The 57,671-nt window shown below is 71.6% G+C and carries 49 protein-coding genes; 20 read left to right on the top strand and 29 right to left on the bottom strand.

Translation table 11 applies throughout. The features are described from left to right. The first annotated feature begins 26 nt into the window (after positions 1-26). Positions 27-458 (top strand): hypothetical protein, encoded by a 432-nt coding sequence (locus tag AB0B83_RS15095; protein WP_357578693.1) that lies wholly within the window; start codon positions 27-29, stop codon positions 456-458. 47 nt (positions 459-505) lie between these two features. Beyond that, entirely contained in the window at positions 506-781 is a 276-nt protein-coding gene (locus tag AB0B83_RS15090) for a hypothetical protein (protein ID WP_357578692.1), read from the top strand. Between the two features lie 144 nt (positions 782-925). On the opposite strand, the gene AB0B83_RS15085 is transcribed toward AB0B83_RS15090, so the two are convergent. After that, the gene (locus tag AB0B83_RS15085) at positions 926-3,835 is read right to left on the bottom strand and encodes a BTAD domain-containing putative transcriptional regulator (RefSeq protein ID WP_357578691.1); all 2,910 of its coding nucleotides are present in this window, start codon (positions 3,833-3,835) and stop codon (positions 926-928) included. Positions 3,836-3,926: 91 nt separating this feature from the next. Between AB0B83_RS15085 and AB0B83_RS15080 the strand changes: the two genes are divergently transcribed. The 4 genes from AB0B83_RS15080 (at position 3,927) to AB0B83_RS15065 (ending at position 6,335) form a co-directional block, all read left to right on the top strand. Further along, positions 3,927-4,652 carry a hypothetical protein gene (locus tag AB0B83_RS15080; RefSeq protein ID WP_357578690.1) on the top strand — a complete coding sequence of 242 codons (726 nt, stop codon included), beginning with the start codon at positions 3,927-3,929 and terminating at the stop codon, positions 4,650-4,652. Between the two features lie 20 nt (positions 4,653-4,672). Continuing rightward, the gene (locus tag AB0B83_RS15075) at positions 4,673-5,311 is read left to right on the top strand and encodes a hypothetical protein (RefSeq protein WP_357578689.1); all 639 of its coding nucleotides are present in this window, start codon (positions 4,673-4,675) and stop codon (positions 5,309-5,311) included. 95 nt (positions 5,312-5,406) lie between these two features. Beyond that, entirely contained in the window at positions 5,407-5,583 is a 177-nt protein-coding gene (locus AB0B83_RS15070; RefSeq protein WP_357578688.1) for a hypothetical protein, read from the top strand. After that, the gene (locus AB0B83_RS15065; RefSeq protein WP_357578687.1) at positions 5,571-6,335 is read left to right on the top strand and encodes an SH3 domain-containing protein; all 765 of its coding nucleotides are present in this window, start codon (positions 5,571-5,573) and stop codon (positions 6,333-6,335) included. Before AB0B83_RS15070 ends, AB0B83_RS15065 begins: the two co-directional genes overlap by 13 nt. A gap of 74 nt (positions 6,336-6,409) precedes the next feature. Here the strand turns inward: AB0B83_RS15065 and AB0B83_RS15060 are convergent, their stop codons facing one another. From AB0B83_RS15060 to AB0B83_RS15025, 8 genes are all read right to left on the bottom strand, one after another. After that, positions 6,410-8,302 (bottom strand): BTAD domain-containing putative transcriptional regulator, encoded by a 1,893-nt coding sequence (locus AB0B83_RS15060; RefSeq protein ID WP_357578686.1) that lies wholly within the window; start codon positions 8,300-8,302, stop codon positions 6,410-6,412. 680 nt (positions 8,303-8,982) lie between these two features. Then, positions 8,983-9,618, bottom strand: coding sequence for a hypothetical protein (locus AB0B83_RS15055; RefSeq protein ID WP_357578685.1), 636 nt, complete (start codon positions 9,616-9,618; stop codon positions 8,983-8,985). A 678-nt stretch (positions 9,619-10,296) separates the two neighbouring features. After that, complete coding sequence (locus AB0B83_RS15050; protein ID WP_357578684.1) at positions 10,297-10,752, bottom strand: hypothetical protein; 456 nt, start codon at positions 10,750-10,752, stop codon at positions 10,297-10,299. A 211-nt stretch (positions 10,753-10,963) separates the two neighbouring features. Beyond that, complete coding sequence (locus tag AB0B83_RS15045) at positions 10,964-11,998, bottom strand: hypothetical protein (protein ID WP_357578683.1); 1,035 nt, start codon at positions 11,996-11,998, stop codon at positions 10,964-10,966. Continuing rightward, complete coding sequence (locus tag AB0B83_RS15040; RefSeq protein WP_357578682.1) at positions 11,919-16,586, bottom strand: DNRLRE domain-containing protein; 4,668 nt, start codon at positions 16,584-16,586, stop codon at positions 11,919-11,921. Before AB0B83_RS15040 ends, AB0B83_RS15045 begins: the two co-directional genes overlap by 80 nt. A gap of 736 nt (positions 16,587-17,322) precedes the next feature. Further along, positions 17,323-18,030 (bottom strand): HAD family hydrolase, encoded by a 708-nt coding sequence (locus AB0B83_RS15035; protein ID WP_357578681.1) that lies wholly within the window; start codon positions 18,028-18,030, stop codon positions 17,323-17,325. A 236-nt stretch (positions 18,031-18,266) separates the two neighbouring features. Continuing rightward, a complete protein-coding gene (locus AB0B83_RS15030; RefSeq protein ID WP_357578680.1) occupies positions 18,267-18,845 on the bottom strand; it encodes a TetR/AcrR family transcriptional regulator in 579 nt (192 codons plus the stop codon). Positions 18,846-19,428: 583 nt separating this feature from the next. After that, positions 19,429-22,137, bottom strand: a complete 2,709-nt coding sequence (locus AB0B83_RS15025) for a glucosidase (RefSeq protein WP_357578679.1) — start codon at positions 22,135-22,137, stop codon at positions 19,429-19,431. Between the two features lie 42 nt (positions 22,138-22,179). Here AB0B83_RS15025 and AB0B83_RS15020 point away from each other — a divergent pair, with 42 nt between their 5' ends. From AB0B83_RS15020 to AB0B83_RS14990, 7 genes are all read left to right on the top strand, one after another. Continuing rightward, the gene (locus AB0B83_RS15020) at positions 22,180-24,123 is read left to right on the top strand and encodes an amylo-alpha-1,6-glucosidase (protein WP_357578678.1); all 1,944 of its coding nucleotides are present in this window, start codon (positions 22,180-22,182) and stop codon (positions 24,121-24,123) included. Between the two features lie 139 nt (positions 24,124-24,262). Continuing rightward, positions 24,263-25,594 (top strand): glycosyltransferase family 4 protein, encoded by a 1,332-nt coding sequence (locus tag AB0B83_RS15015; protein ID WP_357578677.1) that lies wholly within the window; start codon positions 24,263-24,265, stop codon positions 25,592-25,594. A 213-nt stretch (positions 25,595-25,807) separates the two neighbouring features. Next, on the top strand, positions 25,808-26,617 hold the full coding sequence (locus AB0B83_RS15010; RefSeq protein WP_311412960.1) for a metal-dependent hydrolase: 810 nt from the start codon (positions 25,808-25,810) through the stop codon (positions 26,615-26,617). Positions 26,618-26,735: 118 nt separating this feature from the next. Then, positions 26,736-27,200, top strand: a complete 465-nt coding sequence (locus AB0B83_RS15005; RefSeq protein ID WP_357578676.1) for a hypothetical protein — start codon at positions 26,736-26,738, stop codon at positions 27,198-27,200. Positions 27,201-27,332: 132 nt separating this feature from the next. Next, positions 27,333-27,497: a hypothetical protein gene (locus AB0B83_RS15000; RefSeq protein ID WP_357578675.1), complete on the top strand. Its 165-nt coding sequence runs from the start codon at positions 27,333-27,335 to the stop codon at positions 27,495-27,497. A gap of 452 nt (positions 27,498-27,949) precedes the next feature. Beyond that, on the top strand, positions 27,950-28,534 hold the full coding sequence (locus AB0B83_RS14995) for an N-acetylmuramoyl-L-alanine amidase (protein WP_357578674.1): 585 nt from the start codon (positions 27,950-27,952) through the stop codon (positions 28,532-28,534). A 48-nt stretch (positions 28,535-28,582) separates the two neighbouring features. Beyond that, a complete protein-coding gene (locus AB0B83_RS14990; RefSeq protein ID WP_357578673.1) occupies positions 28,583-29,155 on the top strand; it encodes a GNAT family protein in 573 nt (190 codons plus the stop codon). 8 nt (positions 29,156-29,163) lie between these two features. Here AB0B83_RS14990 and AB0B83_RS14985 read toward each other — a convergent pair whose 3' ends face one another. Both AB0B83_RS14985 and AB0B83_RS14980 read right to left on the bottom strand, forming a co-directional pair. After that, a complete protein-coding gene (locus AB0B83_RS14985; RefSeq protein WP_357578672.1) occupies positions 29,164-29,757 on the bottom strand; it encodes a nucleotidyltransferase family protein in 594 nt (197 codons plus the stop codon). Positions 29,758-29,987: 230 nt separating this feature from the next. Continuing rightward, on the bottom strand, positions 29,988-30,800 hold the full coding sequence (locus AB0B83_RS14980) for an NAD(P)H-binding protein (RefSeq protein ID WP_357578671.1): 813 nt from the start codon (positions 30,798-30,800) through the stop codon (positions 29,988-29,990). Positions 30,801-30,881: 81 nt separating this feature from the next. On the opposite strand from AB0B83_RS14980, the gene AB0B83_RS14975 reads away from it, so the two are divergent. Continuing rightward, a complete protein-coding gene (locus tag AB0B83_RS14975) occupies positions 30,882-31,295 on the top strand; it encodes a helix-turn-helix domain-containing protein (RefSeq protein WP_088999458.1) in 414 nt (137 codons plus the stop codon). A 16-nt stretch (positions 31,296-31,311) separates the two neighbouring features. Here the strand turns inward: AB0B83_RS14975 and AB0B83_RS14970 are convergent, their stop codons facing one another. Next, the gene (locus AB0B83_RS14970; RefSeq protein ID WP_357578670.1) at positions 31,312-33,015 is read right to left on the bottom strand and encodes a bifunctional 3'-5' exonuclease/DNA polymerase; all 1,704 of its coding nucleotides are present in this window, start codon (positions 33,013-33,015) and stop codon (positions 31,312-31,314) included. Positions 33,016-33,138: 123 nt separating this feature from the next. On the opposite strand from AB0B83_RS14970, the gene AB0B83_RS14965 reads away from it, so the two are divergent. Together AB0B83_RS14965 and AB0B83_RS14960 are read left to right on the top strand one after the other, a co-directional pair. Then, positions 33,139-35,016 carry an ABC transporter ATP-binding protein gene (locus AB0B83_RS14965; RefSeq protein ID WP_357578669.1) on the top strand — a complete coding sequence of 626 codons (1,878 nt, stop codon included), beginning with the start codon at positions 33,139-33,141 and terminating at the stop codon, positions 35,014-35,016. Next, positions 35,013-36,743, top strand: a complete 1,731-nt coding sequence (locus AB0B83_RS14960) for an ABC transporter ATP-binding protein (protein ID WP_357578668.1) — start codon at positions 35,013-35,015, stop codon at positions 36,741-36,743. Before AB0B83_RS14965 ends, AB0B83_RS14960 begins: the two co-directional genes overlap by 4 nt. A gap of 11 nt (positions 36,744-36,754) precedes the next feature. Here the strand turns inward: AB0B83_RS14960 and AB0B83_RS14955 are convergent, their stop codons facing one another. From AB0B83_RS14955 to AB0B83_RS14935, 5 genes are read right to left on the bottom strand one after another with little or no spacing between them, the layout of a single operon-like run. Next, positions 36,755-37,684 (bottom strand): carbohydrate ABC transporter permease, encoded by a 930-nt coding sequence (locus AB0B83_RS14955; protein WP_132238816.1) that lies wholly within the window; start codon positions 37,682-37,684, stop codon positions 36,755-36,757. Then, positions 37,684-38,592 (bottom strand): sugar ABC transporter permease, encoded by a 909-nt coding sequence (locus AB0B83_RS14950; RefSeq protein ID WP_357578667.1) that lies wholly within the window; start codon positions 38,590-38,592, stop codon positions 37,684-37,686. Before AB0B83_RS14950 ends, AB0B83_RS14955 begins: the two co-directional genes overlap by 1 nt. Before the next feature lie 16 nt (positions 38,593-38,608). Continuing rightward, entirely contained in the window at positions 38,609-40,045 is a 1,437-nt protein-coding gene (gene ngcE, locus AB0B83_RS14945) for an N-acetylglucosamine/diacetylchitobiose ABC transporter substrate-binding protein (RefSeq protein WP_357578666.1), read from the bottom strand. 25 nt (positions 40,046-40,070) lie between these two features. Continuing rightward, the gene (locus AB0B83_RS14940) at positions 40,071-40,820 is read right to left on the bottom strand and encodes an SIS domain-containing protein (RefSeq protein ID WP_357578665.1); all 750 of its coding nucleotides are present in this window, start codon (positions 40,818-40,820) and stop codon (positions 40,071-40,073) included. Further along, positions 40,817-41,779 (bottom strand): MurR/RpiR family transcriptional regulator, encoded by a 963-nt coding sequence (locus AB0B83_RS14935; RefSeq protein WP_357578664.1) that lies wholly within the window; start codon positions 41,777-41,779, stop codon positions 40,817-40,819. Before AB0B83_RS14935 ends, AB0B83_RS14940 begins: the two co-directional genes overlap by 4 nt. Before the next feature lie 190 nt (positions 41,780-41,969). Here AB0B83_RS14935 and AB0B83_RS14930 point away from each other — a divergent pair, with 190 nt between their 5' ends. The 4 genes from AB0B83_RS14930 to AB0B83_RS14915 all read left to right on the top strand — a co-directional run bounded on the left by AB0B83_RS14930 (position 41,970) and on the right by AB0B83_RS14915 (position 45,581). Further along, positions 41,970-42,956, top strand: coding sequence for a BadF/BadG/BcrA/BcrD ATPase family protein (locus tag AB0B83_RS14930; protein ID WP_357578663.1), 987 nt, complete (start codon positions 41,970-41,972; stop codon positions 42,954-42,956). A 259-nt stretch (positions 42,957-43,215) separates the two neighbouring features. Further along, entirely contained in the window at positions 43,216-43,836 is a 621-nt protein-coding gene (locus AB0B83_RS14925) for a class I SAM-dependent methyltransferase (protein WP_357578662.1), read from the top strand. 7 nt (positions 43,837-43,843) lie between these two features. After that, positions 43,844-44,644, top strand: a complete 801-nt coding sequence (locus tag AB0B83_RS14920) for a Stf0 family sulfotransferase (RefSeq protein ID WP_357578661.1) — start codon at positions 43,844-43,846, stop codon at positions 44,642-44,644. 10 nt (positions 44,645-44,654) lie between these two features. Continuing rightward, entirely contained in the window at positions 44,655-45,581 is a 927-nt protein-coding gene (locus tag AB0B83_RS14915) for an aldo/keto reductase (RefSeq protein ID WP_357578660.1), read from the top strand. On the opposite strand, the gene AB0B83_RS14910 is transcribed toward AB0B83_RS14915, so the two are convergent. From AB0B83_RS14910 to AB0B83_RS14855, 12 genes are all read right to left on the bottom strand, one after another. Beyond that, positions 45,582-46,043 (bottom strand): hypothetical protein, encoded by a 462-nt coding sequence (locus AB0B83_RS14910; protein ID WP_357578659.1) that lies wholly within the window; start codon positions 46,041-46,043, stop codon positions 45,582-45,584. A 70-nt stretch (positions 46,044-46,113) separates the two neighbouring features. Next, complete coding sequence (locus tag AB0B83_RS14905) at positions 46,114-48,213, bottom strand: prolyl oligopeptidase family serine peptidase (RefSeq protein WP_357578658.1); 2,100 nt, start codon at positions 48,211-48,213, stop codon at positions 46,114-46,116. Further along, positions 48,206-48,625, bottom strand: a complete 420-nt coding sequence (locus AB0B83_RS14900) for a hypothetical protein (RefSeq protein ID WP_357578657.1) — start codon at positions 48,623-48,625, stop codon at positions 48,206-48,208. Before AB0B83_RS14900 ends, AB0B83_RS14905 begins: the two co-directional genes overlap by 8 nt. Continuing rightward, positions 48,622-49,869, bottom strand: coding sequence for a hypothetical protein (locus AB0B83_RS14895; protein WP_357578656.1), 1,248 nt, complete (start codon positions 49,867-49,869; stop codon positions 48,622-48,624). Before AB0B83_RS14895 ends, AB0B83_RS14900 begins: the two co-directional genes overlap by 4 nt. Positions 49,870-49,925: 56 nt before the next feature. Continuing rightward, on the bottom strand, positions 49,926-50,156 hold the full coding sequence (locus AB0B83_RS14890) for a hypothetical protein (protein WP_357578655.1): 231 nt from the start codon (positions 50,154-50,156) through the stop codon (positions 49,926-49,928). Further along, positions 50,153-51,391, bottom strand: coding sequence for an MFS transporter (locus AB0B83_RS14885; protein WP_357578654.1), 1,239 nt, complete (start codon positions 51,389-51,391; stop codon positions 50,153-50,155). The genes AB0B83_RS14890 and AB0B83_RS14885 overlap by 4 nt, the downstream gene beginning before the upstream one ends. Next, positions 51,391-51,975, bottom strand: a complete 585-nt coding sequence (locus AB0B83_RS14880; protein ID WP_357578653.1) for a hypothetical protein — start codon at positions 51,973-51,975, stop codon at positions 51,391-51,393. The genes AB0B83_RS14885 and AB0B83_RS14880 overlap by 1 nt, the downstream gene beginning before the upstream one ends. Then, on the bottom strand, positions 51,966-53,417 hold the full coding sequence (locus tag AB0B83_RS14875; protein WP_357578652.1) for an MBL fold metallo-hydrolase: 1,452 nt from the start codon (positions 53,415-53,417) through the stop codon (positions 51,966-51,968). The genes AB0B83_RS14880 and AB0B83_RS14875 overlap by 10 nt, the downstream gene beginning before the upstream one ends. Further along, complete coding sequence (locus AB0B83_RS14870; protein ID WP_357578651.1) at positions 53,417-54,877, bottom strand: MBL fold metallo-hydrolase; 1,461 nt, start codon at positions 54,875-54,877, stop codon at positions 53,417-53,419. The genes AB0B83_RS14875 and AB0B83_RS14870 overlap by 1 nt, the downstream gene beginning before the upstream one ends. An 81-nt stretch (positions 54,878-54,958) precedes the next feature. Beyond that, positions 54,959-55,099: a hypothetical protein gene (locus AB0B83_RS14865; RefSeq protein WP_357578650.1), complete on the bottom strand. Its 141-nt coding sequence runs from the start codon at positions 55,097-55,099 to the stop codon at positions 54,959-54,961. A 653-nt stretch (positions 55,100-55,752) separates the two neighbouring features. Then, complete coding sequence (locus tag AB0B83_RS14860; protein WP_199184745.1) at positions 55,753-56,502, bottom strand: carbohydrate ABC transporter permease; 750 nt, start codon at positions 56,500-56,502, stop codon at positions 55,753-55,755. Positions 56,503-56,654: 152 nt separating this feature from the next. Further along, positions 56,655-57,563 (bottom strand): sugar ABC transporter permease, encoded by a 909-nt coding sequence (locus AB0B83_RS14855; RefSeq protein WP_357578649.1) that lies wholly within the window; start codon positions 57,561-57,563, stop codon positions 56,655-56,657. Between the last annotated feature and the right edge of the window lie 108 nt (positions 57,564-57,671).

Raw genomic sequence — 57,671 nt, 5'->3', positions numbered from 1 at the left:
ATCGTCCCCAACGAGGAGGTGCCGTCGTGCAGGACACCCGCGCTCTCGCCCTGACGTTCGAGGTGAGCGGCCTGCCGCCGGTGAAGACCGAGGCGCTGTCCATCTTCGCGGCCGGGCACCGGCAGGCGACGAGGGTCCGCGCCCTGCTCCAGGCGGCCCGCGCCGCGGCCCAGCGCACCGGCTGGACCCCGCTGTCCGGGCCGGTCGAGGTGGACCTCGTGCTGCGCTGCCCGCCCGGGCACCGCACCTCCGACGCCAGCACCCTGCTGGGCGGGGTGTGCGCGGTGCTCCAGGACAAGAAGCGGGTCGCCAGCATCGGCCTGGCGCACCTCGGCGTCCTGGTGGACGTCGCACTCTACGACGACGACCGGCAGATCCGCCGGCTGTCGTACGCGGAGCAGCCGGCGGAGGACTTCTCGTACCAGGTTCGGGTCGCCGCCGTACCGAACGTGGTTTGACCGACGGCCGCGGTGGGGTACCGCGGACGCCGACGAAGGGAGCGCCGATGTCGGAGCCACATGTCACGCTGGACCCTCGCGGGCTCGATCCCGTGCAGCAGAAGCTGCGGGGCCCGCTGGAAGACCAGCTGACCTCGGCGTTGCAGGCCGCCACGGAACGGGTCAGCGCCAGCTACGCCGGCGAGCCGGTGGAGCAGGTCTGCCAGCGGCTGCTCGACGAGACGCGCTCCGGGCTGCACCCCGACATCGCCGCCGGATTCAACCCGGACATGGACGAGTTCTGCCGGGTGGCGGTGGCGATCGTGCGCGGCGAGACCTCCTGAGAGCGTGCCCGACTGGCCGGGCCTTCGCGGCACCGGCCGTGCGTGCCGGCGCCGCTGGTGGCGCCCCCGCGGATCCCGGCCAGAGCGGAACGTCCCGCCCTGCCAACCGCCGCGATGCGCGACCGTAGCCGCCCGCGACGATGATCAGCCGGCACCCGCCGGCCGGCGTCCGCCGTGCACCTCCGAGCGCGCGGTCCGCGCCCGCAGCTCGGCACGGACCTCGTCGGCCTCGGCGCTACCCACCTCGGTGAACAGGGCCAGCGCCAGCCGGAGCTGTTGGATCCCGCCAGCGGGGTCACCGCGCCGGAACAGCATCCGGCCGAGCCGGCGCAGCGCCACCGCCTCGCCGTGGCGGAAGTCGGCCCGCCGCATCGCCTCCACGGCCAGTTCGGCGTACCGGACGGCCGGACCGACCTGTCCGTCGCCGAGGCACGCCTCGGCCAGGGTGCCCATCAGGCTGCCCCGGTTGCGCTCGTTGAGCGGTACGCCGGCGACCGCCAGGCCACGCCGCAGGTAGTGCAGCGCCGAGCGGTAGCGACCGAGCAGGCACTGCACCTCGCCGAGGTTGCCCAGCGCGTTGGCCTCGATCTCCGGGGCGGCGCTGCGGCGGGCGAGGCGTGCCGCCGCCCGGCAGTGGCGGATCGACTCCTCGTAGCGGCCGGCCAGGCGGTACGCCATGCCGATGTTGCCCTTGGTGGCGGCGCAGGAGCGCAGGTCGCCGAGCCGCTGCCGCAGCCGCAGGCTGCGCGTGAAGCACTCGGCCGACTCCTCGTACTCGCCGGCCATGCCGTGCAGGACGCCGAGTTGGTTGAGCGCGCGGGCCTGGCCCTCGTCGTCGCCCACGGCACGGCTGATCTCCAGGCCGCGGCGCAGCAGGCGCGTCGCCTCTTCGGTGCGGTGCAGGTGGAAGTAGGCCACCGCCAGGTCGTGCAGCAGACCCGCCTGCGCCACCCGGTCGTCCAGCCGCTCCGCCGCGGCGATCCCCGCCTGGTCCACGGTGATCCAGTCGCCCACGTGACCGCGCATCTCGAAGAACAGGAAGAGGCTGTCGGCCAGCTCGACGCCGGCCCGCGCGGTGGCCGCCGAGGCGGCGGACTGGACGACGGCCGCCACCAGGTTCGGCCGTTCGGCGACCAGCCACTCCAGCGCCGCGTCGGCGTCCACGAAGTGTGCCGGGCCGCTGATCGGCGCCGCCCGGGTGCCCGGACGCAGCAACGCCACCGCGTGGCGGGTCCGCTCCAGGTAGTGCGTGAGCATCCGGTTCAGGGCGGCCGTCCGCTGCGCTCCCGTCTCGCCCTCAGCCCGCTCACGGGCGAAGAGCCGGATCAGGTCGTGCAGGGCGTACCGGTTCGCCACGGGCTCGTCGAGCAGTCGCGCGTCGACCAGCTCGTCGAGCGCGTCCAGCGCCGACGGCACGTCGACGTCGAGCAGTGCCGCGGCCACCGCGCAGGTGACGTCCGGGCCGTCGACGGCGCCGACGAGCCCGAACAGCCGGGGCGCCAGCGGATGTGTCAGGTGCTGGTAGCTGACCAGGAAGCTGCTGCGCACCGCGACGTCGCCCAGGCGCAGCTCGTGCAGCACGCGATGCTCGTCGCGCAGGCGGTCGTCGAGCGTCGCCAGGGTCCAGTTCGCTCTGGCCGCCAGGCGCGCGCCGGCGATCCGGATCGCCAGGGGCAGTCCGCCCAGCCGGCGGACCAACCGGGCGGCGGTGTCGGCCTCGGCGTCGATCCGGGTGGCGCCGACGAGCCGGCGGAGCAGTTCGACGGCGTCGGCGTCGTCGAGCACGTCGAGTTCCAGGTGGGTGGCGCCGTCGACGTCGCTGAGGCTGCGACGGGACGTCACCAGGACCGCGCACCCGGCGCCGGCCGGGATCAGGGGCCGCACCTGCCCGGCGTCGTACGCGTTGTCGAGCACCAGCAGCAGGCGCCGGTCGGCCAGCAGCGACCGCAGCGTGGCCGACGCCTCGGCCACGTCGACGGGGATCGCCGTCTCGGCGACACCGAGCGTCCGCAGGAGGCGGCCCAGCGCGTCCAGGGGCGACACCGGGAACACGCCGGCGGTGGCACCGCGCAGGTCCACGTAGAGCTGCCCGTCGGGGAAGGAGTCGGCCACCTGGTGCGCCGCCCGCACCGCCAGCGCCGACTTGCCGACCCCCGCCGGTCCGCTCACCACGCACAGCGGCATGCCGGATCCGGGCCCGGTGCTCAGCGCGTCCCGCAGTGCCGCGAGGGCCCGCTCCCGCCCGACGAGCGTCGGCACGGTGTGCGGCAACTGCCGGGTCGCCGTAGCCGCCGGTCCGGGCGCGCGGGTGTCGGTCGGCGCCGGCTTCGCCGCCAGTTCGCCGAGCCGGTGCAGCACCGGGCCCGGTTCCAGTTCGAGCTCGTCGGCCAGGGCCCGACGACAACGCCGGTAGGCGTCGACGGCCTCGCCGCGGCGCCCGAGGTGGTGCAGCGTCATCACCTGCTGCTCGGCGAAACGCTCGTGCAACGGGTACCGCGCGACGAGTTCGTCGAGAACCGCCAGCATCTCGTGGTGCCGGCCCAGGTCCAGCCCGACGTCGACGTACTCCTCGTACGCCGTCAGCCGCTGCCGGTGCAGCCACGCGACGTTGACTCCGAAGCTGCCCAGGCATGCCACGTCGGCCAGTGGGTCACCACGCCACAGGTCCAGCGCGCACCGGTAGAGCGTGGCGGCCTTCTCGCTCAGGCCGGACCCCGCCGCCGCGCGGGCGGACTCCAGGAGGGCGTCGAACCGGGACACGTCCAGTTCGGCCGGGTCGACCGTCATCCGGTAGCCGGGCGGGTCCGACGCCAGCCGGTCACCCACGAGCTGCCGCAGGCGCCACACGTGGAGCTGGACGTTCTTGCGCGCGGTGCGGGGCGGCTCGTCACCCCAGAGCAGGTCGACGATGTCGTCGACCGCAGTGGCCCGGTTGGCGTGCAGCAGCAGCGCAGCGAGCACCGCCCGCTGCCGGGGCGGACCGGCGGGGACCGGCTCATCGTCCGCGCAGATCTGCACCGGACCGAGCAGCCCGAAGGTCAGCCGACCACCCATACCCCCGAAGCATAGCGGTCCATCTATACCAGAAATAGAACGGCGGCTGGGAGGCTGCGCCGCACCTCCCCCCGGGAAAGGAGATCCTCCCGTGTCTGATCGCAACGTCGGAGAGCGACTGCCTGTCTGGGTGCCGGCGATGTGGGCCGCCGTGCTCGTCGCCGCGCTGCTGGTGCCGGCCGGCCCCGCCCACGCCTCACACCCCAACCCCTCCTCCACCCGTCACCTGCACAACATGCACTACGCGACGTCCGGATCGTCGGCGGGCGCCAACGACGAGCAGTTCTGCGTCGAGTCCACCGACACGTCCAAGGTCAGCCACAGCGCGGCACGCGCCTTCGTCAAGCAGACCCTGACCGAGATGGGCTCCGGGAAGGTCTGGGACGGCCTGGGCAACTGGCGCATCGACCTGTGGGCCACGAGCAGCAACTGCACCTCGTACCCGGCCTCGACCCGCAACACCATCGAGATCGAGGTCCATTACGGCTGGGACTGGAGCGCACGCTGCGGCGCCCCCGTGGGCTACTACAACTGCGTCGAGCACGACAACCCCGTGTGGGACGCCGCCCAGGGCCACTACGACAGCCAGTGGGCGTACGTCTTCCTGGTCTTCAGCTCCGGCGGACGCCTCGACAACGTGGGACGGGGCTTCATCAACCACGAGTTCGGGCACGTCTTCGGGCTGGCCGACGACAACGGCAACTGCAATCCGCCCAGCCTCATGCACAGCACCGTCGTCGGCTACGGCTGCGGCAACTGGACCAACTGGTACCCGAGCCCGTCCGACTTCCAGTCCGTCCTGAACGTCATGGCCTGACGTTCCCGCGAGGAGTCACGATGGCACGACACGCCCTCAGGAACCGCCTGTTGACCACGCTGACGGCCTGCCTCGCGTCGGCCGTCGCGGCCGGAGCCGTCGCGGTGTCCGTACTCGACCGCGACCACGGGCACGACCACGACGACCACGCCCACGTCGACACCACCAACGGGCTGCTCGTCACCAACCGCTCGTCGCTGCGGATGTGCGTCGAGGCCGGCGGCGGCGCCGACGGGCAGGCCATCCACACCGACCTGCTCGCGGGACTCGATCGGGCACGTCAGGACCCGAACTGGACCGGCGCCTACGGCAGGGCGCGCTTCGACCCGGCGACGGCACTGACGTCCGGCTGCCCGGCCCCGAACCTTCCTGACCGGGTCGAACGCACGACGGTGGCCGGACCGGGCCTCACCGACGATCCGAGCCCGTACCGCGTCTGGGTCTACGTCCTCGACGATCCCACCGCCGACCGGATCCTCGGCGTCGGCCGACCGGCCGACGTGGCGACCGCCGAACTGATGCGCGAGGCGACCAGCATGTGGCCCGTCTCCACGGCCCTGCTGGTCCGGCGTAGCCACCTGACGGACGCGGCCGCGGTGGCGCCGACGCTGCGTGCCGCGCTGGGTCTCGTCCGGGCGCACCAGGAACCCGCCCCGTGAACACCCTCCGGCCGGCACCGCCGGCCGGAGGCCGGCGTCCCATCCCGCCCGATCCCGCCCTCGCGGCCGATCGGAACGACTCGAAGGAGAGGCACATGCAACCATCGCCCTCCCCGGCCACCCACCACACCGTACGGACCACGCTGAGCCCCACCGGGCGGCACGCGACACTCATCAGGGACTTCAACGGCCGGTACGACGCCGGCGCCGACGGCATGAACACCAGTTGCACACTCGACTACACCCGGGGGTGGTACGCATGGGCCGCATGACCCGTGGGCTGATCGCACTGGTGGCCGTACTCAGCATCGGGTACGCCGGCGGCCCGGCCGCCGCCGTGCCGGCCAGGACCGACGTGAAGGTACCGGCGGCCCAGGCCGCGTCGGACGCGGACGAGGTGGGCATCCAGGCCACCGCCCGTTCCGTACGCTGCGCCGGAGCCGCCCGGGCCGCCGGCTGGACCGGCGAGAACCTGGTCATCTCGGTCGCCGTGGCGCTGGCCGAGTCGCAGTGCGTCGCGGGCGCGCAGGGCTACAACGGCCCGACGTCCGGCTGCCCCAACGGTTCCCTGGACCGGGGTGCCTGGCAGATCAACAACTGCTACCACTCCTGGGTCACCGACGCCTGCGCCTACGAGGTCTACTGCAACGCCCGCGCCGCCCACGACATCTGGGGCTGGTCGGGCTGGAGCGCGTGGGCCACCTACACCAACGGCTCCTACCGCAACTACCTCACCGAGGCCCGCGACGGCGTGAACAACTCCGGCGGCGGGGTCTACGGCACGGTCAACACCGGCGGAGACCCGCTGAACGTCCGCTCCGGCCCGGGCACCTCGTACGCCCTGGTCGGCACGGTGGCCCACGGCACGACCGTACGGATCATCTGCCAGACCCGGGGCACCCGCGTCTGGAGCGACGTCTACCAGTACTGGACCGACATCTGGGACAAGATCGGCGACGGGCGGTTCGTCTCCGACGGCTTCGTCCACACGGGCTCGTCGGGCACGGTCGCCCCGAGCTGCTGACGCCGGAAACACGATCCCGCGCCCGGGTGAACAGCCCGGGCGCGGACCCGGGCGCAGCGGCGGGTCGCCACCGGTCAGGCGACCAGCGGGCCCACCCGCCGGCCCGTCGACGCGCCAGCCGCCGACCTGGGCTCGGCGGCCAGCTCGGCCGCGTACTCCCGCACCAGCGCCGGCAGCCGGTGACGCCCTGGCTCGTTCGAGTGGGGCTGGAGCAGGTGCGCGTCGGCCAGGTCGTCCAGCGCGCGGTCCAGCCGGGCGGCGGAGATCCCGAGCTGCCGGGCGACCCGCTCGGGCTGGCGCAGCGCGTCGGGTGCCGCGCCGAGCAGGGCGAGGATCCGCCCGGCCATCTCGTCGTCGGTGCGGACGGCGGCGACGGCGGTGGTCAGGCTGCCCCGCACCGACAGGTCCTCGTAGTCCAGCAGGTCCAGCCGCTCCCGCCTGTCGGCGAGCTGACCGACCAGGGCGCCCACCGACATGCCCGGTCGGGCCGCCAGGCGCGTGCCGGCGACGCGCAGCGCGAGCACCGAACCAGCGCAGAGACGCACCAGCTCGCCGGTGGCGGCCGGGTCGACGCGCAGCCGCTCCGGGCCGGCGAGCGTCCCCAGCAGCTCGCGCGCGTCGGCGGCGGCGAGCGGGCGCAGCGTCACCCGTCGTACGCCGTCCAGGCTGCCCAACCGGCGCTGCGCGACCACGACGAGGCCCGGACCGGGCCCGGCCGGCAGCAGCGGGCGGACCTGGGCGGCGCGGGTGACCCCGTCCACCACCAGCAGCAGCCGTCGCCCGGCCACCAGCGACCGGTACCAGCCGGCCCGCTCGTCGGTGCTCACCGGCACCTCCGCGGGGTGGACGCCGATCGCGCGCAGCACCCGGGCCAGCACCTCACCGGGGGCCGCCGGGGTCCGGGTGTTGAGGTCGACGTAGACCTGCCCGTCGGAGAAGTCGGCGGCGACGGCGTGCGCGGCGCGTACCGCCAATGCGGTCTTGCCGCTGCCGAACCCGCCGGTCACGACCACGGTGGCGGGGGTCGGGGCACGCAGAGCGGTGGTGATCTCGTCGGTCTGCCGTCCCCGGCCGACGAAGGTGGCCACGCCCGCCGGCAGCTCACGGGGCACCACCCAGCCGGCACCCCCGACGAACCTGGACGGGGGCGGTGCCACCCCGGCGGCGTCGGGCAGCGAGGCGACCGGCGCGGTCGTCGTCGTGACCGGTGCGGTCGGCGGGGTGTACGCCAACTCGGGTGCCCGGTCGAGCATCGCGCGGTGCAGGGCGGCCAGCTCCTCGCCCGGCTCGATGCCGAGCTGCTCGTCGAGCGTGGTCCGGGCGTCCCGGTAGACGGTGAGCGCCGCCGGGACGTCCCCGCAGCGGTAGAGGGCCAGCATGAGCTGTGTCCAGGCCCGCTCGCGCAGTGGGTGGGCGGCGAGGTGCCCGCGCAGCTCGGGCAGGAGGTGCCCGTGCTCGCCGGCGGCCAGCCTCGCCTCGGCCAGTTCCTCGAAGACCTGGAGGCGCTGCTCGTCGAGGCTGGCCCACCGGTTGTCCAGCGCGGTGCCTCTGGGCAGGCCGTCGCCCGACACCCCGCGCCACTGCGCCAGCGCGGCGGTGAGGGTGCCGACGGCGCTGGCCGGATCGGCCGTGGCGAGCAGGGCCCGCCCCTCGCCCGCCAGCCGGTGGAACTGGGTCACGTCCAGCTCGTCCGGCGAGAGCCGCAGCTCGTACGCGTTGGGGCGGGCGACCAGCCGGTCGCCCAGCTCCCGCCGCAGCCCGGCGGCGTGGGAACGCAGGTTCGCCACCGCGGAGGCGGGTGGCACGTCGGGCCAGACCATGTCGGCCAACCGTGACAACGAGACCGGGCGGTTCGCCTCCAGTGCCAGGCCTGCGAGGACCGCGCGACGTTTCGCCGCGCCGGGCGTGACGAGCTGGCCGTCGACGCACAGCTCGACACAGCCCAAAAGCCGAATCTGTAGTTTCATGGTGCCGCTCCCCCGTTGAACCTTGAGCGCGCTCAGGCTAAGTGGGGGGTTCCGCACGGAACAAGACATGCGGAGAACGGCAGATGGTGACTAACATCAATGTCAGTCGGCGGCGTGTCTCCGTAACGAGATCTGTCAGGGAAACGCTCCCGTCGATCCTTGACGCGGTGTGACGGCCTCCTGTCGACCCGGGCCGGCCAGGCGCCCAAAATACCCGACGCCGTGAGGTGAAACACCGCCGAGGGGCCGCCGACAGTCCACACCGCAGCGGGCGGCACGCCAGGCAGCCGAATGGACCGCTGGCGCCCACCGGCCCGGCTTGGTCACCGGCAGTCGTTCGAGGAACAGCCGCCCGTTGGACGGAGGCGCCCCGGCCCGGCCAGCCTGTCGCGACGGGAACCGTCCGGCGACGAAACGAAGAGGGTGGGCCCGCCGCCGCGGCGAGCCCACCCTCCCGGTCACAAGGGGCCGGTCATCCGGTCTGACCCACGAGCTCCGGCACCGACCGGTCGATGCTGACCGTGAGCGGACCGTCCTGCTCGGATCCCGGAACACCCACAGCCCGGTCGACCGTTCGGCAGAAGGCGAGCCGGTCGCATCGCGACGAAGCCAAGGTATCCAACTGTCGCCCGTTCCCCCATGAGCACTCCCTGCCGACGCCCGCCCGGAGAGGACGGCAATCACCTCGCTTCAACCATGCCAGCGTTGGGCAGGACGACGGCAAGCGCACTCCGCACGAGTTCAGCCTGCTGCGCACGATAGTTGTCGAGATCCTCTGTGGCTCTCAGCCAGAACCCCCCGTTCTCCAACGCCGCCACCTCGGCGAATGCTCCCGAAGCGCGCAGGCCCGCAACTCCCCCCAACCGCACTCCGACCTCTTCTGGGAGAATGGTGATCCAGCCGTAGCCGCGCAACCGACTCCTGGAGATTGGAACCGTATCGCGCGACCTCAGGTGCAGTTGCGCTTCCAAGGGGCTGCTGAAGACGGTGTCGAGGAACGAAATTCCGCCATACGACGGGTTCGCCTTCTCTGCCATTTCACGCAGAAAGGAGAGCGCCTCACCCCACCGTTTGCCACTACGCCGCAACTGCGGTTTGGTCACCATTGACAAATTGAGCCAGGCACGATCTCCGTCTACCCGCTCACAGGAGACGACCGTGGACGGAAAGCTCGGTACCCCTTGAGGACCAAGCTGCTGCGCCTCGAACGAGGCGAAGGAGGGCAACCTGATCAGCGCGTCGAGGAAACCTTGCCAAGATTCAGGCGAATACTCCTGCCGCAACTCTACGCGCCCCTCGAAAGGGGTAATGAACATCGCGGCGCCTGTCCGCCCCTCCAGGGAGTGACCATGGCCCGCGCCTGATCTCGAATTCCCGACAAGGCTGGCCGCCAGGACACGAAGGCCAGCTTCGAACCATTCGCGCAGGAGACTGCGCGCCAAACCCCCGTCGGATTCGACTTCAACCGTAAGTTGCATAACCGTCGGCACATACGGTTGAGGACCAGTCGGCCATTGCCCGACGAACCGCCTGTCCATCACGCCCCTTCCGTCAGATGACACCAACTGCACGAGCACTTGACTGAGCCGTCATCATTCTTCGATCGCCACGGAGCCGAGCGCCGACGACATCGGGACCTCCATTGCCGGAACGACGAACACCACTGGACTGCCGTAGGGCGGCCCGGCACGGGCCGCCCTACGGGAGAATCACCTAGACCGACAGCGCCTGCCCTTTCGCGTTCACCCGCCTACCTGACCAGATCGTAGTCACCGCGACGACCAGGCTCTACACCCCGGCCCGCGCCGCCTCTCGCGCCGGCACCCGCGGCACCGACGCCGACGCCCGGGCAGAGGAAGTAGCAGACTGCCGCAGCCCCGACGCCGACGAGACCCGCGACTATCCACCCACTGACCGGGTCATCCTGCACCGGCTGGTCTATCTCCAGGATTCGACGATGGTTGTTCGAATGGTAGTTCTTGGTAGCCGCCAGATCATGGGCCTCGTTTGCCTTTTGTCGGCGAGGGTCGTTGAGAGGCACCGGCAGCCCGTTGTCTTCCACCGTATAGCGCTCGACGCCATTCTCCTTCGGGTTGCGGGGTAGGGTCGGAATAGACGGTCACGATCTCGTTCGGGGCGTTCGGCACAACGCCGACGTTGGGCGACGGGAATGCCGGGCCAGCCTTGACCACCTGATTCTTGTTCAATGGGTCGTTGGCGGCGTCGGCCATCCCGCTCTCAAGGCTCTGCACCGCAGCCGCATTGGACTGACCAGCCGCCTTGAATTCCCAAACCCAGGTTTCCTTCACTTTGTGCCCTGACGCGATGCTGGCGCAATTCCAACATACCAGATCCGGACCCGCATTCGACCGCTGGTTAGCAGTGATGGCGGCACCTGGGTACATCGCTTCGAGGTCCAGCACTCGAAGGGCGATCGCTGTGTCGCGCATGTGAGTCGCCACCGATTTGGGCGCCGTCCTCCGCACCCAAAGGCCGATGGCCGTCGTACTCGACCATTGTCACCGGGTTTCCTCCGCCAAATGCATAGCGGTTTCCAGTGAACGGGTCGGTGCCGAGCTGCATGTCGTCGAGGGCGCCGTTGTAGCTGTCCCGCGACAAGAACCGGTTGAGGCCGGGATTCTAGTCCCGGAAGCCCATGTCCTACGACTCGGAGTTCTGGTCCCAGCGCTTCGAGTTGAAGCGGTAGGCGCTGTACGGCTCCTTCGCCGGATCCGCGGCGTCGGGCTTGTCGATGCCGGTGAACTGCGCGTCGTCGTTCTTGCCGTAGGCCGTGTAGCCGTAGGTGGCCTTCGTGTCTCCGGTCTCGTCGGTCAGTTGCTCGACGTCGGTGTGCCGGTTGTAACCGTAGTAGGCGTCCTCTTCGCTGCCGTCGTCCTTGTGGGTGATCTGCGAGAGTCGCTGGCCCCACGGCGAGTACTGGTACGACTTGGTCACCTCGCCGGCCACCGCCTCGTTCAGGACCTCGCCCGAGAGACCGAGGTAGTTGAACGTCGTGGTCTTCTCCTTGGCGCCGCCCAGGTCCGTCGTCTTGGTCGTCGTCCGGTCCAGCGGGTCGAACGTGTACTTCGTCCGCGATGTCCCCGTGCTCGTCGTCTTGCGGTTCTCGATGACGTGGTCGAAGCCGTCGTAGACGTTCCGCTCGATGACAGTCCCGGCCGCCGTGACCGTGTCGAGACGGCCGAAGGGGTCGTAGTTGTAAGCGGCGGTCGCACCGCCGGTCGAGGCGGTGAGCAGCCGGTTGCGGTCGTAGTTGAAGGTGGTCGTGGCGTTCTTGATCGTCTGGTTGATGACGTTGTTGTTGGCGTCGTGCATGTATGTCTCGGTGTCGGCGCCGTGACCGGTCTTGACCAGTTGGGACAGGCGGTCGCGCGGGTCGTAGGTGTAGGCGCTGGTGGTGTCGAGGTACGCCGCGTTGTTGTCGGCGTTCATCTTCCTCGCGGCGTCCCGGGTGCGGTTGCCGTTCAGGTCGTAGGTGTAGGTGTGCTCCGACACCAACGTCCCGTTGGGCTTCTTGTCGGCCTGGGTCTTGAGCGCCCCGTCCAGGTAGTAGGTGTGGTCAACGGTGTTCCCGTTGCCCTTGGTCATCCTCAACAACTCACCACGGTCGGTGTATGTGAGGGTGGTGGTCTTCTTGTCCGGGTCCGTGGCGGACTTGCCGTTGATCACCGTCGACACGAGGTCTCGCGGGTCGTAGGTGTAGCTGGCGTACTGGCTGTCGTGGGTGGTGGTCTTCGGTGCGCTGTTCTCGTTGTAGGTGTAGGTGGTGGTGTTCTTGACCGTCCCCGACTTCTTCTCGACGACCGTCTGTACCTGGTTCAGGCCGGTGTAGGCGACCGAGTAGGTGTCGACCCGGGCATTGGGCGACGCGTCGGTGATGGTTCTGGAGGTTGCCGTTCGGGTCGTACCGGTAGGCGTAGTCGACCCTCTCGTCGTCGGTCTCACCGGTGTTGTTCCGCACCAGCTTCACCGCGTCGGCGACGACTGTGCCGCCGGCCTGGTCGGACAGCGACACCCTGTGGCTGTTGCCCTCGGTGAAGCTGTACGAGCCGAGGCTCACCCAGGCGCCGGCGTTGGCGGTCTGGTTGACCGTCCTCACCGTGTTGCCGCCACCGTGGTTGACCGTGAACTTCGCGTCGGTGGCGGCACCGGACACGCTCGGGTAGCGGACGAACGCCTCGTACGTGCCGGCCTGGGGCACGTTGAGCTGCCAGGTGAAGGCGTTCGTGCCGGTCCCCGCCGGGCGGGTGACGTAGTTGTGCCCGTACTTGTTCGTCGCCGAGGTGGCCCCAGTCCAGGTGCCCGTCGCGGAGGTGTTGTTGAAGTCGGAGTTGTCGACCAGCACCACCTGCTTACCGACCGGCACGCCGTCGTCCGTGCGGGACTTCAGCTTGCCGTCCGGAAAGTAGGACCAGGTCATGGTCCGGTTCGACGATCCGCCCGCCGACGTCACCGTCCGCGCGGTCTGCTCGCCGAGCTTGTCGTAGTCGTAGGACGTGACGATGTCCCACGGGTCGCTGCTGGTCTTCGTAAGGCCATTGTCGAAGTAGCTGTACGTCGTGTCGTTGCGGACCGACTCACCCGCCGACGGCGGTATGCTGACCTTCGCCAGTCGGCCCACGAAGTCGTACTCGTAGGTGGTGACGTCCGCCGTCTTGTAGCGGGCGTCGTCCTTGTCGTACGCCGTGCGGGTCTCCTTCGCCCGGTTCAGCTCGTCGTAGACGGTGACCGTGGCGAAGTCGTCCGGGTCGTCCGTGGTGGCGACGCCGCGCGGGCTGACCACCCTGGTCCGGTTTCCGACCTCGTCGTACTCGTACTTCGCGGTGCGGTAGGTGATGGTGCCGGCGTCGTTCTTGTGCGGCACCTTGACCTGGCTCGGCATGCCCCGCGGGTCGAGGGTGACCTCGGTGGTGTTGCCGAGTTGGTCGGTGGTGGCCTTGACCAGGCCGTCCCGGTCGTACGTGCTGGTGGTGAACTTGCCCAGCGCGTCCGTGGTCCTGGTCAGCCGGTGGGACCAGTCGTACTCGTAGAGGATGGTGTAGTCATCGGTCGCGGCCGAGGCGTTCTTGACCGGGTCGATCACCTTGCGGACGTTGCCGACATTGTCGTACTCGTAGGTGATCCGGTGGCCCTCGGCGTTGGTGGCGGTGGTGAGCTGGTAGATCGCGTCGTAGGTGTTGGTGGTGACGAAGTCGCCCTCCTCCGGCGTCAGGTTGCCCTTCGGCTCGGTGGTGGTCACCAGGTTGCCGACCTTGTCGTAGGTGAACGAGGTCTTCCGCTCCGGATCACCCGTGACGTCGACCGGGGCCAGCGTGTAGGACAGCTGGTCGGCCTTGTCGTAGACCGCCTTGCTGACGGCGCCGTTCGGGGCGTACGACTCGTAGACGTTGTCGTTCTGGTCGTACTTCGGGGCCGGGGTGACGACGAAGTCGCCGGCGGACTGGTCCTTCGGGACGCGGTTCTCCAGTGGGCGGCCGAACGTGTCGTACGTCTGGGTGGTGTCCTTGCTGTAGGTGTCGGTGACCTTCAGGACGTTGCCGCGCACGTCGTAGACGAACGTCGTCGCCTTGTCCTTCGCGTCGGTGATGGTCCGCGGGTAGCCGTTCGGGTCGAAGTTGTCGTTGACCGTGACGTTGCCGTTGGCGTCGGTCGCCGTCAGCATCTGGCCCCACGCGTCGTACGTGTAGGAGGTCTTGTAGTCCTCCGGGTCTGTCGTGGTGTTGCCCATCGGGTCGACCACCCAGGCCAGGTCACCGTCGGCCTCGTAGCCGAAGGTGTGCTTGCGGCCCTCGGGGCTGGTCTTCCCGGTGAGCTCCGCGACGTAGCCGTTGAGCTGGCGCTGGTAGGTCAGCACCGTGCCCGGCGTGCCGTTCCTGACCGCCTCGGCGTCCTTGATCTCGGTCGGGTAGCCGGTCTTGGCGTCGTACGTCCAGGTGGAGACGGCGGTGTTGGCCTCCTCCAGCCGGGTCACGTTGTGGTCGTCGTCCCAGCCAAGCTTGGTGGTCTGGTTCTTGGCGTTGGTCGTCTCCTTCGGCCGCCCGTAGCCGTCCATCAGGTAGACGGTCGCGTGGTTCTCCGCGTCGGTGACCGTGGTCCGGATGTCGTTCGTGGCGTCCGGGTCGACGTAGCCGAACTGCGTCAGGTGGTCGAGCCGGTCCTCGTAGGACTTGGTCCGCCAGTGCCACTTCGGGTCGTCGCCGGCCTGCGGGTAGTGGTAGGTCACCTCGGTGGCGTTGCCGCGCGGGTCGGTGGCCTTGACCAGCTTGACGTTCTTGTTGCCCTGGGTCATGTCGTAGGCGAACTTGAACGTCTTCGGCGCGCCCATCGTGCCGCTGGAGCCGACGCCGTCGATCAGCTCACCGAGCAGGCCCTTGTCGGTGTACGTGAAGGTGAGCTTGCGGCCGGAGATGTCGGTGATCTGCGAGACGTGGTCGATGATCTTCGGGTTGGTCAGGTTGGTCGCACCGGACACCCGGGCCCAGGTGGTGTCGTTGATGTAGTCGTAGGTCTGGCCCTTGGCGTAGTAGTCGACGGTCAGCGTCTGCCGGCCGGTCGCGTCCGTCAGGTACCGGAGGAACTTGGTCGGCTTGTTGTTGGACTTGCGCTCCTCGTAGGTGAAGCGCAGCTCGTTGCCGTTGTTGTCGACCACGCTCGACAGGAAGCCCTCGCAGTCGTAGAAGAACTGCGTCCGGTCGGGCTTGGTGAGCACCCACGCCTTCGGCTCCTGCGTGTTGGGCTTGCACTGCACGCTGCTGTGCTTCTGCAGGTAGAGGTGCACACCCTTGGGGCTCTTCCACTCGTTCGCCGCCGCGTCCCAGGTGAACCGGTGGCTGGTGCCGTCGCCGTCGGTCAGGGTGACCTTCGTCGGGTTCGGGTTGGGGTGGAAGTCCAGGGGCGTGCCGAGGCGCATCAACGACGACGCCTGCAACGACCAGCCGTAGCCGGCGACGGTGTCGCTGGTGTCCAACGAGTTGTACGCCAGCCGGACGAAGGTCGACAGTCCCCGCGACGGGTTGCTGAACGCGTTGTACGACCAGACCGTGTTGCCGGCGTACAGGTTGTTCATCAGGGTGCCGCCGGCACCGGTGTTCTTCCCCGCGTACGAGTAGAACTTCTCCAGGCCGAGCTGGTCGGAGGTCGGCTCCTCCACCGCGATGTTCTGCGGCAACGCCTTGATCGCCGTGGTCTCGGAGAGCTTCTTGCCGGTGACCTTGTTGCGCAGCTCCCAGTCGAGCACGTAGTCGGTGCGCTTGTTGCCGTCCGACGCCGGCGGTGGGGTCTTGACCTGGGCGTTGACGTCGACCGTGCCGGCGATCGGCACGGCGGCCGGCAGCGGCGTCGGCACGTGGATGGCGGGGTCGGACACCGGCAGGCCGTCGGCCCGCTTCCACTGGTAGGTCAGCTCCCACTCGGTGGCGGCGAACGCCGCGCCGGTCGGGTTCGACACGGTGACCGGGACGGTGTACGTCGAAGCCGGCGCGAGCTGGTGCGGAGTGCTCGGCGCATGGTAGGTCGACTCGGCGGTCTGCTCGAGGTAGGTGACCTCCAGCGTCGGGCGCAGCAGCGGCTCGGGCGCCTCCGACGACAGCATCATGGCCCGCGCGGTCTGGGTGGCCTCGTTGCGCATCCGCAGCAGGAAGCCCTGGTTGCTGCCCGGCGTGGCGACCCAGCCCTTCACGGGTTCGGTGACCGCCCAGGTGGCCCACTCCGGGTCGTTGGTGAACCCGTTGAACCCGGCCTTCCAGGTGGTGTCGTAGGTGCCGCCGGGAGTGGTCCAGGCCGTGGTGGCGTTCGCCTTGTCCCAGGTGGCCGTCGTCTCGTCGAAGCCCTGGGTCAGTCTGTGGACGTCGACGTACTCGCTCTGGTTGTCGCCGGGCAACAGCGAGGTGTTCCAGATCCGCAGTTGGGCGTCCACGACCCGCGCGGTCGCCGGGATGCCGGCCAGGCTCGGGAACTTCACCACGCTGCGGGTGGTGCCGAAGTACGTCGAGTTGTTACCCACCCCCAGGTACGGGTCCCCGACGTAGCTGTCGACGTTCTCGGTGCGCCGGGTCAGCGACAGGTTCGTGTCGACCACCCCGTTGACACCGGTGGTGTCCCCGACCGCCGCCGCGTCGCGGTAGATCCGGGTGATCTGCCCGGCCTTGGGCAACATGACCGCCTGACTCGGCCCGGCCAGGACCTGCCCGTCGCGGGTCTTCACCGCGACCATGTAGTAGTAGAACTTGCGGGCCATCGGGTCGGTGTTGTCCGCCGCCGTCGGCACCGCCGTGGTGTCCTGATAGGTGTACGTGCTCGTGCCGACCGGGGCGATCAGCGTCGCCGCCGACGGCCGGAAGTCCTGGTCCAGTTACCGGGAGGACCTGCTGTCCGCGACCACCGGAACCGGGTGGCGACGCCCAAGGCGGCGCTCTGTGACGGCGGGTCTTCCGCCGTCAGGCGGCGCGACGGAGAGGCGGGTCTTCCGCCGTCAGGCGGCGCGACGGAGAGGCGATTCGCCGGGGGTGCCAGGACCGGGGCCGCAACTCCCCGGTCCTGCCCCCAGCCGTCCGGCGTCGTAACGGACGCACCGCGTGAGCGCGTGGGCGTGGCACGCCGCCCACGCCGGGCTCGACGCGGCGAGCCTGCCGCCTGCACTCAGCTCCGTGTGCCCGGCAACCGGACTTCGGCACGCTCCCGGCCCACCCCGAAGGGCCGTGAGCGCCGAATCAGGCTAGGCGTGCCGCCGGGGCCCGGACAAGGACGAGCCGGGGCCGAGGCGGCGTGATTGATGCCAAGGTGGAAAAGCGGCATGTCGACGTAACACGCCCCTCGGGGCCAACGCTGTTTCCCGTCGAGGCGACCATTGTGTCCGGTACGCCGCCGCCGCTCCCCGGACGGCCCGGCTGCGGCTTCCCGGCGGCCCGGCCCCGGCTTCCCGGCGGCCCGGCCCCGGCTTCCCGGCGGCCCGGCCCCGGCTTCCCGGCGGCCCGGCCCCGGCTTCCCGGCGGCGCAGCCGCGGCTCAGAAGTGGCGCAGCAGATCGGGAAACGCGGACAGCCGCAGCACGCCCGGGTCGGCCGGGTCCAGCTCGTCGTGCTCCAGCACCCAGGTGTTGTCGTTGGGGATGAACACGGCGTTCAGCCCGGCGGCGCGGGCGGGCAGGATGTCGGACTTCGGGGAGTTGCCGATCATCCACGTGACGGCGGGGTCGACGCCGTGTTCCCGGACCAGCCACCGGTAGGTGTCGACGTCCTTCTCCGGCACGATGTGCGCGGCCCGGAAGTGGTGCAGCAGACCGCAGGCGTCGAGCTTGCGCTGCTGCTCCTCGCGTTCGCCCTTGGTCAGCAGCAGCAGGTGGTGCCGGGCGGCCAGGACGTCCAGCGCCTCGGCCACCCCGGGCATCAACTCCACCTGGTGCGCGACCAGGGCCGCCGCCAGCTCCTCGATCTCGCGCCGCTCCGCCTCGGTCGCGGGCCGCAGCCGCAGCCGCTCCAGGCACTCCCCCAGGCTGCGCAGGAACACCTTGCTGCCGTAGCCGTGCGCGACCGCGTTGGCCCGCTCGATGTCGTCCAGGATGGCCCGGGTCTCGGCCCGGTCGAGGGTCGGATGGTCCAGCCACTCCAGGAAGTCGTCGATCACCCGCTCGAACAGGACGTTGTTCTCCCAGAGCGTGTCGTCGGCGTCGAAGACGAGCACCTGCCCGTCGCGGCGGCGAATCGCGTCGCCCATGCCTCCCCCTCCCCATCCCTCCCCGCGATGCGACTCCCGGGCCCTGCTGGCGGGGGCGCACCCAGCTGATCTTGGACAGTTGCCGTGCGGTGCGCACCGTAACTGTCCAAGATTCCGAGCGGCAAGCGAGTTGCGAGCGGTCGGCGGGGCGGCGGGGCCGCGCAGGTTGTGGCCGGGGAGGGGCCGGGCCGCAGGGTCCGGGGGTCGGGCCGCGGGGTTGGGGTTGGGCTGCGGGGTCAGGGGGCGGCGAACACACCGGACATGATCATTTCCTCGCGCTGTTCCTGGACGTCCGGGCGCAGCCGCCCGCCCCGCGTCAGCATGACCGTACCGTGCAGCAGCGCCCACCCGACCTCGGCGAGGGTGTCGGGGTCGCGGCCGGCAGCCAGTGGCGTCAGGGCCGCGCGCAGCTCGGCGGAGGCCGCCCGGGGCGCCCCGGGCCCCGGCTCGCGGCCCAGCGTGAGGTCCGAGGTGTGCGCGAGCATCGCGTCGTAGACCTCGGGACTGGCGTACGCGAAGTCCAGGTAGGCCGTCACCACGGCCGGCCACTGCCCGCGTTCGCCTCCGGTGGCGGTGTCCCGGGCGGCGGCGAGCGCGGCGGCCAGGTCGGCGAAGCCGAGCACCGCCACGGCGGACATCAGCGCGGCCGGGTCCGGGAAGCAACGGTAGAGGGCCTCGATGTCGATCCCGGTCCGCTCGGCGAGCCGGCGGTGGGTCACCGCTGCCCATCCCTCGGCCTCGGCCAGCTGTCGGGCGGCCAGGACGAGGCGCTCCCGCTCGGCCGGCGCGGCGTCTGCTTCCTCTGCTGGCGACACGCCGCCGATGCTAACGACCGTCACCGCCCGTGAGGCATCCGCGACGGATTGACGACTCTGCGCCCGTCGCGTCGCCGTCGCAGTCACCGTCGCCGTCGCCGTCGCCGTCGCCGTCGCCGTCGCCGTCGCCAGAGATCTTGGTACCGGAGCGCCCCCAGAGGGGCCGATTCCTGCCAAGATCTGCCCCGTTCGCCTCGCCGTGCCGTGACCGTTCGGGGAGCGGGCCGGCCGAAGCGAGCCAGGACGGGCCACGCGCGGCGGAACGGGGGCGCGGCGGGACAGGCCGAGGGCAGCGGGGGCGGGCCGACCCCCGTACGCGCCGGCACGGCGGCCTGGCTCCGCCCTGACCCGCCTGCGGCACGGCGGCCTGGCCCGTCTACGGCACGGTAACCACGGCCCGCGTCCGGCACGGCGGCACAGCCACGCCTGCGGCACCACGGCCCGCATCCGGCACGGCGGGCACGGCACGGCGGACACGGCGGGCACGGCACGGCGGACACGGCGGGCACGGCACGGCGGACACGGCGGACACGGCACGGCGGACACGGCGGGCACGGCACGGCGGGCACGGCCCCGCCCGGGGTCAGCGGCGCAGGGTGAGGATCAGGTCGGCGACCAGGGCCGTCCAGCCGGTCTGGTGCCAGGCGCCCAGCCCGGCGCCGTTGTCGCCGTGGAAGTACTCGGGGAAGCAGATCAGGTCCCGCCAGTCCGGGTGGGTCTGGAAGAGCTGGGCGGCGCCGTAGATCGGCCGGCGGCCCCAGCCGTCGCGGGTGAACAGCGAGATCAGCCGCGCGGAGAGGTCATCGGCGATCTCGTCGAGGGTCCGCTTCACCCCCGACCGCGTCGGATACTCCACCTGGAGGTCGTCGCCGAAGAAGGCGGCGTAGTCGCGCAGCGCGCTGATCAGCAGGAAGTTGGTCGGCATCCAGATCGGGCCGCGCCAGTTCGAGTTGCCCCCGAACAGGCCGCTTGTCGACTCGGCCGGCTCGTAGCCGACGCTGAACTCCTGGCCGCCGAGGGTCACCGAGAACGGCTTGTCGAGGTGGGCCCGGGACAGCGTGCGCAGGCCGTACTCGGAGAGGAACTCGTCGGTGTCGAGCATCCGGGCGAGCAGCCGGGCGATCTGCTCCGGGCCGACCATGGACAGCAGCCGGTGCTGGCGGCCGTCGGGGCCGAGCCGTCGGGCGCCGATGACGTCGGCGTACTCGGGGCGGTTGGCGAGGAACCAGCGCAGCCGGGCGTGCAGCTCGGGCAGCCGGTGCAGGGTGTGGGCGGTGAGCCGGGTCGTCGCGGCCAGGGGCAGCAGGCCGACGACCGAGCGGACCTTCAGGGGCACCTTCGAGCCGTCGGCGAGGCGCAGCACGTCGTAGAAGAACGCGTCCTCGGCGTCCCACAGCCCCTGCTCGTACGCGGCGGCGGCGATGTAGGCGAAGTGCTCGAAGAACTTGGTGGCGGTGTCGACCCAGGTGCGGTCGTGCTCGGCAAGCACGACGGCGATGTCCAGCAGGTTCAGCGCGTACATGCCCATCCAGCCGGTGCCGTCGGACTGCTCCAGCACCCCGGCCACGGGCAGCGCCGCCGACCGGTCGAACGGGCCGACGTTGTCCAGCCCGAGGAAGCCGCCCTCGAAGACGTTGTTGCCGCCGGTGTCCTTGCGGTTGACCCACCAGGTGAAGTTGAGCAGCAGCTTGTGCATCACCCGGGCCAGGAAGTCGTGGTCCCGGCTGCCGTCGATCTCGAAGACCTTCAGCGCCGCCCACGCGTGCACCGGCGGGTTCACGTCGCCGAACGCCCATTCGTACGCCGGGATCTGGCCGTTGGGGTGCAGGTACCACTCGCGGAGCAGGAGCAGCAGTTGCTCCTTGGCGAAGCCGGGGTCGACCCGGGCGATGCTGACGCAGTGGAAGGCCAGGTCCCAGGCCGCGTACCAGGGATATTCCCACGGGTCGGGCATGGAGATAACGTCGAAGCTCGCCATGTGCCACCAGGCGCTGTTGCGCCCGTGCCGGCGGCCCGAGGGCGGGGGCGCGGAGCCGGGATCGCCCTCCAGCCAGCGCTTGACGTCGAAGTGGTAGAACTGCTTGCCCCACATGAGCCCGGCGATCGCCTGCCGGGCGATGAGGGTCTCGTCCGGCGTCGCGGCGGCCGGGATGACGCCGGCGAAGAACCGGTTCGCCTCCGCCCGCCGGGCCCACACCACCGCGTCGAAGCCGTCACCCAGGTCCGCCGGCGGGGGCGGGGCGCCGCCGGGCGGTGGGGCGGTACGGGTCAGCCGCAGTCGGATCCGCCGCTGCGCCCCGGCCGGCACGTCCAGCACGTAGTGCAGCGCGCCCTTGGTGCCCTCCCGGGCGGGGTTGACCGTCGGGGCGCCGTCGACCACGTGGTCGTTGATGCCGTCCTTCGGGTAGGCCGAGCGGCCGGGCAGCCCCCAGAGCCGTTCGGCGTTGGTGTCGTTGTCGCAGAGCAGCGGCGTGGGCTCCCCGTCGCCCTCCAGCAGCAGCTGACCGAGCACCCGGTGCTCGCCGACGAGCCGCGATCCCTCGCCGACCAGCCGGGGCACCCGGTCGCCGCCGGGCAGCCCCCACGCCCAGGTGTTGCGGAACCAGAGGGTGGGCAGCACGTGCAGGATGGCCGCCCGGTCGCCCCGGTTGGCGACGGTGACGACGACGCACAGGTCCGTCGGGGTGGCCTTGGCGTAGTCGACCGTCACCGCCCAGTACCGGTCGTCGTCGAAGATGCCGGTGTCGACCAGCTCGTACTCGGTGTCGTCCCGGCCGCGCAGCGCGTTCACCGCGACCAGTTCGTCGTACGGGAAGGCGGCCTGCGGGTAGTGGTAGCGCCAGCGCATCCACGAGTGGGTGGGGGTGGAGTCCTCGTACCACCAGTACTCCTTGGCGTCCTCGCCGTGGTTGCCGCCGTCGCCGCCGAGGCCGAACATCCGCTCCTTGAGGATCGGGTCCCTGCCGTTCCACAGGGCGAGGCCGAAGCAGAACGTCTGCCGGTCGTCGCAGACGCCCGCCATGCCGTCCTCGCTCCAGCGGTAGGCTCTGGACCGCGCGTGGTCGTGCGGGAAGTAGTCCCAGGCCGTACCGTGCTCGCTGTAGTCCTCCCGTACCGTCCCCCACGCCCGCTCGGACAGATAGGGACCCCATGCGCGCCAGTCCTGTTCCCCGGCGTCGGCCTGAGCCAGCCGGAGCCGTTCGGGGTCGGGCGCGTGGTCGTCGGGGGGCGGCACGTCGGTGATCACTCGCACATCTTCGACGTCGCCGGGGGACTTCACCACAGGAGCCATTCTCGTCGTGGCGTGTTGCACCCCGCCGCCGGTGGAGGAAAGTTGATCGACATTCGCTTCGGCCCGCAGGTGTGCGGCGACCTGACCGGCGGCGCCGCCCGGGAGTGGCTGGTCACCGACGGTCTCGGCGGCTACGCCACCGGCACGGTCAGCGGGCTGCGCACCCGCCGGTACCACGGGCTGCTCGTGGTGGCCGGCGAGACGCCGGCGTCCCGCCGCGTGGGACTGGTCGGCCTGGACCCGGCCGTGCTGTTCCCCTCCGGTGCCCGGGTGCGCCTGGGCGCGCACGAGTGGGCCTCCGGCGACGTCGACCCGCGCGGCTTCGAGCTGCTGGAGCGCTTCGACCTGACCGACGGCCTGCCCCGGTGGCGCTGGCGCGTCGGCGACGTGGTCATCGAGCGGGAGCTGGCGATGACGCACGGCCGCTCCTGCATGGCCGTCGTGCACCGGCTCGTCTCCGGCGGGCCGGTGCGGCTCGAACTCGCGGCGGCCTGCACCTGGCGGGACGCGCACGGCGAGCGCCGCGCCGACGGCCCGGCCCCACGGGTGGAGCCGGTGCCGGGCGGGGCGGTGGTCGAGGGCTCGTTCCGGCTCGCCGGGCCGGACTGGACCCCCCAGGGACAGTGGTGGCTCGGCGCGCACCACCGGGAGGAGGCGGCGCGGGGCCTGAACCCCGACGAGGACCTCTGGTACGCGGGCCGGTTCTCGGGCGAGCTGGAGCGCCCGGGCGACACGGTGTCGGTGCTCGCCTGGGCCGGTGAGCTGGCCGAGGAGCCGCCGCCGGCGACCGAGGTGGTCGCGGCGGCCCGGGCCCGCAACCGGCGGGTGGTGGCCGCGGCGAAGCCGGCCGACCCGGTCGAGGCGACGCTCGCGCTGGCCGCCGACGCGTTCGTGGTCCGCACCTCCACCGGGCCGGACGTGGTGGCCGGCTACCCGTGGTTCGGCGCCTGGTCGCGGGACACGATGATCTCCTACGAGGGGCTGTTCCTCTGCACCAACCGGGCCGACGAGGGCCGGGAGCTGCTGCGGGCGTACGCGGCGACGCTGTCGGAGGGGATGCTCGCCAACACCGCCGACACCGGGCGGGTCGAGTACAACACCGTCGACGCGACCCTGTGGTTCCTGCACGCGGTCAGCCGGCACGTCACCGTCACCGGTGACACCGACCTCGGCGACGAGCTGCTGCCCGCGCTGCACGGGGTGGTCGACGCGCACCTCGCCGGCACCCGGTTCGGCATCGCCGTCGACCCGGCCGACGGGCTGCTCACCCAGGGCGGCACCCCGGGCACGGCGCTGACCTGGATGGACGCCCGGGTGTACGGGGTGCCGGTCACCCCGCGTACGGGCAAGCCGGTGGAGGTCAACGCGCTCTGGGTCAACGGGCTGGCGGGCCTGGCCGAGCTGACCGAGCTGGCGGGGCGGGACGCGGGCGAGCTGTGGCGGCTGCACGAGCGGGCCGGCGCCGCGTTCCGGCACCGGTTCCCGGCCCCGACGGGCTGGCTGCACGACGTGGTGGACGCGCCCGCGCCGGCGTACCCGCTGGGTGGGGCCGCGCAGCACGACGACGACCTGCTGCGCCCCAACCAGCTGCTGGCCTGGTCGCTGCCGTACGCCCCGCTGGAGCCCGACGAGCCCACCGTGCGCCGGGTCGCCGGCGGGCTGCTCACACCGCTGGGCCCGCGCAGCCTCTCCCCCGACGCACCCGAGTTCGTCGGGCGGCACCGGGGCGGTCCGGCCGAGCGGGACGGCGCCTACCACCAGGGCACCGTCTGGCCGTGGCTGCTCGGCCCGTACGCCGATGCCGCCCGACGGGCCAAGATGCCGGTCGATGACCTTTTCGTCGGCATCGAGACACATCTGACCGAATATGGCCTAGGATCGGTGAGTGAGACGGCCGACGGACTCGCGCCGCACGCCGCCACCGGGTGCCCGTTCCAGGCGTGGTCGGTCGCCGAACTGCTGCGCGCCCGCAGGAACGGCCGGTAGCGCTTTACACGACCGCAACGGCGGCGTCTCCGGCGGTTAGCCAGCCGCCAGCAGGATGGGTCCCGATCCAGTCCCGACCGTCACGGGCACCGCTCCGGTGTCGGCGGCGCGCACTCGGGGACAACTCAAGGGGGCCGCATTGTCACCTGACGCCGACGTGATCGACATCCATCCCGCCCGGCGACAGCGGGTGCTGATGCTCTCCTGGGAGTACCCGCCGGTCCTCGTCGGCGGGCTCGGCCGGCACGTGCACGCCCTGTCGGTCGCCCTCGCCGCCGCCGGCCACGAGGTCACCGTCGTCACCCGCCACACCGACGGCGCACCCCTCGAGGAATACGCCGACGGCGTCCGCATCGTCCGCGCCGCCGAAGACCCCGTCACCTTCCCCCTGGCCACCTCCTCCCTGCTCGCCTGGACCATGGCCTTCAACCACACCCTCACCCGCGCCGCCCTACGCGCCACCGAGGCCGGCACCTACGACGTCATCCACGCCCACGACTGGCTCGTCGCCCACACCGCCATGACCCTGCGCGAACACCTCGACATCCCCCTCGTCAGCACCATCCACGCCACCGAGGCCGGCCGACACCAGGGCTGGCTGCCCGAGGAGATGAACCGCACCATCCACGGCGTCGAACACTGGCTGAGCAACGCCTCCGCCCGGGTGATCGTCTGCTCCGGCTACATGCGCGAGCAGGTCGCCACGCTCTTCGACGTGCCGGCCGGGCAGGTCGACGTGGTGCCCAACGGGGTCGACGACCGGGCCTGGCGCGCCCGGCCGGGGGCGGTCACGGCCGCCCGGGCCCGGTTCGCCGGCGACGGCCCGCTCGTCGGGTACGCCGGCCGGCTGGTCTACGAGAAGGGCGTGCAGCACCTGGTGCACGCCGTGCCGTACCTGCGCGACCGGCACCCCGGGCTGCGGGTGGTGATCGCGGGCGACGGCCCCTACCGCGGCGAGTTGGAGGAGGAGACCCACCGCCTCGGGCTCGGGCAGACCGTACGCTTCGCGGGATTCCTGGACTCGACCCGGCTCCCGGCGCTGCTCGGCGCCACCGACGCGACAGTGGTGCCAAGCCTCTACGAGCCGTTCGGGATGGTGGCCCTGGAGGCCGCGGCGGCCGGTGCGCCGCTGGCCGTGGCCCGCACCGGCGGCCTCGCCGAGATCGTCGAGCCGGGCGTGACCGGGGTGACCTTCCCGCACAGCGACCCGGGCGCCCTCGGCGTGGCGGTCGACCAGCTCCTCGGCGACGAGGTCTTCGCCCGGCGGGTGGCCCGGCGGGCGCGCGCCATGGTCGGCCGTCACTACGGCTGGACGACCATTGCCGCCCGGACCGCCGGCACGTACGCGACGGCCGCCCGGGAGCACGGCCCGACGCAGGCCCGGCGCGCCGCCGCCCGGCTCGGCGGGGCACGCCAGAAGATCACCATCCCGGAGGGGAACCTGCTCGCGGTCGGCGGCGCCGTCCGCTGAGCGGGCCGTCGCCGCCTCCCCGCCGTCCGGTGGCCGACAGACCGGCCCCGTCCGCCGCCCGGCAAGGGCATACTTCCTGCCGGTGCGGCAGATCCACCCACCCCTCCCCGCCACCGTCCCCGGTGGACCGTCCGGGCGATGCCCCTGCGGAGCGTCGGCGAACTACAGTGGCGTAGTTTTGGCGCTCAAGATCCCTGGGGAGGGTGAGCCGACATGATGGGACCGTCCCACGCGCTGTCCGGCGCGGCGGTGTGGCTGGCCGGATCCTGGGCGCTGCAACAGTTCGCCGACTACCACCAGTCGCCGCTGGAGCTCGCCGTCGGCACGGCCGTCTGCGCCGGTGGCGCGCTCTTCCCCGACCTCGACCTCTCCGGCAAGGTGACCCGCAACCAGGGCGGGGCGACGGTCGCCCGCACCTTCGGCGTGTTCTCGCTCTTCATCGCCGAGGTGATGGAGAAGGTCTCGCTCGGGGTCTACTACGCGACGAAGCTCAGCAAGGATCCGCGCCGCAACAACGGCCACCGCACCCTGACCCACACCATCCCGTTCACCCTGCTGGTCGGCTGGGGCACCACCACGCTCTGCGCCGCGTACGGCAAGTGGGCCGTCATCGGCATCCTGTTCTTCATGTTCGGGCTGGCGCTGCGCGGCCTGTTCGACAAGTGGGCGGAGCGCGCCGGCTGGGTCATCGTCACCCTCGCGTCGGCCGCCGCCGCCTGGTACACCTTCGCCAACCTGCCCGGCGGCCGAGGCTACCCGCTGATCGGCACCGCCGTCGGGGTCGGCTGCTTCGTGCACATCCTCGGCGACATGATCACCCGGGCCGGGGTGCCCATCCTCTGGCCCATCCCGATCAAGCGTCGGATGTGGACGCCGATCGGCCTGCCGAACAAGATCGCCCTGCGGGCCGGCAGCAAGACCGAGGTGGTGGTCGTCCGGGCCGTACTGACCGCGATCTCGGTGCTCGCGGCGGCCGGGCTGGTCGCCCCGTCGGTGCTGCAACGCTTCAACATCGACGTCTGACGGCCGGCCCGCGCCCGGCCAGTCCCACGCCTCGGCGGCCCAGCGGGCCAGCAGCTCCAGCACGGGCCGGCGGCCCGCCATCATCTCCGCCTCGTCGCGGGCGTCGTAGGTGCCGCTGATGGCGGAGCGGCCCAGCCGGCCGAGCATCATCGGCGCCAGCCAGAAGTACTTGGCCGCCCCGGTCAGCCGGACGGCACGGGCCACCTCCCCCGGCGCGACGGCACCGCGCAGCCCCTCGGCGTACCGGTCCGGCACGGTGGCGGCCACCTCGTCGAGCAGCGCGACGTCGACAAGCCCGTCGAGGAAGGTGTCCAGCACCAGGTTGGCCGCGTCCTCGCCGACCGGCCCGGGGCCGACGCCGGACCAGTCCAGCAGCACCGGACCGTCGGCGGCGAACACGAGGTTCATCGGCCAGCAGTCGTGGTGGCAGAGCGTACGCGGCAGCCGGTCGGTGGCGGCCAGCACGTCGTGCCGCCGTTCCCACAGCACCCGCAGCGCGTCGCGCAGGGGGCGCGGCCAGGCGGCGACGGCGACCGGGTGCTCCCACGGCACCGGCGCGGCCACCGGGCGGCTCAGCGTGTAGTCGCGCAGCCAGTCGCGCGCCAGCCAGCCCGGCGGGCGACCGCCGGCCGCGAGTTCCCGCGCCTCAGGGTCGCCGAGCCAGCGGGCGTGTCCGGCGCCGAGCCGGACGGCCGCCTCGCCGAGGTCGACGGGCGTGCAGGCGACGCCCGGCCGACCGGCGACCTCGGGCAGCCACAGCGCGACCGAGCCGTCCGGCCGGTCGTCGACCGCCAGCGCCGTCGGCGCGGCCAGCCCGGCGTCGGCGTACGCGGCGGCGGCCAGCCCGCTGCGGTACGCCTCGACCTCGCGGCGCCAGTAGTTCCAGTGCCCCGGCTCGGCGCTGCCGGCCCAGTGCGCCGGGCCGGGGCGGCCGGGCGGGGTGAGGAGTTTCAGCACGGCCGACCGCCCGTCCCGGCGGGTGCGCCAGATGCCGTGGGTCACCCCGTTGAGCACGTTGTGGGTGAGCTGCCCGGCCGGCACGTCGGCGGGGACGAGGTCGGTCGGCGGGCGGGACGTGGTCACGGGGCCTCCAGCGCCAGGTAGCCGGCCAGTCCCTCGGCGACGCACACCAGCCAGGCGGCGACCGCCCCGACGACGTGCCGGGTCGACGTTCCGATCGTCAGCGGGCGTCCCCGCCGTCAGCGACCTGCCCCGGGCGGCGCACGACCAGTCGGCCGAATCGCCGGCAACGGGACTGGGGACGACGATACGTTCGGGTTGTCGAGCCCTCTGCCGGCCATCCGCACCGGCGTCCGTCGAAAGGAGCATTCGATGGCCCTCTGGGAGGATCTCGCGAGCTGGCGCGGCCCCACCGCCAACCGGGTCCCGAACGGCATGGTGGAGGTTCGCGGCCTGGTGGTACACATCGCCGACGGCACCTATGAGGGCACCATCAGCCACCAGCGGAACCCGGACACCGAAAACTCCTCGCACTTCATCGTCAGTCGTGAGGGTGACATCGCGCAGCTGGTCGACACGGCGGACAAGGCCTGGACCCAGCGAGCCGGCAACGGGCACTGGCTCTCGGTGGAGTGCTCCGGGTTCAGCGTCGGCAGCCCGCACCACGCCAGCCATCCCGGCTGGGAGAGGCTTACCGACAAGCAGATCGCCGCCCTCGGCCGGATCTTCGCCAGGGTGCACGAGGAGTGCGGCGTCCCGCTCGCCCTGACGGCCGACCCGTCGGGCACAGGCCTCGGCCACCACAGCATGGGAGGCAAGGCCTGGGGGCACGACAAGTGCCCCGGCCCGCCGATCATCGCGCAGAAGCCGGACATCCTGGCCGTCGCCCGGCAGATCGCCCGTCCGTCCGGGCCCACGCCCTCACCGGGCCTCGTCGTACGGCGCGCCGCACCCTGAGCCGGCACGGGGCAGCGGGCGGCCCGGCCCGTCACTACGGTGCGGAGGATGGACAGTTCCCATCCGCTGGTGGCCGGCATCGTGCACCAGGCGCCCGGCTCGACCGTGCGGCTGCGCCCGGTGGCCGAGGACGATCTGGCGATGTTGCGCCGGTTCGCAGTCGAACCGGGGCTGATCGGGCTCGACTGGGCCGGCTTCCGGGACGCCGCCGCGCCGGCCCGCCGCTTCGCCGAGGACGGCTATCTCGGCGAGCGGACCGGCGGCCTGATCGTGCAGGTCGAGCCGGCGGCGGACGCCCCGGCGGGCTACCTCAGCTATCTCCAGGGCCAGTACGGCGGGCGGGCACCGTACTGGGAGATCGGCATCGTGCTGCTGCCCGAGTGGCGCGGCCAGGGCATCGGCTGGCGGGCCCAGGCGCTGCTCTGCGACTACCTGTTCAGCCACACGCCGGCGCAGCGCATCCAGGCCAGCACCCACGCCGAGAACACCGCCGAGCAGCGGTCGCTCGAGAAGGCCGGCTTCCAACTGGAGGGCGTCGTACGGGCCTGCGAGTTCCGGGCCGGCGCCTGGCGTGACGGGTGGCTCTACAGCCGGCTGCGCGACGACCCGTCACCGCTGTGACCGTACGGCTAGGCGCCGATGCGCTGGGGTGGAACGGTCAGCCCGTAGAGCGCCATCAGCTCCGGGGTGTCGACCCGGCTGCCGTCGGCCACCGAGTCGCAGGAGATGTCGACGATCTGGTCCTTGTGCGCGAGCAGGTAGGGCCGGGCGCCCACGTCCGCGCTGGCCAGGGTGGCGATGCCGGACCAGTGCCGGCGTCCGAACAGCATCGGGTAGCCGCGCAGCCCGTCGTAGGTGGCGCAGACCAGCACGTCGGGGTACGGCAGCGCGACGACCCGACGCACGGCGGTGGCGGTCAGGCCGGGCATGTCGACAGGCACCACCACGACCGCCTCGATGCCCTCGTCGTCGAGCGCGGCCAGGCCGGCCCGGATGGACGAGCCGACGCCGGTCCCCCACGCCCGGTTGATCACCACCGTGGCCCGGCTCAGGTCCGCCGTCTCGCGGACCTGGTCGGCCGCGGCGCCGAGCACGACCACGATCCGCTCGCAGCCCGCCTCGGTCATCGTGTCGATCATCCGGTTCACCAGGGGCTTCTCCCCCTGGTGCAGCAGCGCCTCGGGGCCGCCGATGCGACGCCCCCCGCCCGCGGCGATGATCATTCCTGCGATCCGGTTCAGCTGGGCCCCCTCCACCGTGGAGCGGGCCGTGGCGCGAGGGCACGGCCCGCTCCGTCGTACGGACATCGGGAGCAACGAGGAGAAGGCAGACCGGGTAGCGGGGCGAAAAGGGAAAATAGTGCAACCGTTACCGGCCGGGAACCGCACGGCGTCGCCCGTCTCCGGCGCGGCCGGCTCCGCGGCGGGCAGCCCTGCCGAGGCTGTGCGTACGGTCAGGACGGCGCCCCGGCGGCGGCGACCGCGACCGGCATCGGGTCGCGGGGCGGACGCGACAGCAGGCGCGCCAGGTCGCCGTGGGTCCGCGCGAGGAACCCGGCCGCCGTGGCGGAGTAGATCGACATGAGCATGGCCGGCTGGAACGGCAGCAGGCCCGCGCCCGCCAGCGCGGCACGCCGCCCGCCCAGCGACTCCGGGCGGTAGGGCACGCCCAACCCGGCGGCGACGCCGGCCGCGGTGAGCGCGACGGGCCCGGTCAGCTCGTACGTGCGGCCACGGTGGGCGGCGGGATCGGCGGCCACCCGCACGGCGGCGTCGGCCAGGTCCTGTCGGGCCACCGCGGCCAGCGCTCCCGTGCCGAACGGGGCCGTGACCGCGCCGTCGACCGGGGCGGCCAGCTGACCGAACAGCTCGGCGTAGAGGCCGTTGCGCAGGATCGTCCAGTCGAGCCGGCTCTCCCGCAGTCGACGCTCCGTCCACCGGTGCGCGAGCGCGAAGGCCAGGTGGTCGCCGGCGCCGACCAGGCTCGTGTAGACCACGTGCGCCACCCCGTGCCGCTCGGCGGCGGCGATCGCCCGGTCGTGGCGGGCGGTGACGACGTCGTCCTCGCCGTAGCCGGCGGAGACCAGCACCAGCACGCGTACGCCCGTCAGGTCCGGCCCCGCCGGGTCGTCGAAGTCCACGCTCCGCCCGGCGTCGCCGAAGCGACCGGGCGTACGGGTGCCGGCGAGCGGGGCGAGCCCTCGCTCGACCAGCCCGGCGTGGATGAGGGATCCCAGGTGCCCGGAGGCGCCGGTGACCAGCAGCATGTGGCGAGCCTTTCGGTGGTACCGAATCGGAACTAGCCTCATCGTCGGGAACCACGGACGCGGCCACAAGGAGGCACTTCGATGTCGGCAGGGCACACGGCGGTAACCGACGCGCTGGCACCCTGCGGCCTGCCCGAGCACCCCGACTGCGGCATCCGCGACGTGCTCGACCGCATCGGCGACAAGTGGTCGGTGCTCGCGATCGTCGAGCTCTCCTCGGGCGTCCGCCGGTTCCGGGAGCTGCAACGGGCCATCCACGGCATCTCGCAGCGGATGCTGACCCTGACCCTGCGCCGGCTGGAACGCGACGGGCTGGTGCTGCGCACCGCGTACCCGACCGTCCCGGTTACCGTCACCTACGAGCTGACCGAGCGCGGCAGGAGCCTCACGCACCTGGTCAGGCAGTTGGCCGACTGGTCACTCGCGCACAAGGACGCCATCGCGCAGTCGAGGCACGCGTGGGACGCCGCGAACCCCGGCTCCGGCGTCTCCTGACCCGGAACGGGAGCCGTCAGGTCGCGTCGGCGTAGCAGTCGACGACGGACAGATCCAGCGGGAAGCGGACCGGGGTGTCGCCGAAGAGCAGCGCCGTGGCCTGCTCCCCGCACCGGGCGACCGCGTCGGCGACCGCGTCGGCCCGCTCCGCCGGGCAGTGCACGATCACCTCGTCGTGCTGGAAGAAGACCAGCTCGCCGCCGGTGGCGGCGAGCCGGCCGCGCAGCGTCGCCAGCAGGGTCGAGGCCCATTCGGCGGCGGTGGCCTGGATGACGAAGTTGCGGGTGAACCGCCCCCGGGACCGGGCCGCCCGCGCCCGCGGCGACTGCGGATCGTCGCCGCCGTCGGGCACGTCGGCGTCGGGGTCGCCGAACCCGGCCGTGCCCGGCGGGCAGGTGCGCCCCAGCCAGGAGCGCACCAGCCCGCCGGCCTCTCCCGTGCGGGCCGCCGCCTCCACATAGTTGAAGGCCGTCGGGTAGCTGCGCCGCAGCACCGCCAGCGCCGGCACCGCCGCCCCGCCCGTCTGCCCGTACATCGCGCCGAGCAGCGCCACCTTGGCCCGGGGCCGGTCGCCGCCGAAGGCGTCCTGGGCGAGGGCGGCGTAGAGGTCGCCGGCACCACCGGCGGCGGCGAGCCGGGCGTCGCCGGAGACCGCGGCGAGCACCCTCGGCTCCAGCTGGCCGGCGTCGGCCACCACGAACCGCCAGCCCGGATCGGCCACCACCGCCCGCCGGATCACCTTGGGGATCTGCAACGCGCCGCCGCCCCGGGTGGCCCAGCGGCCGGAGACGACCCCGCCCGGGACGTACTCCGGCTGGAATCGGCCGTCGCGCACCCAGGCGTCCCGCCAGGCCCAGCCGTGCGCCGTCCAGATCCGGTAGAGCTCCTTGTATTCCAGGACCAGCGGCACCGCCGGGTGGTCCACCCCGCGCAGCACCCAGGCCCGGGTGTTGGGCAGCTCCACCCCGGCCCGGGCGAACGCCCGCAACAGCTCCGCCGGGGAGTCGGCGTGCAGCTGGCGTACGCCGAACGCGTCGGCGATCCGCGCGGCCAGTTCGGCCAGCCGGCGGGGCGGGCCGCCCACCGGCGACGGCTCACCGAGCAGCTCCGCGAGGAGCCGGTCGTGCACGTCGGCCCGCCAGGGCAGCCCGGCGGCCCCCATCTCCACGGCTATCAGCGCGCCGGCCGACTCGGCGGCGACCAGCAGCCGGAACCGGCCGGGATGCCCGGTGGCGGCGATCCGGGCGAGCTGGTCGGCGTACACCCGGGTCAGTGCCTCGACGCCGGGGCCCGGCGGGCCGGGCAGGGCGTCGAAGAGCGCGCCCTGCCCGTGGCCGGGTGGCGCGGCCGGGCGGGGCGGCGGGTCGGCCGGCACCGGCGCGCCGGTCAGCCGGGCCCAGGCCGCCGCGAACGATCGGGGCTCGCCCCAGCGGCCGGCGTGGCCGAGCAGCAGGGCCTCGGTCAGCTCGACGTCGTGGCAGCGGTCGACCCGCACCCCGGCGCGCAGCAGCGCCGGGTAGACGGTCGCGCCGGAGGCCCACACCCAGCGCGGCCGGTCCGCCGCCTCGCGCGCCGCGACGGCGGCGGCCAGGTCGGTGACCGGCTGCACCGGGCCGACGGGCTGCCCCGCGGCGTCGAGGGGTTGCAGCGCTCCCCCGCCCCGCTCGTCCGAGGCAACCGTCACCAGCACGGATGCGATTCTGCCTCGCCCCTGCGACACTCCGCCCACCAACCACCCCGGCGACGACACGTCGGCGGGCAGGACGCCGGCGACGGAACGTCGGCGGGCGGCACGCCGGAAACGGGGCGGTGCGGCGGTGCCGCGGCTCGGTAGCGTGGGCCGGTGTCACCACGGATCCCCCATCCCGAGCCCGGCACTCCGGACCTCCGGGGCCCGTTGCGGTACCTGTGGTGGCTGGTCCGCTGCCAGCCGTGGCGGGTGCTGCGCGGCAGCCTGTTCGGCGCGGCCTGGATGACCGGCCTGGCGGTCCGGCCCTACCTGATCTCCCGCGCCGTGGACGACGGGCTGCGGGCCGGCGACAACCGGGCCCTGGCCCTGTGGGTGGCGGCGATCGTCGTCGCCGGCGTCGCGCTGTCCTGGCTGGGCATCATGCGGCACCGCACGATGACCTTCATCCGGGAGGACGCGAAGGCGCGCTCCGCCGCCGTGGTGCTCCGCCAGCTGTCCCGGGTCGGCGCCGTGCTGCCACGCCGGGCCGCGGCGGGCGAGGTGGCCACGGTCGGCGGCACCGACATCGACCGGGCGGCGCAGGTGATGACGGTGACCGGGCCCGGCGTCGGGGCGGTGGTCGCATACCTGGTCGTCGCCGTCGTGCTCTGGTCGATCTCGCCCCTGCTCGCGCTCTGCGTGCTGGTGGGCGTGCCGTCGGTCGTCCTGGTCGTCGCTCCCCTGCTGCGCCGGCTGGAGCGGGCGGAGTCGGTCTACCGGCAGCAGCAGGGCGAGCTGACCGCCCGGTCGGGCGACATCGTGGCCGGGCTGCGGGTGCTCGCCGGGGTGGGTGGCCGGGGCCTGTTCGCCCGCCGGTACGCGGCCTGCTCCCGCGACCTGCTCGTCGAGGGATACCGGGTGGGCTCCGTGAACAGCTGGATCGACGCGGCGACGGTGGCCGTCCCCGGGCTGTTCCTCGCGGCGGTGGTGTGGCTGTCGGCCCGGATGGCCGTCACCGGCGACATCAGCGTCGGGGAACTGGTCGCCGTCTACGGCTACGTCGCGACCCTCGTCGTGCCGGTCTGGTTCCTGCTGGAGGGCGGCCACCAGCTGATCCGGGGCCGGGTCGCGGCCCGCCGGATCGTCGCCCTGCTCGCCGTCGAGCCGGACGGCGTCGGCGGGCCGCGCGACACGCTGGCCGGTGCCCGCGCGGCGACGGTTCCCGGCAGCCGCCAGCCGGCCCGCCCCGCCACCCCCGTCGCGGCCCCCGCCGGCCCTGTCAGCCCTGCCCTGACCCCCGCTGGCCCCGCCAGTCCTGCCTCGACCCCCGCCACCCCGGTCGCGGCTCCCGGCGGTCCCGCCGACCTGCACGACCGGTCGAGCGGGCTGACCGTCCGGGCCGGCCGCCTCACCGCGGTGGCCGCCGCCGACCCGGCGGACGCCCTCGCGCTGGCCGACCGGCTCGGCCGGTACGCCGTCAGCGACGCCACCTGGGGCGGCGTGCCGCTGACCGCCGTCGAACTCGACCAGGTGCGGGCCCGCATCCTGGTCGCCGACCACGACGCCCACCTGTTCGCCGGGACGCTGCGGGAGGTGCTGCGCGGGGCCCGGCCCGACGGTGACCGGGAGCGGATCACCTCCGCCCTGCACGCCGCGTCGGCCGAGGACGTCGTCGAGGCCCTGCCGGACGGGCTCGACACCCCGCTGGACACCCGCGCCCGATCCCTCTCCGGCGGCCAGCGGCAACGGGTCCGGTTGGCCCGGGCGCTGCTCGCCGAACCGGAGGTGCTGATCCTCGTCGAGCCGACCTCGGCGGTCGACGCGCACACCGAGGCGCGGATCGCCGAGCGGCTGCGCCGCGCGCGGGCCGGACGGACCACCGTCGTGCTCACCACCTCGCCGCTGCTGCTGGGACGGGCCGACGAGGTCGCGCACCTGGTCGCGGGGCGGGTCGCCGCCACCGGCGCGCACGCCGACCTGCTCGACCGGGACCCGGGCTACCGGCGGCTCGTGGCCCGTGGCGACGCCGACGCCGAGCAGGCGCTGCGGTGAGCGGGCTGCCGGTCGCCGACCGGTCCACCGTCCGCCGGGCGACCCGGGGCCTGATCGCCCGGGACCGGCGCGCGGTCGGAGTCGTGCTGGCGCTGCACGCCGCCGCCACGGTCGCCGGGCTCGCCCCGCCGTGGCTGCTCGGCACCATCGTCGACCGGGTGCCCGCGGGGGCCGGCGTCGCCACCGTCGACCGGTTCGCCCTGGCGATCGGCGGGGCCGTGCTGGTGCAGACGTTGCTGTCGCGCTACGCGCAGTACGCCGGCCATCGCTTCGGCGAGCGGGCCGTGGCCCGGCTGCGCGAGGAGTTCGTCGAGCGGACGCTGAACCTGCCCGTCGGCGTCGTCGAGCGCGCCGGCGCCGGGGACCTGGCCACCCGCAGCTCGGTCGACGTGGCCACCGTCGGCACCACGGTCCGGGACGTGGTGCCCATCATCGTCATCGCCTCGGTGCAGCTGGCGCTGCTGTTCGGGGCGGTGTTCCTGCTGCACCCGCTGCTCGGGCTGACCGCGCTGGCCGGGCTGCCGACGATCGCCCTGGTGACCCGGTGGTACCTGCGGCGCGCCGGCCCGGCGTACCTGGCCGAGGGGGCGGTCGCCGCCGAGCTGACCGAGACGCTGACGAGCACCGCCGAGGGCGCCCGTACGGTCGAGGCGCTGCGCCTCGCCGACGAACGGATCGGGCACGGCACCGCGCGGATAGCCGGGGTCTGGGCCGCCCGGCGGAAGACCCTGGCGCTGCGCACGGTGTTCTTCAGCGTGGTGGAGGCCAGCCACCCGCTGCCCGTCGCCGCGCTGCTGCTGGTCGGTGGCCTCCTGCTCGCGCGGGGTGAGGTGTCCCTCGGCGCGGTGGTCGCCGCCGCGCTCTACCTGCAACAGGCGATCGACCCGCTGGACCGGATGCTCATGTGGACCGAGCAGGCACAGCGCGGCCTCGCCTCGTTCGCCCGGGTGCTCGGCGTCGGTCAGGTGCCGCCGGAGCGGCCCGGCCGGGCCGCCGCGCCGGTGGACGAGCGGCTGGTCGTCCGGGGCGCCCGGTTCGCGTACGGCGGCGGACCCGACGTGCTGCACGGCATCGACCTCGAGGTGCGGCCCGGCGAGCGGTTGGCGCTCGTCGGGCCGTCGGGGGCCGGGAAGTCCACCCTGACGCGGCTGCTCGCCGGGATCGACGCGCCCCGGGAGGGGGTCGTCAGCGTCGGCGGCTGCCCGGTCACCGACCTGGACCCGGCCGAGCGCCGGCGGCGCATCGCCCTGGTCACCCAGGAACACCACGTGTTCATCGGCTCGCTACGCGACAACCTCGCGTTCGCCGCCCCGGACGCCTCCGACGACCGGATGCGCGCGGCGCTGGCCACGGTCGGCGCCGACTGGCACGCCCGCCTGCCCGACGGCCTCGACACCCTGCTGGGCGACGGGGCGCACCAGCTCGGCGCCGCCGAGGCCCAGCAGCTCGCGCTGGCCCGGCTGGTGCTCGCCGATCCGCACACGCTGATCCTCGACGAGGCGACCGCCGCTCTCGACCCGACGACCGCCCGGCGCACCGAGCGGGCCCTGGCCGCCCTGCTCACCGGGCGGACCGTCATCGCGATCGCGCACCGCCTCAACACCGCCCACGACGCCGACCGGGTGGCCGTGCTGGAGGGCGGGCGGATCACCGAGCTCGGCAGTCACGACGAGCTGGTCCGGGCCGACGGCCCGTACGCCGCCCTGTGGCGCTCCTGGCACCCCTGAGGCGCCCGGGTCTACTTCACCGCGCCGGAGGTGAGACCCGACTGGATCTGCCGCTGGAAGATCGCGTACACGACGATCATCGGGAGGATGGCGATGGTGAGGGCGGCGAAGAGGCCGGACCAGTCGGCCTCGTAGCCGGCGTTGACCGAGATGTCGGCGATGCCCTGGGTGAGCACCCACTTGTCCTTGGCATTGGAGAGCAGCACCAGCGGTAGCTGGTACTGCCCCCACTGGCCGATGATGTTGAAGATCCCGACGCTGATCAGGCCCGGCTTCGCCATCGGCAGCATCACCTGGAAGAACAGCCGGGTGTGCGAGCAGCCGTCGATCATCCCGGCCTCGGCCACCGACGACGGCAGCGTCTTGAAGAACGCAGCCAGGAAGAACACCGTGAACGGCAGCGAGTAGGCGATGTAGACCAGCACCACGCCGGTGTGGGTGTCCAGCAGCCCCAGGTTGCGCACGACGAAGAAGAGCGGCACGAGGGCGAGGAACACCGGGAACGCGAGCCCTGAGACGAACAGGTAGTAGATCGCCCGGTTGCCCCAGAACTTGTAGCGCGCCAGCACGTACGCGGCCATCGAGCCGAAGAGCATCGTGCCGAAGGTGCTGCACGCCACCACGATCACGCTGTTGATGAAGTAGCGCCCGACGTTCGCCTTGTTCCACGCCCGGGCGTAGTTCTCGAAACGCAGCTCGGCCGGCAGGGTCCACGGGCTGCTGAAGATCTCCGTGGTGTTCTTGAAGGAGGCGAGGAAGGTCCAGAGGATCGGCACGATCACGATGACCGCCCACACGGCGAGCGCCACGTGCCCGAGGTTGGCGAAGAGCCGTACCTCCGAGCGCCTGCCTCTGCCTCCGCGCCCGCCCGCGGCGCCCGGCTTCACGGTCTTCGGCGGTAGCGCCGCCGGTGTCGGCGGCAGCGTCGTCTGCGGGTTCATCAGTACTCCACGCTTTCCCGCTTGGTCAGCCGCAGCGTCAGCGCCGCGAACGTGAGGGTGAGGAAGAACAGCGCCACGCCCATGGCGGAGGCGTAGCCGTACTTCGAGTAGACGAAGGCGTTGCGGTAGATCTCCATGGCCAGGACGGTCGTCGCGCCGTCCGGGCCGCCGCCGTCCACCGAGAGCACCGAGACGATGGCGAACGCGTCGAAGGCGGCGATGCCCAGGTAGACCCAGGCCACCTGGAGGGTGTCCCAGAGCAGCGGCAGGGTGACCCGGAAGAAGAGCGTCACCCGGCTCGCCCCGTCCATCTCGGCGGCCTCGTAGATCTCGCCGGGGATGGAGGCCATGCCCGCCGAGAAGAGCACCACGTAGAAGCCGACCGCCTGCCAGACCAGCACGGCGATGATCGACCAGAGCGCCAGGTTCGGCCGGACCAGGAAGAGCACCGGGTCGAAGCCGAGCTTCATCAGCACGCCGTTGATCAGGCCGGACTCGTTGGGCCGGTAGACCGTCTGGAACAGCACCGCGATGATGGCCACCGCCAGGACCTGGGGGAAGAAGAACACCACCCGGTAGAACTTCGACCCCCAGACCCCCTGGCGTTGCCCGCCGCTGCTCTTTCCGCCCACGTTGAGCAGGAAGGAGAAGAACAGCGCGATGGCGATGGTGATCAGCGGCAGGGCAAGCAGCAGTACGCCGTGGTGCTGGACGGCCTTCCAGAAGTTGGCGTCGTCGAACAACCTCCGGTAGTTGTCGAAGCCCACCCACTGCGGGGCGGAGAGCCCCCGCCAGTTGGTCATCGAGATCTGGAACGCCTGCGCGTACGGCGCGATGACGAAGACGACGTACAGCGTGACGGGAACGAAGAGGAACCCGATCACGAACGGATACTTGCCGTGCCGCATGACCCCCACGCCCCGATCAGCGCTTGAACTTGGTGATGGAACTGTCCTTCTTGATCGCGTCGGCACGCTTCTGGATGCGCTCCACGAAGGCGTCCGCCTTGATCCGGCCGAACATCAGCTCGTTGGTGGCCGTGCGGACCTCCGTGTCGAGCTCCTTGTACCAGCCGTCGAAGTAGATGTTGAACACGTCCTGGCCGGCGGCCTTGAGCGCGGCCTGCGAGCTGGCCACGCCGGGCGGGAAGGCGAAGCCCTCCGAGCCGGCGGTGACCACGGTCGGGGCCTTGACCGTCTCGGTGAAGCCCTTCGCGCCGGCCACCGAGAGCATCTGGCGCATGTACTCCAGGCCGCCCTTGGGGTTCTTGCTCTTGGCCGAGACGAAGTAGCCCTCACCGGCGGTCGCCCGCAGCGCCGTCGCCGGCAGCTTGTCCGAGGCGGACAGGCTCGGCACCGGCATCAGCTGGTAGTCGAAGCCGGACGGGGTGTCCTTCTTCTGCTCGCCCTCCAGCCAGTCGCCGCTGGGGTAGAACGCCAGCTTGTACTGGTTCTGCCGCAGCTGCACGTCGGTGTGCTTGAGCCCCTCGAAGCTCTTGTCGACGTACTTGGCGCCGATCTCGGCCCACGCCGCGGCGGCCTGCTTGACCGCGTCCTGCTGCCAGGCGCCGTCCTCCAGGTTGTCGATGTTCTTCAGGACGTCGGTGCCGCCGATCTTCGCCGCGTGGGTGAGGATCACGTTCCACTGGTAGTACGCGGCGTTCGCCCCGGCGTAGCCGTACGGGGTGATGCCCTTGGCCTTGATCTTGTCGAGCAGGGCGGTGAACTCGGACCAGTCCTTCGCCGGCGCCCAGCCGTTGTCCTTGAACAGCTTGCCCGAGTACCAGATGCCGAAGACGGTTGAGACGTAGTACAGGACGTACGGCTTGCCGTTGAAGGACCCGACGTCGACGGTGCCCGGCACCACGGTGTCGCGGACCTTCTTGTTCGGGTCGTCGACCGAAGGGGCGTCCCACAGCTCGGTGAGGTCCTGGAGCTGGCCGTCGGCGACCAGGGCGCCGAAGTCCATCATCTTCTCGCCGGAGTTGTTCACGAACTCCGGCGGGTTGCCCGAGGCGAACCGCGGCTGGAGCACCGTGGACACGGCCTGGGTCGACTGGTGCTTGATCTCGGCCTTCGGGAACGCCTTCTTGTACAGCGGCTGGTGCACGTCGGTGGCGTACTTCTCGCCGTAGCCACCGTTGAAGATGACCACCTCGATGGGGGCGTCCTCGGCCACCCCGAGCGGGTTGGTGGCGCTCTTCTTACCGTCCGCGACCTGCTCGTTCTTCTCGTCGCCGCCGCTGGTCGCGCAGGCGCTCAGCAGGCCGGCGGCCGGGGTGGCGAGCAGGCCCACCGCGGCGGCCCGGCGCAGCACGGTCCGGCGGCTCAGGTCGGCCGGGTTGTCGGGGGTAATCGACATCGTCGTCTCTCCTTGTGTGTTCGGGTCAGGCGGTCCGCCGGAGGCGCCCGGCATACCGCGACTCGAGGGCGTGGTTGTGCTCGTCCCCGCCGGGGACGTTGGCGGAGAGGTAGATAGGGGGTACCTCCCCGGCCTGGTGGAACCGTCGTACGACCTCGGCGGTCAGCAGCTGCGCCAGCAGCGCCGCGGTGACCGAGGAGACCGCACAGACCGCGCCGCCGCCCTCGAGCGGCAGCAGTGCGTCGCCGTACGGCGCGCCGTTGTCCAGCACGACGTCGGCGAGGTCGGCGAGGCGCCGGCCGGACGGGTGCCGCGGGGCGACCCGTGCGGTGTGCGCGACCGAGGTGACCGCGATCAGCGGGTGGCCGCGTCCGGTGACCAGCGTCGCCAGCTCGACCACCGAGCCGTTGATGCCGGACTGCGACGCCACCACGAACACGTCCTGCGGCTGCGGGGCAGCCAGCTCGTAGAGCTGGTGGGCGACCGCGGGGTCGCGCTCCAGCTTCGGGTCGGCGAGCACGTCGCGCGGGGCGTCGCCGTGCAGCACCAGGTCGTGCAGGGAGAGCCGGTTGGTGGGCACCAGCCCGCCGGCCCTGGCGACCAGTTCCGCGGCGAACGCCTCGGAGTGGCCGGCACCGAACGCCTGGAGCACCCCGCCGGCGCGCAGGCTGGTGGCGATCAGGTCGGCGGCGGTGCCGATCGCGTCGGCGCTGGCGTCGACGAGCCGGTCGAGCACCGGGCGGACGGCGTCGGCGTACCCCTGGGCGCTGATCATGCGGTGGCCCCCTTCGCGGCCTTGTGCCCGTCGACGGCCTGGGCGGTACGCCGGAAGGCCGCGTGGGCGCGGTCGTGGGTGCGCTGGGCGACGGCGATGTAGAGCAGGTCGAGCACGACCAGCTGCGGGTGCCGGGCGGAGAGCGCGTCGGGGCGGAAGGTGGTGGCCTGGCTGGCGGTGAGCAGCACGATGTCGGCCAGCTCGGCCAGCGGCGAGCGCGGGAACCCGGTCAGCGCCACGGTGGTCGCGCCCCGGCTGCCCGCCTCGGCGAGCATCTCGATGGTCTCCCGGGTCTGGCCGGTGTGCGAGATGCCGAGCGCCACGTCGCCCTGGCGCAGCAGGGCCGCGCTGGCGAGGCCCTCGTGCACGTCGTTCCAGGCCCAGGCCGCCACGCCGATGCGGTGCAGGCTGAACTGCATCTCCTCGCCGACCAGGGCGCTGCCGCTGGCCCCGAAGATGTTCACCCTGGACGCCCCGGCGATGGCGACGGCGGCCCGTTCCACCTCGGCGAGGTCGAGCAGCGCGGCGGTGTCGTGCATGGCGCGGGTGTCGGCCGCCATGATCTGGTCGAGGACCCGGGAGAGGGGGTCGCTGGGCTGGATCTCGCGGCCGATGTCGACGGTCCAGCCCGCCGAGCGGGCCCGGCCGGTCTCCGCGGCGATGCCGAGTCGCAGGTCGGCGTAGCCGTCGAAGCCCATCGCCCGGCAGAACCGGGTGATCGTCGCCGGGGAGGTGCCGCTGCGCTCGGCCAGTTCCACGATTGTCGCCCGGGCGGCGGCCTCCGGGTCGCTGAGCACGTGCTCGGCGACGCGGCGCAGTGCCCCCGTCAGCTCGCCCGCGCCGGCCCGGACCCGCGCCAGCACGCCGTCGGAGGCGACCCCGAGCGCACCCCGCCGGTCGACCGCGCCGGCGTCGACCACCGCGGTCCCCGCGGAGGTCTCCACCTCGTGATCAACCATGGGGCACCTTTCCGAAAAGAGTGTTAACTGTTAGTGGTAAAAGTTCTTACTGAAAGCCCCTCTGTGTCAAGGCCACGGGCGAAGTTTTCAAACTGTTACCTGGCGCACAGCCCCGGAGCCGGTCCGCCCCTTGCCCCCCGCCGCCGGGCCGACCAGCATGAACGCGGCGTCGATCGAGAGGCAGGTGCGAATGTCCGACAGCGTCGTGGTCGGTCTCGACGTCGGGGGTACGTCCACGCGGGCGACCGCCCTGGCCCTCGACGGGCGGCGGCTGGGCAGCGGCCGGGCGGGCGGCGGGAACCCCACCAGCCACGGTGCCGAGCGGGCGGCGGGCGAACTCCTGGCCGCACTGCGGGAGGCGCTCGCCGGCGTCGATCCCGCCCGGGTGCGTGGCGGCACGATCGGGCTGGCCGGGGCGGGCCGGCTGCTCGCCGATCCGGCGGGCCGCGACGCCTTCGACCGGGCCTGGCGCGACGCCGGCCTGCGCTGCCCGTACGCGGTGCACGGCGACGCGCTGGTCGCGTACGCCTCGGGCACCGCCAGCCCGAACGGCACGGTGCTGATCGCCGGCACCGGGGCGATCGCCGCCAGAGTCAGCGAGCTGCGGCTGGACCGGGTCGCCGACGGTCACGGCTGGCTGCTCGGCGACGCGGGCTCGGGCTTCTGGCTGGGCCGGGAGGCGGTCCGCCGGCTGCTGGCCGACCTCGACCGGGGGCACGCACCGGGCCGGCTGGCGACCGGGGTGCTCACCGAACTGCTCGGCTCCGCCGAGGTGGCGGCCCGCCCCCGGGACACCGTCGACGCCCTGGTCCAGACGGTGACCCGGCGACCCCCCGTGGAACTGGCCCGGCTCGCGCCCCTCGTGGTCGCCGCGGCCGTCGACGGCGAGCCGGTCGCTTGTGGGCTCATCGACGAGGCCGCCGCGCACCTGGCGGAGAGCGCGGCGCGGATCCGCCCGGCGGGCGAGGTCTCCCCCATCGTGTTCGGCGGTGGCCTGCTGACCGGCGACACCCCGCTCGCCGCGGCGGTCCGGGTCGAGGTCGGCCGGCGGTGGCCCGACGCGCCGCTGCACAGCGCCGGCGACGGCGCTGCCGCCGCGGCCTGGCTCGCCGCCCGCGACCTGCCCGAGGTGACGGATCCGCAGGCCCTGCACGCCCTGCTGGTCCCGACGGGCTGAGCCCACTCCCCCGACCGGTCCACATCCGGATCGCGGAACCCGGTACACGTCGTTCGAATTCGGCCGCACACCACGTTCCTGTGGCGTCCCGGCACGAACTGAGATAAGAGCCCTACATCGAGGTACGTCTTCTGCACTCATCGCCGCCCACCGTCGGCACCTGCCCCCGGGAATTGTTCGGCAATGCCCCACCGACCTCGCCCGGAACGCCGGCATCGGTGCCCCACGCGCCGGCGCGGATGGTGCTAACTTGGCTGCCGTGAAGCCCGATTCAGGCTGGCATCGCCTCCCCTCGCGTCTTGAAGCCGATCAACTCGTCGTCGACGACCACTACAAGGTGATGAAGCGGTGGGAGACCCCGCTCATGCAACGGATGGCAGAGATCCTGCTCGCGAACCTGGAGCGGACCCGCATCATCGAGGTCGGCTTCGGCATGGGGATCTCCGCGGGTGCTCTCCAGGACCAGAAGATCGAGCGCCACACCATCATCGAACCCCACCCGGAGATGTTCGAGCGCCTGCAGCAGTGGCGGGCCGAGCGCCCCCAGGCTGACATCCGGCCCGTGCACGACTATTGGCAGAATCAGACAGGCCTGTTCGCGGAGGCCGACGGGATCTTCTTCGACACCTACGCCGAGGATGTGCCCGCCCTGGTCGACGAGAATGTCTCCTTCCTCGTCGAGGCGGCATCGCACCTCAAGCCGGGTGCCGCCGTCGCGCTGTTCTGGATCCTGCCGACCATCGACGAGGTTCAACAGGAAAAACTCTACAGCCACTACCGGCGAATCGTGATCGAACGGGTTCCCGTGGAGCCGGGGACGACCGGGGTCAACGCGCTCGCCCGCCTGGGCTTTCTTCTCGCCATCATCGCGATCAAGTAGGTCGCCGGTGTCGCTGACCTACGTCGTCTGCGCCACTCCGCGCGTCGGCAGCACCTACCTCTGCGAGGCCTTGGGGCGCGTTCCGGGCGCCGGCTCACCGCGGGAGTGGTTCGGCCGTCCACGCATCCACCATCTGGCCGGCACCTGGGACCTGCGGGCACCACAGTCCACGATGGACGAGCCGCGGCTGACCGACCCGTCGGCGTATCTCCGCAGAGTGCGCGCCGAGGCGGACAGCGGCGGAGTGCTCGCCCTCAAGCTGCACTGGAATCAGGTCGAGTGGTCGCGTGACAACCTCGGTGTCGATCCACTCGCCGTTCTCGAAGGTCGGCAGGATGTGCGGTTCATCCGCCTCTACCGCGACGACCTGGTCCTGCAGACGGTGTCCAGCTATCTCGCCTCGGTGACGAAGGAATACGTGCGCTGGGCCGGGACGGGCCACACCGACGACGACGAATTTCGCGACGCCGTGGCGGGGACCCCGGCCTACGACTTCGACGTCCTGTTGGACACCCTGCAGGCGTTGGCGGTCATCGAGCACGGGTGGAGCCCGTTCTTCGCCGAGCGCGACACGGCACCCTACACCCTCAGTTACGAGGAGCTGGACGACGATCTGGCTGGCTCGGTCAACGGTGTCCTTGAGTACCTCGGCCTTCCCCGGCAGTCCGTGGTGACGTCTCCGGTGGTGCGGCAACGGACGGCCGCCAATGACGACCTGGCAGAGCGGTTCCGGTCCGATCTGGTGAGCAGCGGGGTGGCCGATGCGCTCCCCGCCGACCTGCGCCGCCGCTGCGGCGTGCCGGTGTGAGTGGCAGCGGATGCAGCTGAGGCCCCTGGGCGAGTTGGCCGTTTCCGGCTACGGCCTGGGCACGTGGACGTGGGGCCACGAGACCGACGAGGACGCCGCACGGGAGCAGTTGTGGTGCTTCCTCGATGCGGGCGGCACGCTCGTCGACACCGCCGCCGTCTATACGGACGGTAACGCTGAGCGCATCCTCGGCCGGTTGCTCGCGTCGGTGCCGCGTGACGCCGTCGTCGTCAGCACCAAGGCCGGCGTGACCGCGAACGGCGTGGACACCACCCCCGATGCCCTGCTGGCCCAGCTCGACGCGTCGCTGCGGCGTCTCGGTACGGACCATGTCGACCTGTGGCAGCTGCACGCCTGGAGCGACGCGACCCCGCTGTCGGCAAGCGTCGAGGCGCTACGTGTCGCACGTGATTCGGGCCGGGCCAGGGCGGTGGGGGTGTGCAACTACACGCCCCGCCAGGTGGGCGAGGCGTTCGCGGTCACGGAGCGGATCGGCATGCCGATCAGCGGGGTGCAGCTCCAGTACTCGCTGCTGGTTCGGGCGGCCGAAGCCGTCGCGGAGCGGGTCCGTGCGCACGGTGCGGGGGTGCTGGCATGGTCGCCACTGGCCAGCGGGGTCCTGACGGGGAAGTATCACCGGGGTGTGCCGCCCGGCACCAGAGGCGCTGACCCCCGATACTCCCCGTTCATCGCGCCTTTCCTGTCCGCTCCCGAGGTGCCGGCGGCGCTCGAGGTACTCGACCTCGTCGCGAGGGCGCTGGGCCGCAGCTGCGCCGAGGTGGCGCTGGCCTGGGTTCGTGACCGCCCGGGGGTCGCCGGTGTGCTTCTCGGCGCACGCGACGCCGACCAGGTACGGGCCCAGCTCGCCAGCGTCGACCTGGAGCTGCCGGCGGAGGTCGCCGACCTGCTCACCAGCTCGGTGCTGCCGATCGGATGATCACTCGTGCTGGCCCGACGCCCGTTCGGCGAGCATCCGGTGGAGTTCCTCGACGGTGTACTCGACGGGGGGCGCCTCGCGACCGTGTTCGTCGGCCCCGGGTAGCGGCCGGCACCGGGGCGGTCTGCCTTCGCTCTTCGGTAGGAACTCGTAGTCCCGGCAGACCACGATGCGCAGCTGTTCGCGGCGATGACGGGTGATCAGAGCCGGGCACATGCCGAGCGAGTAGACACCGCAGTCGAGGTGCAGGGGCGGCTCCTTGAAGGTCACATCTTCGCTGTATCCGACGAAAATGATCAGGTCGCCACGGGCGATGTCGAACCCGCACGCCTGACACCGCCGCTCCACCATGCAGAGCACGGACTTGCCGGTGTCCACGAGTTTGAGCACGGGGGCTCCGGCCTCGTCCCGGAACGCCACGTGTGTGGCGAGGAACCCTCGGTGGTCCGCCTCGCCGTGCATCCCCGCGAGCAGGCGATCCGGGGGTGGAACTGGTCGTCTCGACACGAGCGGGTCCTTTCAGGAGGAGGCGTCACGGCACCTGGTGGAGTGCCTTCAGTGCCCAGGCGCAGACGAGCGCCGCCTTTCGCTTACGCGCGTCGCGGTCGGTGCTGCCGCCGTGGCCGGCTGACAGGTCCGTCGACAGCAGGAACGGTCCGCCGTGGGCCTGCTCGCGCAGGCGGGACACGTACTTGAGCGCTTCGTGCGCCCCGACCCTGCTGTCGTTCAGCGCGGCGAACACCAGCACCGGCGGGTACTCGCGGGAAGAGATGTTGTCGTAGGGCGCGTAGGCGCTGATGGCGGCGTAGGCGCGCGCGTCGGCCAGCGGGTTGCCCCACTCCGCCCGGTCGACAGTGGTGAGCGCCGCCTCGGAGTCGAGCAGGGTGCCGAGCGGGTCGAGGAACGGAACGTCGAGCACCAGCCCGGCGAACGATTCCGGCGAGGTGTTGCAGGCGGCAGCCGCGACGAGAGCACCGGCGGACGCGGCGCTGGCGACGACGCGCCCCGGTGGCAGGTCACAGGTTCGGACGAGCGCCTCCACGCAGGCCAGGTAGTCGTTCACGCCGGTCGCCTTGTGCTCGCCACGGCCAGCCTCGTGCCAACCGGGTGGACCCTCTCCGCCACCGCGGACATGAGCGAACGCGTAGACGCCGCCGCGGGCGAGGAACGGCAGCCGCGCGGGATCGAAGTCCAGCGGTACGACGGCACCGTAGGCACCGTAGACCTCGAGCACCGCGCCCGGTGGCGGTGGCGGTGGCGCACCAGCGCTGCGGCGTTGCCGCACCACTGTCAACGGCACCGCCGTCCCGTCACGACCGTGGGCCACCAGGTCGAGTTGTTCGTACCTGGCCGGATCCCAACCGGGAACCGCCGCCCTGTCCACGATGTCGGTGCTGCGGCTGCGCGGGTCGTACGCCGCGGTGATCGGCGGGCAGACGACCGAGGAGGCGGTGAACCGTACGAGCCGCGAGTGGTGGTCCGGGTTGCCGTTCACACCCACCCACGTCGTCGCGGCGGGTAGCGCCAGGTCGGTCACGACGTTGTCGGCGTCGATGACCCGTATCCCCCGGTGGCCGGGCGAGAACGTCTGCAGGACCACGTGTCCGGCGAACGCGTCGACGGTCAGCAGCTTCGTCTCCCGCGCGTCGCCGAACACCACCTCGGTCAGCGCTGCCATGGGCCGGGCCGGGCAGTGCCACAGCCGGGAGGTCTCGTCACCGGAGTTGGCCAGGATCCAGAACTGCCCCTCCCGGTGATCGGCCTGCAGATGCGTGCCGGCACGTCGTGCCGGCCCCAGGAGGAACGGTTCGGACCGTGGCGCCAGCGCGTCGATCACGGAGATCTGGTTGCCGACGTGGCTGTCCGACTCGATGAAGACGTACCTCTCACTACGTGACAGGTCGACGGTGAGCCACGACGACTCGTCCGGCTCCTCGTACACCAGGGTCCGCTCGCCCGTCGCCAGCGTGAGACGCCAAACCTGGAAGGCCCGGCCGGTGGCGTCCGTGACGAGGTGGAAGTAGTGCTCGCCGGCGGCGTCCCAGGCGCCGCCGTACGTGACCCCGTCGACCTGGACGGGCAGCTCGGCGCCGGCGGCGACGTCCCGGAAACGCAGGCGGAACCGCTCGTCGCCGACAAGGTCGACGGCGTACGCCAGGAGCCGACCGTCCGGCGAGACGTCGTAGACACCGAGCGCGAAGTGCGGCTGCCCGGCGGACAACGCGGCCTCGTCGAGCACGACCTGCTCGGTCTGTGGCACGGCCTCGCCCGAGTCGGGGTCGACCAGGCTGCGGCAGCGGAGCACGGCTGCGGATCCATCGGCCGTACGGCTGTAGTAGAGCCACTGTCCCTTCGCGACGGGCACCGATCGGGTGCCCTGCGGCGTCCAGGACCTGATCTGCGCCTCGGCGTCCGCGACCGTGCTCTCCAGCGGCTCCAGGATCGCCGTGGTGTAGGCGTTGTTGGCCTGGACGACGGCGAAGACCTCGGGGGTGAACAGGTCTTCCATCCACTGCCACGGGTCGCTGCGGGTCTGCCCGTGGTGTCGGGCGAGGTGCTCCCTCGGCGGTGCAGCGGGTGGGTCGACGTCGGCCACCCTCCAGGTCGCCGCGACGCGGGTGCCTTCACTCATAGAGTTCCCTCAGCTCCCGCATCTCCTGCACCACCTCCGGCCACAGCTCGTCCGGCCCGGACAGGGCGCCCTCGATGCCGAAGATGTTGCCGAAGGGATCGCGGAACTGGGTGATCTGCCGGCCACCCTGCACGGCCAGCGGCCGGTGTATCTCCAGGCAGCCCCGGTCGGCGAGTTCACGGCGGGCGTCGTTGAAGTCCGCCACCTCCAGGTACGGCAGCGGCGAACCGCCGGGAGGATTGCGTTCGTCCGTCGGGGAGAACACGATCTCGACCCCGGCCAGGTCGATCGACGCCGAGCGGGGGAAGCGGACCAGCGGCTGCCGCGTGAGGTTGGCCCACCAGTGCGCGATCGCAAGCCATTCCTCGGAGAAGATGACGACGGACGAGACGCGGCTGATCGATACCGTCATGAGGTCCCACCCGGTTCCCGCGCCTCGAGCAGTGCCGCCGGCGCCCACCCGGCCACGAGCGCGTTGGCCTGGGATATCAGCACACGTCTGAGGAGCTGCGGTCGGGCGACGCTGAACAGGTCCGCCAGCGTCCGCCGGACGTCTTCGGGATCCGCGTCACGGCTCCACACGTGGGACGACGCGAACACGTCCGCGGCGTACAGCTCACCTCGCAGGATGGCGACGAAATCGTCGAAGCAGAGGGTGAGTCCGCACGGAAACCGGTCCCGGGCCGTCTCGGCGGCTTCATACAGCGGCACGAACCCGGACCGCGTGACGTCGAGCGCGTACTGGCAGCGGGTACCCGCCGGACCTTCGATGAGGGTGAGCAGGAAGGCCTTGGGCCCGAGGCCGTCGTGGGTGCCCTGGGCCCAGTGCGCGCGCCGTGGACCGCCCGGCGGATACAGCGTCAGGTCCCTCGCCAGGCCGGGAAGCGCGTCGAGCACGAGTTCGTGGCGGTCGCGTCCTTCGCGGTCGCTTCTCGGCCGTGCGGACAGGGGAAGCACGAGCTCACCCAGCTCCTGTTCGTGGCCGGGCGAGACCCACTCCGCGGCGGCTGCCGGCTTCACGACCACGTCGATGTCCCAGGCGTCACCGGCACGGACCACGCACGGTGCGGCGGCCCCGGGCGCGGAGCCCTGCGCCACCCAACCGTCGAACACCGACCGGTCGACCGCCGGGTGCCGCACGCCGCTGCCGAGGTGCAGCCCGTCGCCGTCTGACGCGGGCGTCCGCTCGGCTCCGCCGTGTCGCACCTCGAACACCGAGCCCTCGTCCGAAGGCACTCCATCGGCTCGGCAGGGACCGTCACCGCGCAGGTAGAACGCCGATGGGCAACCGGTTTCGCGGACCATCAGCCCGGCGGCCGGCAGGGCCGCGGTACCGACCGGCGCCGGCGCCACGAATCGCAGCACGAGGTCACCGACGGAGACGTCGTGGTCGACGTACCCGCGGATCGCGACGAACCCCAGGACCTCGATCGCTTCGGCGGCCACCGCCGGCAGCAGCGGGCTCACCACCACCACCACCTGCCGATCGAGCTGGTGGAGCGTCTGGAGGTCCAGCTGTTCCGGGCGGGCACCGGTGATGACCACCGCGTCGACCGGCGGCATCGCGTCGTGGTCGAGGTGTCGGGGTGGGTGGAACACGTAGCGGTAGGAGTCGGTCCATCCCACGTCATCGAGCCAGGCCGGGTCCACCGCCACCCTGACCCCGCCGGTGGAGTGGACGCGCCAGCTGCGGCCACCCTCGAAGATGGCCTTCACCGCGGTTCTCCGTCGGCCTCGGACAGGTACACGGCGTGCAGCAGCCGGGTGGCGGTGGCGTCCCGCCAGGACGCGGTGAGCGCGGGCATCTCGTCCGGCTGGGGCCACCACACGGCGACTTCCGTGTCGGCGGGGGCGGGCGCCACCATCATCGGCAGGTCCCTGTAGAGCACCGGTTCCAGGCCGAGGAGACGACCGGCTTCCGGGTGCCGCCCGGTTCCGCTCATCGCCCCGCACCCTCGACCGCCAGATCGGGCACCCGTTCCTCCTCCATGCCCAGCCGGCGCAGCCCCGGCAGCGGAAGCACCATCAGGGTCGACACCACCAGGATCACCGTCGCCACCCAGCCCAGGGTGGCGGGACCCAGCCCCTCCAGGAGCCAGCCGGCAAGGAGGTATCCCACGGGCATCAGGCCGAAGACGGTCAGCTGGTCGATGGAGAACACCCGTCCGAGCCGCCCGCGCGGGACTGTCCTCTGCAGAGCGGTGGTCCACAGCACCGCGAACGTGGCCAGTCCGAAACCGGTCAGCGCGGAGGCGACGAGGATCAACGCCGGATGGCCGTCCATCGCCAGCAGGACGGTCTGCGGGAGCTGGAGCAGCAGCACGAAGGTCGCCACCCAGCCCGGCGAACGCGTACGGATCGACGAGGCCAGCATCGCGCCCAGGAATGCCCCACCCCCCTCAGCCGCCGAGATGTAGCCGAACCAGCCCTCGGGCCCGGTCAGGATGGGCAGCATCACCGCGACGGGTGCCGCCACCATCGCCATGTGCAACGTGCCCTGCAGCATCACACCGGCCATCCACGGCAGCCGGACGACGTAGGCGAAACCGTCCTTGATGTCGGCTGCGAGCGATGAGCCCTGGCCCTCGAGACTGGGCGCTGGCTCGTTCAGTCGGAGCAGTGTGACGATGCTGACGAGGAAGGTGACGATGTCGATTCCGAGCGCCCAGGTCGGGCTGAACGCCGCCGCCACGGCCCCGCCGAGCGCGGCGCCGACGATGACACCGAAGCGGTTCACCAGGGAACGCAGGCCGTTGGCGCTCGCCAACATCTCCTCGGGCACCAGCGACGGCAGGATCGCCCCGTACGCGGGACGGTAGAAACCGCTGCCGATGCCGAGCACCGCGGCCAGCACGCCGAGCACCACCAGCGGCGCGTCGTTGCCGACGAGGATGATGCCCAGAACGGCAGCGGCGCGGATCAGGTCAGAAATGATGATCATGCGAGAGCGGCGGTGCCGGTCCGCCAGGGCACCGCCGATCAACAGCGAGACGACGCCGCCCAGAGCCGTCATCCCGAGTACCAGACCCACCGCCTGCGCGGCATCGTCGCGTGGCAGCAGGAACAGCGCGACCGCCACGGTGTAGAGGGCGTCACCGACGACGTTGGTGAGCTGGCCGATCCAGACCCGCCGGAACTTCGGCAACCGCAGCGGAGTGAGAAGGGACGCGTTGAACATCAAGTTACCTCGGAAGTAGCGGGCCGTAGCCGATGCCGCTCATGAACTTCGCCGTTGGCCGTGTCGATCAGCAGGTCCACGCTCTCCTTCAGCGCCAGCGAAGCCCGGATCAGACCTTGGAGCAGCGCAACACCGTCCGGCTGGTGCCAGTCGCCCGGCGTGCCACCCTGTTCACGGGACAGAAGACGTTGCGCCAGAACATCTGCCGCCTGATCCGGATCCTCCAGATGAGGACAGACCAGGACGGCGAAATCCGCCCGGTCGAGGGCGCTACGGAGCATACGTTCCTCGATCGACCCGCCGCGCTGGAGGGCGACGCCCCCGCCCGTGTCGACCACCCCCTCGGTGGCAGTGACCGCCTCAGCCAGCGCGCGCACCTCGTGGCGGGCGGTATAGGCGTGCCAGGCGGAAAGGCCACCGCTGGCGTACGCGTCATCGGCGGCCTGCTCGGTGTAGCCGAACCTTCCGTACCAGCGCGGAGGATCCTCGTCGAAGCAGGCGACCTCCAGGCCCCGGCGAGCGGCCAGGACCCCAGCGACCGTCGACTTGCCTGCGGCAGGTGGACCCACGACCACTATCGCCACGCAAGGGCCCGTACGTTGCGGTAGAGCTCGGCGGCCAGTTCCGGCCGCACCTGCTCGCTGTAGTAGCCGTACAGGAAGCCCACGGGGCTGTCCACCTTCTCGCACAGGTACCACTGGCGCATGCGGCTGACCGCGAGTTCCCAGATGTGGATCCTGCCCCGGAGTACGGCGACAAGGTCCACAGCGTTGACGTCGATGCCGGACGGCACGGAGAACAGGCAGTCGCGGAGGTCCAGCGGCTGCTCCTCGAAGCGGCCGTTGTTGAAGTTCAACACGAAGACTCGTGAGCCGTCGTCCGCCTCACCCGCGGCGTCGAAGCCGCGCAGGTGGACAGCGAACCTGTGCGGGCCGACCGGCTTGTCGAGATAGGTGTTCTGGGTGATCAGATCCCGCCCCAGGTTCGCCTGCATCAGCAGCGGAGCCATGAGCTGGAGTTCCGACTCGACGAGAGCCCGGTCCTCGTCCGTGAGCTGTTCGTCGAACAGGGGCGGCAGCGGCTCGGACAGGTCCGGCTCGGCAACGGCCTCCTTGTCGCTGGGGGCGACGGGACGCGACGGCTCGGCAGGATCGATCCACTCCGCCTGGCTGTAGCGCACCTCCGTCCCGTCGTCGACCACCACGCTCTGGCCGGGACTCATGCCCAGCACCCGGGTGGTCAGCGAGAGCCGGCTGGCGATACCGGCCAACTGCTCGAAGTTGCCCCACAGGAACTCGCCGTGCTTGGCGGGAACCTGCACGTAGCCGCCACCGCTGAAGGTCACGTACCGGACCGAGGGGAAGCTCGCCACGACGTCGGACAGCACCCCGTGCAGCAGGCGGAGGCCGGTGACCTCAGCGAACTCGGCACTGCCGAGCGGCAGCATGTTGTCGAACGCGCCGAGGTGACCCGCCGGCGGCACCTGCCCGTTGTGGGTGGCCACGACGATGTCCGGATCGCATCCGCCCTCCAGCGAGGGGGCCGCGATCGACGTGTCGGACTGGATGAAGACTCCGCCGGCCTTCTCCTCCGCATGCCGCACGAAGACGCTGGCGACACGGTTCTCCCACATCGGCGCATCCGGGCCGCCCGGGACGAACACCACGTCGACCGCGCCGATCCGCTGCACCGCGCCGAGCTCGACCAACTCGACCTGGCGGCCCGCCTCCTCCAGGGCGCGAACGCACACCTTCGGCATCATCCGCGGCATCAGAATGCGGGTTTCCGGCGGCAGCAGGTCCAGCGAGTTGAGGTGGAAGTGGTCCAGATGCTCGTTGGTGACCAGCACGGCATCCAGCGACGGCATCTTCTCCACCGCCACCTGGCGCGCGGGATGGATCTCGAAACGCAGCCTGTCCGAGTGTCCGAAGGAGTCGGTCAGCACCGGATCGACGAGGACACGGGTATCCCCGATCTCCACCAGCCACGACTGGTGACCCAGGAACGTCAGGGATGCGGGGGACATCAGGCGTTCTCCTTCTCGAGGTACTCGAGCTGCTGCTGGTAGACCCGGCACGACAGGTCCGGGCGTACCTGCTCGCCGAGGGCGTCGTAGAACAGCGCCACCGGCGAGGACAGCGCGTTTCCGTCGAACCACGTGCGCATCGCGATGCCGACGACGTCCCAGTACTGCAGGTCGCCACGGAGTACGGCGGCGAAGTCGACGGCGTGGATGAAGATTCCCTCGGGGTACGCGGCGACAGAGTCGTCAAGCGGCAGATCCGCCGCCTCCTCGAACGCCCCGGCGGCCAGATCGAAGCGGAAGCTGCGGTCCGGACGGGTCAGATACTTGAGCTTGAGGACGAACGGGTGTGCCGACGGCGAAACGGCCATCCGCCGGCCGAAGTCACTGAGCAGCAGGACGCGGCTCAGATACGTCAGCTCGCGTTCGATGCAGGCCAGCGCCGCGTCCTCGGATTCTTCGTCGGCGTTCTCGATGCAGCGCATGGCGATGCTGTCCCGCCTGGCCAGGAAGCTCTCCCGCCGGTGGATCAGCTCGGCGAAGCGGTCATGGTCGACGCCGAGCCACGACAGCTCCCCGACCTTCTCGATGCCGTGCTCACGCACTTCGACGACGTCGCCGGGAACGGGGCCCACCACGTCCATGTGCCGCACCAGCTGCTTGGCCAGGCGCGCCATCTCCTGCTGCTCCGAGAACGGGAACGGGCCCATCTGCTCGTAGTCCTTCAGGAATCCGCCGCCGCACAGCAGGATGTGTGCCCCGCGGAAGATCTCCGACTGCTCCACCGCCGAGGCGACAACTTCCCCGAGGATGTCCAGGCCCGGAAAGCCCTGACCGCGGTAGCGGACGGCGGTCTGCCCGGCGGGCCGGTAGCAGTCCAGCGACCCGAACACACCGGGCGGGGTCACCTGCGCGTTGTTGCTCATGGCCACCACGCGGGGGGCTGGCAGCCGTCCCGAGGAAACAGCCTCGATGAAGTCCGTGGAGGTGGTGGCGTCGATTCCCAGGAAGACGCCGCCCCGGTCCGGCTCGGACGCGTCGAGCACGTAGACCTGCGACACGCGGCTCTCCCAGAGCACCGTGTCGGGGCCAGGGGGGAAGAGGGTGACGATGACCGACCCGAACCTGGCCGGCTCCCCGAACGGCAACCGGGTGACGGTCAGGCCGAGCGACTCGATGCAGTCGACGACGGTGTCGATCATGGTGGGCCCGACGATGACGGGCGTCGACTTGTCGAGCTTGTTCAGGGAGGGCAGGTGGAAGTGGTCGGAGTGCTCGTGACTGATGATCACGGCAGCAGGCCGTGGCATCCGGTCGATGTCGATCAGCCTCGGCGGATAGATCTCGACCGGGCTCGAGGTGTACTCCTCGCCGTAACGGCGGTACAGGATTGGATCCACGAGGACCGGTGAATCCTCGGCCCCGAGAGCGAAGCCGTTGTGTCCAAGGAAACCGATCTTCATATCGCCTCTTCCAAGGGGTGCGGTGGGGGCACAGTGACCAAAGGCGGTGGGCGACGTCGTACGCCGCCCACCGCCCTCGCACTAGCGGGTGTAGTGGGCCATCCCGACGTGAACCCGGGATCCGCCCGCCTTGGCGGTGGTCGCCTTCGGCGTGACCTTGCCGACGGCCTGCTTCAGCGCGTCGAGGTCGGCCTTGGTGATGGGCTTCGCTTCCTTCTTCATGTTCACCTCCCCGTGCGTGAATCGGCAGCGCTCCGCCATGCGGACCCGCAGGTCCGCACGCGGGCAACTGCACCTGCCTGTTCCTTTTCGGAGCAGCCGGAGGCGACCATGGAAGTCTCGCGACGAACCGTCGATCGACTCATGACTGTCCATGGGCGAGTGTGTCACCGATCGACGTGAGCCGCTGTCCCATCATCATCCACAAGGGATCGCGGGGCGCGGCTGACCGGCGTCGGCGAGACCGCCGCACCCGCCCCCACCAGCCAAAAGGGCTCCTGCGGCGCAGTCCGCCACGTCGGCGCCACCACTGCGACTCAAGCCGTTTACAAGCGTGCGTGTAGTGGCGGCCCGACGCGGCGGGAGCGGCTCGTCCGCTGGACCTCGATCAACCGGAATGCGATCGGGCGGCCGGGTCGGCGCGACGCGTGGAGGCGCACGGCGGCCCGCTCGCGTACGCCGGTGTGCCGTGGCGCCGCAGCCGCGGTCCGTCGCAGACGTACGACCTCGGCGCGCCGGCGGCGGTCCCGGCCGCCCTCGCCGCGCGGCAGGCGACCTCACGCGGGAGCGAGCCGGCGGGGCCGGCGCCCTTCTACCCGTCGAGGCGGGTGCGGCCGCCGGCGCGCTCGAAAAAACCTGATTGGTAGCGGACGCGACTACTTGAGCTGGCCGGCGGTCAGGCCGGACTGGACCTGACGCTGGAAGAGGATGTAGACCAGCAGCACCGGGACCACCGCGATGGTGAGGCCGGCGAAGAGCTGCGCGTAGTCGCCGGCGTAGCCCTGGTTGACCGAGAGCGCGGCGAGACCCTGGGCGAGCACCCACTTGGACTCGTCGCCCTGCATGAGCACCTGGGGCAGCAGGAACTGGTTCCAGTGGCTGAGGAAGTTGAAGATGGCGACGCTGATCAGTCCCGGACGCGCCATCGGCAGCATCACCTGGAAGAACAGCCGGAAGTGACCGCAGCCGTCGACCAGCGCCGCCTCCGCGACGGCGGTGGGGAGGGTACGGAAGAAGGCGGTCAGGAAGAACACCGTGAACGGCAGCGAGTAGGCCGCGTACACCAGGATGAGACCCGTCCAGGTGCCGAACAGGCCGGCGTTGCGCACCACGAAGAACAGCGGCACCAGGGCGAGGAAGACGGGGAACATCAGCCCGCCGACGAACAGGTAGTAGACGACCTGCTTGCCGCGGAACTCGTAGCGGGCGAAGACGTACGCGGCGGTGGCGCCCATCAGCATGGTCAGGGTGACCGAGCCCGCGACCACCACCAGGCTGTTGAGGAAGTACTGGCCGATGTGCGCCCCGCTCCACGCGCGCGACCAGTTGTCGAAGCGCAGCGCGCCGGGCAGCGACCACGGGTCGGCCAGGATCTCCGCGTTGCTCTTGAACGAGCTGATGAACATCCAGAGCAGCGGCAGTACGGTCAGCGCACCCCAGAACAGCAGGAAGCCGTGCGACAGCACGTTGGCGACGCCGAGTTCGCGGCGTACCGGGCGGTCGGCGGGGCCGGGAGGCTCGTCGGGCAGCGCCACGGACGCGGGCTTGTCCAGAGTCGTCACGAGTACTCGATCCTGTCTCGCTTGCTGGCCCGCAGCGCCAGCACCGCCACCGTGAGGGTCAGGAAGAACATCACCACGCCGATCGCCGAGGCGTAGCCGAACTTGGTCTCGCTGCCGAACGCCGTGTCGTACATCCGCACGCCGATGACGTCGGTGGAGAAGTTGGGACCGCCGTTGGTCATCAGCTGCACCAGGATGAAGCCGTCCAGGGCGAAGATGGCCAGGTAGACCCAGGCGACCTGGACGGTGTCCCAGAGCAGCGGGATGGTCACCTTCCACAGCGTGGTCAGCCGGGAGGCGCCGTCGAGCATGACCGCCTCGTAGATCTCCTTGGGGATGGCCGACATGGCCGCGCCGAAGAGCACCACGTAGAAGCCGACGTTGCTCCAGATCATCACGGCGAGCACGCACCAGAAGGCGGTCCGCGGATCCCCCAGCCAGGTGGGCGCGCCCAGACCGACGCTGTGCAGGGCGCTGGTGAGCAGGCCCTTGTTCGGGTGGTAGACCTCCTTCCACAGCAGCGCGATGATCACGACGGAGAGCACCTGGGGGAAGAAGTAGACCGTGCGGTAGAACGACGAGCCGCGCACCCCGCTGACCCCCGCCCGGCCCTTGCGCCCGCCCATGTTGAGCATGGCGGCGAAGAAGAGGCCGAGCACGATCGTCAGCACCGGAACCAGCGCCAGCAGGATCGCGTTGTTCTTCAACGCGTTCCAGACGTAGTCGTCGTTCCAGAGCGTCTTGAAGTTCGCCAGCCCGACCGAGTTGGCGTCGGCCGAGTAGCCGAGCCAGTCGGTGGTGGAGATCTGGAACGCCTGCAGGTACGGCGACACGACGAAGATGACGTAGAGCAGCACCGGCGGCACCAGGAAGGTGACGATCAGCGGGTACTTGCCATGTCTCACGATGAGGTCCTACCTCTTCAGCGGCGGCCCGGTGGGGCGGGGCGGTCCGCCCCGCCCCCCCCGCCGGGGGGTGAGGCGGGCCGCGGGTGATTGTGTAGAGAGCGGGGC

The sequence above is a fragment of the Micromonospora sp. NPDC049060 genome (genome assembly GCF_040649055.1).
Lineage (GTDB): Bacteria > Actinomycetota > Actinomycetes > Mycobacteriales > Micromonosporaceae > Micromonospora > Micromonospora reichwaldensis.
This window is presented reverse-complemented; position numbering and strand designations above follow the sequence as displayed.

Excerpts from the sequence above, each read along its gene's own strand:
- AB0B83_RS15090 (WP_357578692.1), top strand. The coding sequence starts at position 506 with ATGTCGGAGCCACATGTCACGCTGGACCCTCGCGGGCTCGATCCCGTG.
- AB0B83_RS15085 (WP_357578691.1), bottom strand. The coding sequence starts at position 3,835 with ATGGGTGGTCGGCTGACCTTCGGGCTGCTCGGTCCGGTGCAGATCTGC.
- AB0B83_RS15075 (WP_357578689.1), top strand. The coding sequence starts at position 4,673 with ATGGCACGACACGCCCTCAGGAACCGCCTGTTGACCACGCTGACGGCC.
- AB0B83_RS15070 (WP_357578688.1), top strand. The coding sequence starts at position 5,407 with ATGCAACCATCGCCCTCCCCGGCCACCCACCACACCGTACGGACCACG.
- AB0B83_RS15065 (WP_357578687.1), top strand. The coding sequence starts at position 5,571 with ATGGGCCGCATGACCCGTGGGCTGATCGCACTGGTGGCCGTACTCAGC.
- AB0B83_RS15060 (WP_357578686.1), bottom strand. The coding sequence starts at position 8,302 with ATGAAACTACAGATTCGGCTTTTGGGCTGTGTCGAGCTGTGCGTCGAC.
- AB0B83_RS15055 (WP_357578685.1), bottom strand. The coding sequence starts at position 9,618 with ATGTTCATTACCCCTTTCGAGGGGCGCGTAGAGTTGCGGCAGGAGTAT.
- AB0B83_RS15050 (WP_357578684.1), bottom strand. The coding sequence starts at position 10,752 with ATGCGCGACACAGCGATCGCCCTTCGAGTGCTGGACCTCGAAGCGATG.
- AB0B83_RS15035 (WP_357578681.1), bottom strand. The coding sequence starts at position 18,030 with ATGGGCGACGCGATTCGCCGCCGCGACGGGCAGGTGCTCGTCTTCGAC.
- AB0B83_RS15025 (WP_357578679.1), bottom strand. The coding sequence starts at position 22,137 with ATGGCTCCTGTGGTGAAGTCCCCCGGCGACGTCGAAGATGTGCGAGTG.
- AB0B83_RS15010 (WP_311412960.1), top strand. The coding sequence starts at position 25,808 with ATGATGGGACCGTCCCACGCGCTGTCCGGCGCGGCGGTGTGGCTGGCC.
- AB0B83_RS15005 (WP_357578676.1), top strand. The coding sequence starts at position 26,736 with ATGGCGGAGCGGCCCAGCCGGCCGAGCATCATCGGCGCCAGCCAGAAG.
- AB0B83_RS14995 (WP_357578674.1), top strand. The coding sequence starts at position 27,950 with ATGGCCCTCTGGGAGGATCTCGCGAGCTGGCGCGGCCCCACCGCCAAC.
- AB0B83_RS14990 (WP_357578673.1), top strand. The coding sequence starts at position 28,583 with ATGGACAGTTCCCATCCGCTGGTGGCCGGCATCGTGCACCAGGCGCCC.
- AB0B83_RS14985 (WP_357578672.1), bottom strand. The coding sequence starts at position 29,757 with ATGATCATCGCCGCGGGCGGGGGGCGTCGCATCGGCGGCCCCGAGGCG.
- AB0B83_RS14980 (WP_357578671.1), bottom strand. The coding sequence starts at position 30,800 with ATGCTGCTGGTCACCGGCGCCTCCGGGCACCTGGGATCCCTCATCCAC.
- AB0B83_RS14975 (WP_088999458.1), top strand. The coding sequence starts at position 30,882 with ATGTCGGCAGGGCACACGGCGGTAACCGACGCGCTGGCACCCTGCGGC.
- AB0B83_RS14955 (WP_132238816.1), bottom strand. The coding sequence starts at position 37,684 with ATGAACCCGCAGACGACGCTGCCGCCGACACCGGCGGCGCTACCGCCG.
- AB0B83_RS14950 (WP_357578667.1), bottom strand. The coding sequence starts at position 38,592 with ATGCGGCACGGCAAGTATCCGTTCGTGATCGGGTTCCTCTTCGTTCCC.
- ngcE (WP_357578666.1), bottom strand. The coding sequence starts at position 40,045 with ATGTCGATTACCCCCGACAACCCGGCCGACCTGAGCCGCCGGACCGTG.
- AB0B83_RS14940 (WP_357578665.1), bottom strand. The coding sequence starts at position 40,820 with ATGATCAGCGCCCAGGGGTACGCCGACGCCGTCCGCCCGGTGCTCGAC.
- AB0B83_RS14935 (WP_357578664.1), bottom strand. The coding sequence starts at position 41,779 with ATGGTTGATCACGAGGTGGAGACCTCCGCGGGGACCGCGGTGGTCGAC.
- AB0B83_RS14930 (WP_357578663.1), top strand. The coding sequence starts at position 41,970 with ATGTCCGACAGCGTCGTGGTCGGTCTCGACGTCGGGGGTACGTCCACG.
- AB0B83_RS14915 (WP_357578660.1), top strand. The coding sequence starts at position 44,655 with ATGCAGCTGAGGCCCCTGGGCGAGTTGGCCGTTTCCGGCTACGGCCTG.
- AB0B83_RS14910 (WP_357578659.1), bottom strand. The coding sequence starts at position 46,043 with ATGCACGGCGAGGCGGACCACCGAGGGTTCCTCGCCACACACGTGGCG.
- AB0B83_RS14905 (WP_357578658.1), bottom strand. The coding sequence starts at position 48,213 with ATGAGTGAAGGCACCCGCGTCGCGGCGACCTGGAGGGTGGCCGACGTC.
- AB0B83_RS14900 (WP_357578657.1), bottom strand. The coding sequence starts at position 48,625 with ATGACGGTATCGATCAGCCGCGTCTCGTCCGTCGTCATCTTCTCCGAG.
- AB0B83_RS14890 (WP_357578655.1), bottom strand. The coding sequence starts at position 50,156 with ATGAGCGGAACCGGGCGGCACCCGGAAGCCGGTCGTCTCCTCGGCCTG.
- AB0B83_RS14885 (WP_357578654.1), bottom strand. The coding sequence starts at position 51,391 with ATGTTCAACGCGTCCCTTCTCACTCCGCTGCGGTTGCCGAAGTTCCGG.
- AB0B83_RS14875 (WP_357578652.1), bottom strand. The coding sequence starts at position 53,417 with ATGTCCCCCGCATCCCTGACGTTCCTGGGTCACCAGTCGTGGCTGGTG.
- AB0B83_RS14870 (WP_357578651.1), bottom strand. The coding sequence starts at position 54,877 with ATGAAGATCGGTTTCCTTGGACACAACGGCTTCGCTCTCGGGGCCGAG.
- AB0B83_RS14865 (WP_357578650.1), bottom strand. The coding sequence starts at position 55,099 with ATGAAGAAGGAAGCGAAGCCCATCACCAAGGCCGACCTCGACGCGCTG.
- AB0B83_RS14860 (WP_199184745.1), bottom strand. The coding sequence starts at position 56,502 with ATGTTCATCAGCTCGTTCAAGAGCAACGCGGAGATCCTGGCCGACCCG.